61 protein-coding genes and 5 pseudogenes (1 of these 66 running past the window's edge) are annotated in these 57,671 nt (G+C 34.1%); 49 read left to right on the top strand and 17 right to left on the bottom strand.

The annotated features are described in order from the left end of the window. The 5 genes and pseudogenes from AC1Q8N_RS00005 to AC1Q8N_RS00025 form a co-directional block, all read left to right on the top strand. Positions 1-399, top strand: a pseudogene (locus tag AC1Q8N_RS00005) (cytoplasmic protein); the annotation flags it as partial. Between the two features lie 12 nt (positions 400-411). Continuing rightward, entirely contained in the window at positions 412-795 is a 384-nt protein-coding gene (locus AC1Q8N_RS00010; protein ID WP_048544701.1) for a hypothetical protein, read from the top strand. Positions 796-1,023: 228 nt separating this feature from the next. Continuing rightward, a complete protein-coding gene (locus tag AC1Q8N_RS00015) occupies positions 1,024-1,992 on the top strand; it encodes a hypothetical protein (protein ID WP_098079544.1) in 969 nt (322 codons plus the stop codon). A 20-nt stretch (positions 1,993-2,012) separates the two neighbouring features. After that, entirely contained in the window at positions 2,013-2,468 is a 456-nt protein-coding gene (locus AC1Q8N_RS00020) for a DUF6630 family protein (RefSeq protein WP_098079547.1), read from the top strand. 281 nt (positions 2,469-2,749) lie between these two features. Then, positions 2,750-2,893: a hypothetical protein gene (locus AC1Q8N_RS00025; protein ID WP_176519580.1), complete on the top strand. Its 144-nt coding sequence runs from the start codon at positions 2,750-2,752 to the stop codon at positions 2,891-2,893. 234 nt (positions 2,894-3,127) lie between these two features. On the opposite strand, the gene AC1Q8N_RS00030 is transcribed toward AC1Q8N_RS00025, so the two are convergent. Beyond that, positions 3,128-3,745: a DUF4241 domain-containing protein gene (locus AC1Q8N_RS00030; RefSeq protein ID WP_048544710.1), complete on the bottom strand. Its 618-nt coding sequence runs from the start codon at positions 3,743-3,745 to the stop codon at positions 3,128-3,130. 664 nt (positions 3,746-4,409) lie between these two features. On the opposite strand from AC1Q8N_RS00030, the gene AC1Q8N_RS00035 reads away from it, so the two are divergent. The 11 genes and pseudogenes from AC1Q8N_RS00035 to AC1Q8N_RS00085 all read left to right on the top strand — a co-directional run bounded on the left by AC1Q8N_RS00035 (position 4,410) and on the right by AC1Q8N_RS00085 (position 9,756). After that, entirely contained in the window at positions 4,410-4,715 is a 306-nt protein-coding gene (locus tag AC1Q8N_RS00035; protein ID WP_048544712.1) for a hypothetical protein, read from the top strand. Between the two features lie 78 nt (positions 4,716-4,793). Then, positions 4,794-5,033, top strand: a pseudogene (locus tag AC1Q8N_RS00040) (DUF7021 domain-containing protein); the annotation flags it as partial. A gap of 50 nt (positions 5,034-5,083) precedes the next feature. Further along, positions 5,084-5,575, top strand: coding sequence for an SMI1/KNR4 family protein (locus AC1Q8N_RS00045; protein WP_048544716.1), 492 nt, complete (start codon positions 5,084-5,086; stop codon positions 5,573-5,575). Between the two features lie 61 nt (positions 5,576-5,636). Continuing rightward, positions 5,637-6,425: an Imm47 family immunity protein gene (imm47, locus tag AC1Q8N_RS00050; RefSeq protein ID WP_098069136.1), complete on the top strand. Its 789-nt coding sequence runs from the start codon at positions 5,637-5,639 to the stop codon at positions 6,423-6,425. Between the two features lie 172 nt (positions 6,426-6,597). Next, positions 6,598-7,149, top strand: coding sequence for an SUKH-4 family immunity protein (locus tag AC1Q8N_RS00055; RefSeq protein WP_088081039.1), 552 nt, complete (start codon positions 6,598-6,600; stop codon positions 7,147-7,149). Positions 7,150-7,219: 70 nt separating this feature from the next. Beyond that, positions 7,220-7,483, top strand: coding sequence for a hypothetical protein (locus tag AC1Q8N_RS00060; protein WP_098079549.1), 264 nt, complete (start codon positions 7,220-7,222; stop codon positions 7,481-7,483). A 13-nt stretch (positions 7,484-7,496) separates the two neighbouring features. Further along, positions 7,497-8,135 (top strand): hypothetical protein, encoded by a 639-nt coding sequence (locus tag AC1Q8N_RS00065; protein ID WP_493520979.1) that lies wholly within the window; start codon positions 7,497-7,499, stop codon positions 8,133-8,135. 8 nt (positions 8,136-8,143) lie between these two features. Further along, positions 8,144-8,287, top strand: a pseudogene (locus AC1Q8N_RS00070) (SecY-interacting protein Syd); the annotation flags it as partial. 19 nt (positions 8,288-8,306) lie between these two features. Further along, positions 8,307-8,729: an immunity 22 family protein gene (locus AC1Q8N_RS00075; RefSeq protein ID WP_493520980.1), complete on the top strand. Its 423-nt coding sequence runs from the start codon at positions 8,307-8,309 to the stop codon at positions 8,727-8,729. Positions 8,730-8,793: 64 nt separating this feature from the next. Next, complete coding sequence (locus AC1Q8N_RS00080; protein WP_048544727.1) at positions 8,794-9,222, top strand: SMI1/KNR4 family protein; 429 nt, start codon at positions 8,794-8,796, stop codon at positions 9,220-9,222. Positions 9,223-9,288: 66 nt separating this feature from the next. After that, complete coding sequence (locus AC1Q8N_RS00085; RefSeq protein ID WP_048544729.1) at positions 9,289-9,756, top strand: DUF6985 domain-containing protein; 468 nt, start codon at positions 9,289-9,291, stop codon at positions 9,754-9,756. A gap of 76 nt (positions 9,757-9,832) precedes the next feature. On the opposite strand, the gene AC1Q8N_RS00090 is transcribed toward AC1Q8N_RS00085, so the two are convergent. After that, positions 9,833-10,540, bottom strand: coding sequence for a DNA alkylation repair protein (locus AC1Q8N_RS00090; protein WP_493520981.1), 708 nt, complete (start codon positions 10,538-10,540; stop codon positions 9,833-9,835). Between the two features lie 236 nt (positions 10,541-10,776). On the opposite strand from AC1Q8N_RS00090, the gene AC1Q8N_RS00095 reads away from it, so the two are divergent. The 7 genes from AC1Q8N_RS00095 to AC1Q8N_RS00125 all read left to right on the top strand — a co-directional run bounded on the left by AC1Q8N_RS00095 (position 10,777) and on the right by AC1Q8N_RS00125 (position 14,797). Further along, positions 10,777-11,265, top strand: a complete 489-nt coding sequence (locus tag AC1Q8N_RS00095) for an antitoxin YezG family protein (protein ID WP_088081042.1) — start codon at positions 10,777-10,779, stop codon at positions 11,263-11,265. Positions 11,266-11,368: 103 nt separating this feature from the next. Then, positions 11,369-11,884, top strand: a complete 516-nt coding sequence (locus AC1Q8N_RS00100; protein ID WP_088081043.1) for an ankyrin repeat domain-containing protein — start codon at positions 11,369-11,371, stop codon at positions 11,882-11,884. Positions 11,885-11,899: 15 nt separating this feature from the next. Continuing rightward, positions 11,900-12,274, top strand: a complete 375-nt coding sequence (locus tag AC1Q8N_RS00105; protein WP_098079557.1) for an immunity 22 family protein — start codon at positions 11,900-11,902, stop codon at positions 12,272-12,274. 127 nt (positions 12,275-12,401) lie between these two features. Continuing rightward, the gene (locus tag AC1Q8N_RS00110; RefSeq protein WP_048544733.1) at positions 12,402-12,740 is read left to right on the top strand and encodes a DUF4064 domain-containing protein; all 339 of its coding nucleotides are present in this window, start codon (positions 12,402-12,404) and stop codon (positions 12,738-12,740) included. A gap of 101 nt (positions 12,741-12,841) precedes the next feature. After that, positions 12,842-13,171, top strand: a complete 330-nt coding sequence (locus AC1Q8N_RS00115; protein ID WP_048544735.1) for a hypothetical protein — start codon at positions 12,842-12,844, stop codon at positions 13,169-13,171. Positions 13,172-13,226: 55 nt separating this feature from the next. Then, positions 13,227-14,183 (top strand): DUF3994 domain-containing protein, encoded by a 957-nt coding sequence (locus AC1Q8N_RS00120; protein WP_000992215.1) that lies wholly within the window; start codon positions 13,227-13,229, stop codon positions 14,181-14,183. 155 nt (positions 14,184-14,338) lie between these two features. Further along, the gene (locus AC1Q8N_RS00125; RefSeq protein ID WP_048544736.1) at positions 14,339-14,797 is read left to right on the top strand and encodes a hypothetical protein; all 459 of its coding nucleotides are present in this window, start codon (positions 14,339-14,341) and stop codon (positions 14,795-14,797) included. Between the two features lie 144 nt (positions 14,798-14,941). Here the strand turns inward: AC1Q8N_RS00125 and AC1Q8N_RS00130 are convergent, their stop codons facing one another. After that, entirely contained in the window at positions 14,942-16,192 is a 1,251-nt protein-coding gene (locus AC1Q8N_RS00130; RefSeq protein ID WP_098123315.1) for an MFS transporter, read from the bottom strand. 224 nt (positions 16,193-16,416) lie between these two features. On the opposite strand from AC1Q8N_RS00130, the gene AC1Q8N_RS00135 reads away from it, so the two are divergent. Next, positions 16,417-16,998, top strand: coding sequence for a TetR/AcrR family transcriptional regulator (locus AC1Q8N_RS00135; protein WP_048544741.1), 582 nt, complete (start codon positions 16,417-16,419; stop codon positions 16,996-16,998). Positions 16,999-17,079: 81 nt separating this feature from the next. Here AC1Q8N_RS00135 and AC1Q8N_RS00140 read toward each other — a convergent pair whose 3' ends face one another. Then, the gene (locus AC1Q8N_RS00140; RefSeq protein ID WP_048544744.1) at positions 17,080-17,523 is read right to left on the bottom strand and encodes a DUF7832 domain-containing protein; all 444 of its coding nucleotides are present in this window, start codon (positions 17,521-17,523) and stop codon (positions 17,080-17,082) included. A gap of 632 nt (positions 17,524-18,155) precedes the next feature. On the opposite strand from AC1Q8N_RS00140, the pseudogene AC1Q8N_RS00145 reads away from it, so the two are divergent. The 3 genes and pseudogenes from AC1Q8N_RS00145 (at position 18,156) to AC1Q8N_RS00155 (ending at position 22,622) form a co-directional block, all read left to right on the top strand. After that, positions 18,156-19,069 (top strand): annotated as a pseudogene (locus tag AC1Q8N_RS00145) (S-layer homology domain-containing protein). A 327-nt stretch (positions 19,070-19,396) separates the two neighbouring features. Beyond that, positions 19,397-20,149 (top strand): DnaD domain-containing protein, encoded by a 753-nt coding sequence (locus tag AC1Q8N_RS00150; protein ID WP_048544746.1) that lies wholly within the window; start codon positions 19,397-19,399, stop codon positions 20,147-20,149. An 82-nt stretch (positions 20,150-20,231) separates the two neighbouring features. Beyond that, positions 20,232-22,622 (top strand): penicillin acylase family protein, encoded by a 2,391-nt coding sequence (locus AC1Q8N_RS00155; RefSeq protein ID WP_098123316.1) that lies wholly within the window; start codon positions 20,232-20,234, stop codon positions 22,620-22,622. Between the two features lie 259 nt (positions 22,623-22,881). Here the strand turns inward: AC1Q8N_RS00155 and AC1Q8N_RS00160 are convergent, their stop codons facing one another. The 3 genes from AC1Q8N_RS00160 to AC1Q8N_RS00170 form a co-directional block, all read right to left on the bottom strand. Then, positions 22,882-24,669, bottom strand: a complete 1,788-nt coding sequence (locus AC1Q8N_RS00160; protein WP_493520982.1) for a response regulator — start codon at positions 24,667-24,669, stop codon at positions 22,882-22,884. A 114-nt stretch (positions 24,670-24,783) separates the two neighbouring features. Then, on the bottom strand, positions 24,784-25,362 hold the full coding sequence (locus AC1Q8N_RS00165; protein ID WP_048544752.1) for a sensor domain-containing protein: 579 nt from the start codon (positions 25,360-25,362) through the stop codon (positions 24,784-24,786). Between the two features lie 353 nt (positions 25,363-25,715). Next, the gene (locus tag AC1Q8N_RS00170; protein ID WP_048544754.1) at positions 25,716-27,041 is read right to left on the bottom strand and encodes an erythromycin esterase family protein; all 1,326 of its coding nucleotides are present in this window, start codon (positions 27,039-27,041) and stop codon (positions 25,716-25,718) included. A gap of 361 nt (positions 27,042-27,402) precedes the next feature. Here AC1Q8N_RS00170 and AC1Q8N_RS00175 point away from each other — a divergent pair, with 361 nt between their 5' ends. The 8 genes and pseudogenes from AC1Q8N_RS00175 to AC1Q8N_RS00210 form a co-directional block, all read left to right on the top strand. Further along, positions 27,403-28,281 (top strand): CPBP family intramembrane glutamic endopeptidase, encoded by an 879-nt coding sequence (locus AC1Q8N_RS00175; protein WP_048544756.1) that lies wholly within the window; start codon positions 27,403-27,405, stop codon positions 28,279-28,281. Positions 28,282-28,644: 363 nt separating this feature from the next. Further along, positions 28,645-29,712, top strand: a complete 1,068-nt coding sequence (locus AC1Q8N_RS00180) for a glycoside hydrolase family 113 (protein ID WP_098077719.1) — start codon at positions 28,645-28,647, stop codon at positions 29,710-29,712. An 89-nt stretch (positions 29,713-29,801) separates the two neighbouring features. Further along, complete coding sequence (locus AC1Q8N_RS00185; protein WP_000670803.1) at positions 29,802-29,993, top strand: DUF378 domain-containing protein; 192 nt, start codon at positions 29,802-29,804, stop codon at positions 29,991-29,993. 210 nt (positions 29,994-30,203) lie between these two features. Then, positions 30,204-31,286 carry a 3-phosphoserine/phosphohydroxythreonine transaminase gene (serC, locus tag AC1Q8N_RS00190; protein WP_098124355.1) on the top strand — a complete coding sequence of 361 codons (1,083 nt, stop codon included), beginning with the start codon at positions 30,204-30,206 and terminating at the stop codon, positions 31,284-31,286. 12 nt (positions 31,287-31,298) lie between these two features. Further along, positions 31,299-32,471, top strand: coding sequence for a 3-phosphoglycerate dehydrogenase family protein (locus AC1Q8N_RS00195; protein WP_087984206.1), 1,173 nt, complete (start codon positions 31,299-31,301; stop codon positions 32,469-32,471). Positions 32,472-32,486: 15 nt separating this feature from the next. After that, a complete protein-coding gene (locus tag AC1Q8N_RS00200) occupies positions 32,487-33,734 on the top strand; it encodes a DUF1015 domain-containing protein (protein ID WP_098124352.1) in 1,248 nt (415 codons plus the stop codon). Positions 33,735-33,877: 143 nt separating this feature from the next. After that, a complete protein-coding gene (locus tag AC1Q8N_RS00205; protein WP_098069122.1) occupies positions 33,878-34,387 on the top strand; it encodes a DUF4303 domain-containing protein in 510 nt (169 codons plus the stop codon). Positions 34,388-34,459: 72 nt separating this feature from the next. Beyond that, positions 34,460-34,597: pseudogene (locus tag AC1Q8N_RS00210) on the top strand (enoyl-CoA hydratase); the annotation flags it as partial. A 219-nt stretch (positions 34,598-34,816) separates the two neighbouring features. Here the strand turns inward: AC1Q8N_RS00210 and AC1Q8N_RS00215 are convergent. From AC1Q8N_RS00215 to AC1Q8N_RS00235, 5 genes are all read right to left on the bottom strand, one after another. Continuing rightward, the gene (locus tag AC1Q8N_RS00215; protein WP_098069121.1) at positions 34,817-35,227 is read right to left on the bottom strand and encodes a DUF3224 domain-containing protein; all 411 of its coding nucleotides are present in this window, start codon (positions 35,225-35,227) and stop codon (positions 34,817-34,819) included. A gap of 75 nt (positions 35,228-35,302) precedes the next feature. After that, positions 35,303-36,334, bottom strand: coding sequence for a S66 family peptidase (locus AC1Q8N_RS00220; RefSeq protein ID WP_098820496.1), 1,032 nt, complete (start codon positions 36,332-36,334; stop codon positions 35,303-35,305). 644 nt (positions 36,335-36,978) lie between these two features. After that, entirely contained in the window at positions 36,979-37,266 is a 288-nt protein-coding gene (locus tag AC1Q8N_RS00225; protein WP_048544770.1) for a hypothetical protein, read from the bottom strand. Continuing rightward, entirely contained in the window at positions 37,263-38,366 is a 1,104-nt protein-coding gene (locus AC1Q8N_RS00230; protein ID WP_098124351.1) for a tetratricopeptide repeat protein, read from the bottom strand. Before AC1Q8N_RS00230 ends, AC1Q8N_RS00225 begins: the two co-directional genes overlap by 4 nt. Before the next feature lie 285 nt (positions 38,367-38,651). Next, on the bottom strand, positions 38,652-39,062 hold the full coding sequence (locus AC1Q8N_RS00235; RefSeq protein WP_098124350.1) for a hypothetical protein: 411 nt from the start codon (positions 39,060-39,062) through the stop codon (positions 38,652-38,654). A gap of 469 nt (positions 39,063-39,531) precedes the next feature. Here AC1Q8N_RS00235 and AC1Q8N_RS00240 point away from each other — a divergent pair, with 469 nt between their 5' ends. After that, the gene (locus AC1Q8N_RS00240; protein WP_098124349.1) at positions 39,532-40,173 is read left to right on the top strand and encodes an ATP F0F1 synthase subunit alpha; all 642 of its coding nucleotides are present in this window, start codon (positions 39,532-39,534) and stop codon (positions 40,171-40,173) included. Between the two features lie 177 nt (positions 40,174-40,350). Here the strand turns inward: AC1Q8N_RS00240 and AC1Q8N_RS00245 are convergent, their stop codons facing one another. Next, positions 40,351-40,605, bottom strand: a complete 255-nt coding sequence (locus tag AC1Q8N_RS00245) for a SunI/YnzG family protein (RefSeq protein WP_048544777.1) — start codon at positions 40,603-40,605, stop codon at positions 40,351-40,353. A 274-nt stretch (positions 40,606-40,879) separates the two neighbouring features. Here AC1Q8N_RS00245 and AC1Q8N_RS00250 point away from each other — a divergent pair, with 274 nt between their 5' ends. The 4 genes from AC1Q8N_RS00250 (at position 40,880) to AC1Q8N_RS00265 (ending at position 44,564) form a co-directional block, all read left to right on the top strand. After that, entirely contained in the window at positions 40,880-41,149 is a 270-nt protein-coding gene (locus AC1Q8N_RS00250; protein WP_048544779.1) for a 2TM domain-containing protein, read from the top strand. Positions 41,150-41,487: 338 nt separating this feature from the next. Beyond that, positions 41,488-42,327 carry a YitT family protein gene (locus tag AC1Q8N_RS00255; protein WP_000747489.1) on the top strand — a complete coding sequence of 280 codons (840 nt, stop codon included), beginning with the start codon at positions 41,488-41,490 and terminating at the stop codon, positions 42,325-42,327. 181 nt (positions 42,328-42,508) lie between these two features. Beyond that, the gene (locus AC1Q8N_RS00260) at positions 42,509-43,186 is read left to right on the top strand and encodes a response regulator transcription factor (RefSeq protein ID WP_088110328.1); all 678 of its coding nucleotides are present in this window, start codon (positions 42,509-42,511) and stop codon (positions 43,184-43,186) included. Between the two features lies 1 nt (position 43,187). After that, the gene (locus AC1Q8N_RS00265) at positions 43,188-44,564 is read left to right on the top strand and encodes a sensor histidine kinase (protein WP_048544781.1); all 1,377 of its coding nucleotides are present in this window, start codon (positions 43,188-43,190) and stop codon (positions 44,562-44,564) included. Between the two features lie 166 nt (positions 44,565-44,730). On the opposite strand, the gene AC1Q8N_RS00270 is transcribed toward AC1Q8N_RS00265, so the two are convergent. Together AC1Q8N_RS00270 and AC1Q8N_RS00275 are read right to left on the bottom strand one after the other, a co-directional pair. Further along, a complete protein-coding gene (locus tag AC1Q8N_RS00270) occupies positions 44,731-45,990 on the bottom strand; it encodes an MFS transporter (RefSeq protein WP_493520983.1) in 1,260 nt (419 codons plus the stop codon). A 69-nt stretch (positions 45,991-46,059) separates the two neighbouring features. Beyond that, a complete protein-coding gene (locus AC1Q8N_RS00275) occupies positions 46,060-46,683 on the bottom strand; it encodes an ArsR/SmtB family transcription factor (RefSeq protein WP_088122595.1) in 624 nt (207 codons plus the stop codon). A 185-nt stretch (positions 46,684-46,868) separates the two neighbouring features. Between AC1Q8N_RS00275 and AC1Q8N_RS00280 the strand changes: the two genes are divergently transcribed. Together AC1Q8N_RS00280 and AC1Q8N_RS00285 are read left to right on the top strand one after the other, a co-directional pair. Beyond that, on the top strand, positions 46,869-47,933 hold the full coding sequence (locus AC1Q8N_RS00280; protein WP_098048344.1) for an ABC transporter permease: 1,065 nt from the start codon (positions 46,869-46,871) through the stop codon (positions 47,931-47,933). After that, the gene (locus AC1Q8N_RS00285; protein WP_000202604.1) at positions 47,933-48,604 is read left to right on the top strand and encodes an ABC transporter ATP-binding protein; all 672 of its coding nucleotides are present in this window, start codon (positions 47,933-47,935) and stop codon (positions 48,602-48,604) included. Before AC1Q8N_RS00280 ends, AC1Q8N_RS00285 begins: the two co-directional genes overlap by 1 nt. Before the next feature lie 64 nt (positions 48,605-48,668). On the opposite strand, the gene AC1Q8N_RS00290 is transcribed toward AC1Q8N_RS00285, so the two are convergent. Further along, complete coding sequence (locus AC1Q8N_RS00290) at positions 48,669-49,787, bottom strand: LPXTG cell wall anchor domain-containing protein (protein ID WP_048566079.1); 1,119 nt, start codon at positions 49,785-49,787, stop codon at positions 48,669-48,671. A 150-nt stretch (positions 49,788-49,937) separates the two neighbouring features. Continuing rightward, the gene (locus tag AC1Q8N_RS00295) at positions 49,938-50,519 is read right to left on the bottom strand and encodes an ATP-binding protein (RefSeq protein WP_142346286.1); all 582 of its coding nucleotides are present in this window, start codon (positions 50,517-50,519) and stop codon (positions 49,938-49,940) included. 216 nt (positions 50,520-50,735) lie between these two features. Here AC1Q8N_RS00295 and AC1Q8N_RS00300 point away from each other — a divergent pair, with 216 nt between their 5' ends. The 7 genes from AC1Q8N_RS00300 to AC1Q8N_RS00330 form a co-directional block, all read left to right on the top strand. Then, on the top strand, positions 50,736-51,656 hold the full coding sequence (locus AC1Q8N_RS00300) for a class I SAM-dependent methyltransferase (RefSeq protein WP_493520984.1): 921 nt from the start codon (positions 50,736-50,738) through the stop codon (positions 51,654-51,656). A gap of 147 nt (positions 51,657-51,803) precedes the next feature. Further along, complete coding sequence (locus AC1Q8N_RS00305; protein ID WP_098577291.1) at positions 51,804-52,598, top strand: MerR family transcriptional regulator; 795 nt, start codon at positions 51,804-51,806, stop codon at positions 52,596-52,598. A 109-nt stretch (positions 52,599-52,707) separates the two neighbouring features. After that, on the top strand, positions 52,708-53,541 hold the full coding sequence (locus AC1Q8N_RS00310) for a CPBP family intramembrane glutamic endopeptidase (protein ID WP_048544795.1): 834 nt from the start codon (positions 52,708-52,710) through the stop codon (positions 53,539-53,541). A gap of 501 nt (positions 53,542-54,042) precedes the next feature. Beyond that, positions 54,043-55,032: a beta-ketoacyl-ACP synthase III gene (locus tag AC1Q8N_RS00315; protein ID WP_098577292.1), complete on the top strand. Its 990-nt coding sequence runs from the start codon at positions 54,043-54,045 to the stop codon at positions 55,030-55,032. Next, on the top strand, positions 55,022-56,185 hold the full coding sequence (locus tag AC1Q8N_RS00320; protein WP_141520042.1) for an ATP-grasp domain-containing protein: 1,164 nt from the start codon (positions 55,022-55,024) through the stop codon (positions 56,183-56,185). Before AC1Q8N_RS00315 ends, AC1Q8N_RS00320 begins: the two co-directional genes overlap by 11 nt. Continuing rightward, entirely contained in the window at positions 56,182-57,168 is a 987-nt protein-coding gene (locus AC1Q8N_RS00325; protein ID WP_098048349.1) for an NAD-dependent epimerase/dehydratase family protein, read from the top strand. The genes AC1Q8N_RS00320 and AC1Q8N_RS00325 overlap by 4 nt, the downstream gene beginning before the upstream one ends. After that, positions 57,165-57,671, top strand: the 5' portion of a protein-coding gene (locus AC1Q8N_RS00330) for an MBL fold metallo-hydrolase (protein ID WP_098079600.1). It continues 345 nt past the right edge of the window; 507 of the gene's 852 nt are visible here — the first part of the coding sequence; it begins with the start codon at positions 57,165-57,167; the stop codon falls past the right edge of the window. Before AC1Q8N_RS00325 ends, AC1Q8N_RS00330 begins: the two co-directional genes overlap by 4 nt.

Consider the following 57,671-nt stretch of genomic DNA (forward strand, 5'->3'; position numbering starts at 1 on the left):
ATATTAAAATTAGAACCTGAAGATATTATAAGACAAGCACAAAAAATTCAAATGCTCAGTAATCGATTATCAGATATAGCAAAAAATATAGAAGAGTTTCAAAGAAGAGAGGCTGAAGCGGTTCAAAAGTTGAAAAGTCAATTAAAATATGAAACAGGGCCAGGTGGGAAATATCATCTATTAGAAGCCTATGAAATAGATGAAGCCATCTCACGAATTGCCAAAACGAAAGAAGGTGGAAATGACTATTTTCACGATGTATACATGGCAGAAGAATTAATTCATCTTTTAAGAAAAGAACAAAAAAGTTTAAGTAGATTTGGGGACGAAATTAGTGATGCAGCAAATTCACTTAGGGATAAAGATAATCAATTAGCGGGGAATTTTCAGTTTAGATAAGGAGAGAATTATATGATGGGTTTTATGGAGGAAATTAAAAAGATAGAAAAGCAAATCGAAAGTGTTACAGGAGATTTAGCGGATCAGGTTGTTGAGGAGTTACAAGCTGCTAAAAAACAGATTGAAAGAGAAATGCAGCGTATGATGTTAAAAACAGAAGTAGGGTTTAAATCAATAGACATTATAAAAGAAGATACATATGCTCTTCAAAAAAACATAGGGGCATTTCATGAATTACAAACAAGTCTAAGAGATATAGCAGCAGAATTAGAGAAAAGTTTTGAAAGTAAAACCGGCAGTAAAATCAATGAAGAATTAAAAAAATATGAAAAACAAATTAACAACAACATTTTTAATGAACATGTTCACTTAGCAAACAGTTGTGGGAAAAAATAAGAGAAGAGGAAAAACTAAAGATAGTTTCTATTGCTTTAATTTACTGAAAGAGATGCAATATGTAAATGCGAGATTTGGATTGAACAGAAAAGTGTGTCTGGTGATAAGTTATATGAATGAATAGATAATACAAATTGTATAGAAATATATGAGTTCGTTGAAGGTGAGAGTGAATTAAGGGGAAAGGTTAAAGAAGGAAATAGATGTATTCATAGGAAGGATGCAGTTATGAATCAAAAAAAGTTAGAAATGGCTTTTAAAAGATATAGCAAAAATTTTGTGGATGGAATCAAATTTGAAGATGTTAAAGATAAGTATAATGTCAGTAAAAATAAGATTGAGAAAATTGTTGAGCAAAATGAAACAGAGAAAGATCACATCTTATTAATAAATTTAAGCAAAATTTTCTCATATCACTTGTCACTATGGAAAAACGATGTATTGATAAACGATGGAAACAATGTAGAAGGATTAAAGAACATGCAGAAAGTCTTATTTTACCAGTGCATGGGACAGGATCTCTATACAATCAGGTATCCAAAGATGATTTTGGGATATACGTTTAGAGAAGTCGCCCTCACAATAGTTCATTTTGCAATGTATGGATGGGAGAAAGAAGAGAATATATTATATGATTTTATGGTTCATCACTTCTGTGGACATTTAATAGATGCTAATGAAGAGAATAGACATATTTGGTTTTTGCTAGAGCTGTACTTGCAGTATAAAAATAAAACCATCATGGGAACAAATCAAAAATTGCACTTAATCGTGAAAAATAAGTTTAAGGAAGCTAAGCTGCGATGCGATTTAATTCCTGAAGACCTTAACATGTATGATGAAGTGTTGGGACGTTGGGCGACTGATGATTTAGAAGAAATAGAACATCTAATTTCAATAATGGCTCAGTATCATTCTGCATTAGTTTCTGAAATCGGACAACTAGGTGAATTTGGCGATTTCAGATACGGGTTTTATCCTGTTGAAATCTTATTTTTAATTCATGTAAGGAAACAACTAAGGTTGCCAGTACCTACTCAAATTGATAATTTTCTGATGAATACTCCAGAAGCGAGAATGGTATTTGGGGAACGTGAGCCATATCCTGAATGGGATCCTGTGCTTCAGATGATTGATCAATTTTATCGTAAAAACTATCCGGAATATATTCCTAACAAGCATGGAGAATTATTTTAATAAAAAAGGAGGAAGCTAATATGCATAATCAAGGTATAGCGCAGAGTATATTTCCTGATAGCGAGGGTTTGGAAACGTTTTTGAAGGAGCAAGGAGGTTATGGCTTACATGAAAATCTATTAAAATATGGTTTGATGACGAAACTGTTTTTATACGTTGACTATAAAGGTGAGCAATATCAAAAAATTGTCAACTTTATGCTTGATTACGAATTTACAAACCAAATTGAATTAGCGACACAAGAAGAACTCGAGAAATTAGAAGCATTTAACTATGATTATTTACCTGAAAAGATTGAATTGGCCAACAAAATACTGTCACCAAAGGGGTATGGACTATTTTCATATCCTAATTCGGGCGATTTTTTCGCATTATTCATTGCGAAAATAGAGGATATAATAAAGTTTCTGCAAGAAGAAGTGCTGTTTGATGATAGAATCCCTTTCCAAGAAAGGTGCATTAAGTACTATAAATAAACTTAAGATAATGCAGTTTTGAAAGAGACACCACATTATCCCTATGATATAGTACGTTATCAAGAAGAGTAAATGTAAGAATCTACAGTGATATACTTTTAGACTGTAGTTTTTTTATTTGTGCGTAATTAATACATACTGTGCAAAATGAAAAATAACTAAGGGGATCTGTTAGTTCATTAGGCGATTGAGTAGTGAATTTAAAAATCAGAAAAAATATGTGAAAATAACAGAAAATATGTAGTTAAATGTTAAAATTATATATTGAAGGGAGAATTTACATGAAACCTGATTTTTTCTTTATTACAATGTATCCAACAGTATCTTTTAATGAAGAAGAGATACTGGGGCGTCTTTTGGATGTATTTGAGTCAAATGAGAAATTTACTCTTACTCATTGGGGGAACTGTAAAACAGTGCACTAGTAACCCTAAAATCAACCATTATGTATAGAGTTAATAAATTATTTAAATAAAAAACTGTTAATAAACAACTAGAATTAATGAAGGGTTATATTCACTTAAGAATATAACCCTATTTATCAGAACCAGTAGTACATAAGGAGATTATCCCACGGGTTATTTACAAATATTGGACGAGGAATATTTGACGCTGTAAAAGAAAAAATATTGACTCTTATATCATTATTGATGTTGTCCTCAATTTTCCTCATGTAGCACTTGAAAATCAGTAACAAGTGAAACGATTTTTCCTGCTTCATCAATTCCCCAATAGGAAGGATAAAATCCATCTCCATAACCTGAACGGAATATAATAATATTACTTCCTGTTTCCTCACACACCACGTAATTTCCCCAATCTTCATCATGTTCTGTTAGTATGTCATCTATAAGATCATCATACAAACTAGTAAATTCTTCTCCTAGTTCTTGTTGTAACCTATCTTCTATTTCTTCTAACTTATCAATTGCTTCAACATCTGCGAAGCACCCTAAGCCTGTATCAACTGGGTAACCAAAAATATATCCGTCTTCCAGTTCACTGACATTTTGTCCTGGTTTTGTTGCCATCTTCCATCCTACCGCTTTTGACTCCGACAATTTCAATTCAGCACCAGCAATGACTCCATCTTCCTTATGCCACCAAGCAACAATTGGATATGTACCGGGCTGAATTGTTTGTTCGAAGTGATTTTTATTAAAAATAAGAGGATCACAAGCAACAATTTTACCTGAAGTAACTTTCAACTGTTCTAGTGCTTCGTAACGTAGGGCCTCACTATCCGATTTAGATAATTCACGTAATAACTTTGACATAATGTTTCTCTCCCTTTCCTTTTAAAATATTTGTTGGTGCTGCCTCCCATATATTTTTACATGAGTTACATTTGTGTTCTGTGGTATTTCTAGCGCCTTTGTATGTTCCTATAACTTCGATATTATCGCCATGAACTTCTAAAACCTCTGCGGCATATCGTATCCACGTTTTTCTAATAGTTCCGCAACATATTCTTCATGCGTTTTACGTTTTCGGATATATTGCTCCCCCGTACAAGTGTAGATAGAACAAACCTTTATTCATTGAAAAATATAACAAATGAATTTGACTTTAAAATTAGACCCAGTTTTGAGGGTGTAAATAATAATCCACCCGTTGATTATATTATTTTAAGGGTAAAAATGCATTAATTAAAAATTCAATAAAAGAAGATCGAACTAGATAGTCTTTCTAGATGGATCTTCTTATTTTATATTCGCAAGGGATATTCCCCTTCACTGCAACTCATTGCAATATGTCTACTTCTGTGACACATTACACAATTGTACAGAGATAATGAAGTAATAAGAAAAAAAATATAAAGATTTAAATTTAATCCTATATATTTTTTATAAATTCTAAAAGTAAATCCCTTATTTTTGGTATGATTGACAGAGACTATTTGATTTCTTATGAATATTCTTGAAAATGGAGTGATGCTGTATGAAATCAATAAATGTAAATGGGAATATATATCATATTGAATCTATTCCTTTTGAAGATAAGAGTGAGCAGGATGAAGAGGGATACTACGAATATTTTTACAAAGGAGTCAATTTATCGTTTCACTCGGACAAAGAAATAATTAAAGCCCGAATTTATGACGAGGAAGAAATAATATATTTCTTAAAAAATCCATCTCTTGCATTTGGTAAAGATTTTGAAGCTATAAAAGTATATATAATTAAAGAATATGATGTAAATAAATTTAAAATTCCAGGTGAAAAAAAAGCCTATATAGAATTATAGCTATAATTCTATATAGGCTTTACCATGACCAATTATAATAAAACAGGAAAACTCACAAAGTACTTATGCCTGTGGGTGATGAAAGGAATGTATTCGAAATTGAGTAAATCAAGTGAAATAAGTAGATTTGAAAATAGATTCTCAGAAAATGTAATTGAAATAGCAGCTGTCACAGGGGCATTAGGAATCGGTGCATCAAAAGGCGGTGACAACATTTTATGGACTGCGTCAATTGATTTGATTGCGTGGAAAGACTTACATAACAATGAAACGATTACAAAAGAAGACATACGACTTGCATGGTTGGTTGATGATGCAATTAGTTATTTTGGATAAACGTGATGTGATTTGTTAGGAGGTGAAGTTAAATGAGAAATGACTTAACATGGCCAGTACCGGATGAGCCAGTTTCAGCAGAATATATAAACAATGTGGGAAAAGAGATAGGGTATATATTTCCAAGTGACTATGTAGAATGTGCTACAAATAATAATGGTTCAGCTGTATTACCTTATAAATTTGAAATAGATACGATAACAAAGGTATTTGGAACTTTACTTTCTTATGATGTAGATAGTAGTGAATATATCGTTAAAGTATATAACCAGTATATTTCTACTCTGCCAAATGAATTGGTGCCATTCGCATTTGATCCAGCAGGAAATTTAATTTGTTTTGATTATAAAAATCATGAAGAAGATCCAATTGTCGTCTTTTGGGAACATGAGGGGGCATGGGAAAAGGAAACATTGATGGAAAGTGAAGGGATTACGGCTGAGGAAGCAGAGGAAGTAGCGAGAGAAAATGTATTCTATATTGCTAATAATTTTACGGAGTTTTTAAATAAGTTACATGATTAATAATATTATTAATATGAAATGGTTCGTATAAATGTAAGCAGTAATAAAAGGCGGGAGAACGATGGATTTAGAGCATCTAAAAAAAGATATTTGGTATGGAGAAGTTTCTAATCATACAATTGAAACTCTTAAGTCTAACTTAAGGGATAGTACAACAGAGACAGAATGCTTTATTTTAATTAACGAATTGTTAAAGTTAGGTGATTTCTCCGTAAAGGGGTTACTAATTGAACTTATGAATAGTACTGGAAATGAGCTTGTTTTGCATTTATGCACTAGACTATTTTGTTCAGTAGCTACTCACGATGATTTATTAGAAACGAATAATTTGAAATTCCTTTCAAGTGCTTCAGAGGATGGAGTTCATAATTTTGTAGTAAGTGCTGGTGAAACTCTTTCGTATCATGTAGTACCATATCTTTTAGCGTTACTAGAAGAGTGGGAAGATACCTTTGTTGAAAAAGCTATAAGAAATGAACTTTCATGGATGCTTGGAATGGAGGACGAGTATTATGAAGTATCGTTAGAAGAATTTAATGAAGCTTATTTTGGTTTTATCGAAAATAACGATACGCAAGAATACTATTATCGTAATAGACTATCTTTTCCTGGAGATTTGGCAAAGGAGTTAGTTTCGGAAGTTATGAGTTCTTTAAGAGATCGAACTACTTATAATGTTGTTACTATACCTTCCGTTTTATCAATTTGGAGTGGAATCAAATGTCCTATTCAATACGATACGATAATAACAAATGAAAAAAATAGAGAGTTGATGTCATATATTGATGTTCTAACAAAGAAAGAATGGAAGATTGGTAAAAAGTATTTTTATGGACATGTAGTCGTATAAGAAAACGATATATGTGATGAATATAAAACATTCTATGGCATACTGTTAAGGAGTGATTTTTACTTTAACGGAAAGCTTTAATAGAAGGTATTTTTTTATGTGGAAAAGTAAAAAAACAATTAGTAGCCCAATTAAATCTTAAAAGATATAAACACATTAAGAAGGTGAAAAAATGATACTACCAGAGGATTTTCGGGAGAAATGGGATGTTAATAAAGATGGCCCACTCATTACATTTCCTGAAAAAGAATTAATAAACAAAAACTTTTCAGCTGAAGTGAAACGATTTTTGTCTATAGGAGGCTTACCGGAAACACCGCCACCATATTTAGAATTTACTTCATCTCAGTCTTTCGTAAGGTCTATTATAAATGTATTTCATATGCCAGAAGAGTTTCGAAAATATTGGTATTTAGGAACAACAAGTTCTGGAGATCCAATTTGTATAATTGAAAAACAAGAAAAAATAGTATTTCTAAATAATAGTGATGCGTATAAAGAAGTGTTTATGAATTCTTCTATACAACAATTTGCAGCATGCTTATTAGTATACTCAAAAATGATTGATAAGGCAGTAGAGATAAATGGTGAGGATGCCTTTATCGATAATAATATACCAGGGTGTACAATAAGTTGGTTGAAGGAAGAATTGAAAAAAATTGATGATAAGTGTATGGAAAAGGGTTCTTTTTGGTGTATTGAAATTGAGAGCTTATATGAATAAGTGGAAGTGAAAAGGGGATATTCCGGTATTTTTATAGTTGTAAAAAGTTATTCTAAAAGGGGTATGTTGGGTGAATCATAGACGCAAGAAAAAGAAGCCGAAACAAATAAGAAAAGAAGCTGTTCAGATAAAACCGATAGTAGAAGAAGAAAAACCACTAAAGAAGAGTAGTAACAAGTTGGTTGACATTCTCCTTGGTAGTCTTCTTTTCCCAATTCTTATATGGGCTGTCTTGGAGGGTTGTACAACACAAGTAAGCAAAGGGAAGACTTTCCTTATTATCGTTTTCTTTCTCTTAATTGCAGTAGGGTTATCTATGATAGGAGACAAATAAAGGGGGAGTTCAGATGTTTAAGAAGAAGGAGAAAAAAAACATTTACGTTAAACTTGTAAACACACAAGGGGAAATTATTCGAGAGTTTGATTGTACAGAGAAAGACTTGCGGAAAGTAAAAGAAAATGGTGCTGAAATTCGTGTGGTTGGAGATAACTCATATGAGATGGTAGCAACCGATGAACAACTAGAAAAACTAGCAAGAGCCGAAGCGGAAATCGAAGCAGAAATTAAGGCGTGGGAAGATGCTTTAAATGAAAGTTTGGATGAACGCGAAGAAAGAGAAGCGAGACAGAAGGAATTGAAAGAAAAGAATAAATGGAGTAAAAAGAAGAAAGTAATCGTATTTGGACTGATATTCTTTGTATTTATTGGATTACCTATTATCGAAGGGTATCAGAATAGTAAACTAGTTGAAGAAGGTACATCATTACATGCAGAAATAGTAGGTAGGCATGTAGAGGAGGAATTCATATTTACACACCCCACATTAGTAGTTGAGGTAGACGGTAAAAAGCATAATGTATGGGTAAGTGAAGAGACATATAACGGAGCAGAGTGGTTAGGTAGACTAAAAGTCATCAAAACAAAAGATGGTAAAGTTGAGAAAGACCCTAGATATGAGGGCGAAGACTTAATCACGAGTTATTAAGGGACTAGATAAGGGTAGAAGGAAATGGTTCACTAGTTGTTTTAAATAATGTAAGTGGAAAGACTCAATTTGAGGAATTTGAACGCGGGTCGTTTACAGAGGTTTCGAATAGTTTAAATGAGTTAATTTCTAGTTTGAGGTTACAAAAATAGTAAAGTGAAGAATGTTTATATGAATTATAGACCGGCTAGATGGGGTGGGAAAGTGGAATATAGTGGAATGGTTTCAGTTTGGTTTGGAATTTCTAAATCACTCCAAAATCTTGAAGAGTATGTCGATATAGATTACACGATAGATGGTGATTCAATTCATTCAAAGTTTGGGACGAGCTTTGAATTCGGTTATTATGATGAAGATAATATTGAAATTTGTTTTTATGAGAATAATAAAAGGGACGTTGAACATATTTTAAGTGATTTTTCTTATAGTGAACGAATTATTCCTAAAATAAAAAAGCTAATAAATGGAGATAGTTTAGCGAGCGATATTAACTTTGCTATTGTTTTTTATGATTTTAAATATAATGAAGCGAAAAGCGAAGATATGTTTGATGGTTTAGAGGTTACATTTATTGGTTCTATGCCATACAGGTAGTTTGTACGGAGCTGCTAATTTATTTCATAAATACATGGATAAACCTTATAAAGGAGGGATACGAATGCAAGCTTTGCCAAATTGTTTAGAAGAAGTTTTGGAAGAAGATATATATAAACGAGAAGATAAAGATCAGGTGAATGAAGTAATAAATAGGTTAGGTGTAGAAGTGTCTAATACATTTAGAGAGTTTTATCATCGATTTGCAGGACCATTTTGGGACGAGCACGTTCCTTATGAATTACTTGATATTATAGATGAAGAGAATAATATTGAATACTACACAATTATTGCTCGACAGGAACTAGGATTTCCTAATAAGTATTTAGTTTTAACGGAAATGACAGCGAATGCTGCATTGGTACTTGATAGTGTAACTGATAAAGTTTACTCAGTAAATTTTGAAGGTGGAGATGAATTACTTTTAAATGGAGAATTAAAGGAGAGTTGGCCAACGTTTTATGTGTTTTTGAAAGAGTATTTCAAGTGTTAAGTGTTGATGGAAGTTAACAATAGGTAGGGATACCTTAGTAATAAGTGTGAGAGGAATGACGGGTAAATGAGAGTAAACGATTCAGTTTTTGGAGAGATTGAATATAATTATGCTTGGGCTAAATGTATGCCTATAACTTTTATAGGCAATGTAACTGAGATTGATTTGATGATAGATGGTGAAGAAGATGGGATGTTTGATGAAGAGCAGTATGCAGCGTATCAATCATTAATAAAAAATTGGGAAGAGGTACAAATAAGTTTATTACAGTCTATATTAGACTATTACAAACAAAGGCGATGTGAATTAGGATATGATATTAGAGTGCAAGAAAATTATCCATTAGTTGAAACAACTGATCAAATACTAGAGATGATCAGTTTAGATGGTATTGTTGTTCCGTATGCAGATATTACGGAAGGACGAGAGGTTGGAATTACATTTAATTGTACGTGGGATATAGAAAATGGTGTAGGAGTTCGTTTATTAAATGAAAAGGTAATGGAAGTAGGTTATCAGGATATTATTTTTTAATATAAGTTAGGGGATATATAACCTGAATGAAAAAGGTGTCAACCTTTCTCGAATTGACACCTAGATACGAATCTGTTTAACATCTTACATACTTACGTTTGAAACCTAGTCTTCCTCTATCAAGTTCTTTCTGAATACTCTCTGTAGCATGTAACAAACTGCTTTTTTTATTAGCACGTTTGACTTCAACTATACCAACTTCTTTTGCAGTCTCGACTGCTTTTTCGTGTAGTGGTACATATGAAATTGCCACGGTGTTTAGGAAATTATTCATAGCAGATTTTGTTCGTTCTGGCGAATCATGGATCGTATTTTTCACCATTTCAAGCATATCGGAAATTTTAGTTTCGGAAAATTCATTGTCTTTGCGATTTCCTAAAAGCCAGCAGTAGCAACTCCAGCCCGCAGACATTCTAAGCTCGTCCCCACTTGCAATCCATTGATCAGCAACATCTTGTGCAATATTTGACTCCGATAAAGTTACTGCTACTACATAATCAGATAGCATATAAAAATACGCCCCATCCATCCAACGATTAAAATCAGATTCACTCATAGCTTTTGGATCTGCGATAATACCTGCAAAGTACATAGCATCGTAGTTGCCTGTGGCATAAAGTTCTTCAGCTAATTCTTGATTTAATTTTATTTTTTTAGCGATTGGTTTCATGGCACCTGTAGCTACGCCAAAAACTGGCTCGTGGGCGCCGTTAGATATGTATATTTTTTTCGTTCGTTCCTTACCTAGAGCTTCAAGTTCTTGCATAACTGTTTTAAAATCCATAGCTGTGCACTTCCTTCCTTAATATAAAAATCTTTTTAAGTGTAATTATCTAGTTTATATTTTTCAGTCTTTCATACTTCTCAATGTTAATACTAATTGTATTTTGGAGGTATGTCTACTTTCTAAAGTTTATCAAAATTTGATCTTATTGTTGAATAAAATGAAGCCGGAGATAATCTGGAAAATGGTATAATATAGCAAAAGCGGGCGGTAAAAATCATATAGGAGGAATTTAATTGGAAAAAAAGCTGAATCGATTATATAGAGAGATAGCGGAGACGGTTAATGAAATGATTCCAGCAGAGTGGGAGAAATTTTATTTTTACGCTCAAATATCAGAAACTGGAGGGGGAACTTACTTTTACTATAATACACCTGAAGATAGAGAAGATTTTAATTATAGTGTGAAAATCCCGTTTTACTTTGCTGTTGATAAAATAGAATTTAGAAGGAATAAAAGAAAGTTATTTGAATTGAGTGATGAATTAAGAAATGTTTTCAAAGATAACCACCAAGAACTTTGGTATTCCTTTACAATGTCTCTTGAACATAGTGGGGGATTTAACATGCATTTCGATTATACAAATTGGTTCGATACAGAATATAGTTTTAGTGATCAGATGATTATTTGGAAACATAAATACTTAGGTGAAGTACCAATTGATGAAAATGATAAAGAGCTAATTAATAAGTATGACAATGAATTTCCGAATAATCCTATTTGACTGAAAGGAAAGAAGAAATGGTTTTTATAAAAATCATGAGTTGTAAAGTAGTTGATAAGTTATAAAGTTAGTTCTGTAAGATAATAATTAAAGGAGAAATACAATGGATAAGATTCAATTTGCGAAAAGAATTAGAGATTCCATAAAGAGTGGTCAATTAAACACCTTAAAAGATTTACTTGAGAGAGAGCCTAAGATGTTGGAATATGTCACACCATTTGGTACGTGGTTACATGTAGCGGCGGCCTATGGGAATTTAGAAATAATAGAGTATTTAATCCATTCAGGGATAGATATTCATGCAAAGTGTGGGACTTTTTCTACAAATGCGCTTGAAAGAGCAGCTACGAAAGGGCATTTACATATTGCAGAGTACTTTATTAAACATCAAGTTGAAATGGATACTAGTGAGCCGGATCGAAGTCCTCTGTTTGCTGCTATATATAGTGGGCATTTTGAGATTGTTAAATTGCTAGTTATGAATGGGATAGATATAACGATAAAATATTCTGGTAATAATATGAAAGAAATGGACGCTTATACCTTTGCTGTTGAAAGAGGGGAGATGGAAATTGCAGAGTATGTAAAGTGTAAGTTGAATGAGAATATATATTCATAATGGAGGACGCTATTAATGGAAGTACATGGAATGGTTTCAATATGGTTAGGTAATATGAAAACGCAAGGTCAATTGGATACATATATGGATGTTACGTATGATGAAGAAGGAGATGCTATACCAGCAAGATTTTTTGTTGATTTTAATATAGATATGATTGATGTAGATGAGGATTTTATTGAAAAGGAAGTGTTAGAAGAAGCAAGTGATGACATTTCTATGTTATTAACGGGATGTTCATATGATGATAAAATACTATCTCGAATTAAGGAAGTAGTTAAATTAAATAAATCCTATAATTCTATCGTTTTAATTTATAATTTTCAATATAACAATTCAGTAAGTAATTGTGAAGGTTTTAATTTTGTAACTGCAATAAGCTATCTATAATGGTAAGAAGGTCACTGTAAGGTAAGGAAAAATGAAAAGTATGTATAGTTTTTCCAATAAATATTTGGTATGATGGTGAATGGGAAAAATATACAAGTTGTTAGTGGTTCATAAAAGGGGGATTGAATTGAAAAGAACGCTTGAATTCGTACTAGGTTTAATTGGAGGCATTATAGGAATTATTATTTCCATACTATTAATAGTTGTAGCGTTTAATATTATGGAAGGTTTTGATTATGAACTTTTAGCTTATTACTCTATTATTTTAACGGTTCAAATAGGGTTGCTTATTTTATCATGTTTAGTAAACAAGGTTAATAATAAAGTTTATGGAGTTTGTATGATTGTGATTCCTATAGTTATGTTATTTATGTCATTATTCTTTTTACTTATTCCGACAATTTTACAAATTATATCTGGTTCATTTGCATTTAGAACATTAAAGTTAGAATCGAATGTAAGCTAAATGTAATTATTAACGTATGAATATTCAGTTTTTTAAACGTTTTCGTTTGCAGTTCAAATTAACATAAGGTACAAAGTTGTACGCTTTAGGAGGAGAAATAGATGATTATTTGGTCTGGTTGGGGTTTTTTAGTCGCAATTATTGTAATTATTAATACTCTTTTGGGTAAGGTTATCTTTGGATCTATAACGAGGGACGCTACATATTTTCAAGACCATAGTTGGCCAATGGCGGTAATGTTAATTATATCAGGGGTTATGTCTTGGTATTTAGGAAAATATATTAATAAGCCAAATGGGAAAGTTTATATAGATGCCGAAACTGGTGAAAAAGTTATGTTTAACAAAAAGCATTCACTATTTTTTATAAAAATGGAATATTGGGGACCGATTTTAGGAGTTATTGCGATTGTAACTTTATTTACAAGATAAAAAAGAGGATGGGTATAGTAAGAGTAATCTATTTAAGTAGAAGGAGAAATCAGTCATGAATGCAAAGAAACTACTAGGGGTAGCAGTTCCGGTCATGTTGTTATTTGGTTGTGGAGTGTCTGAGAAAACGAACACTTCTAAACAGGAGAAAACGGAAGAGTCTAAAGTAAAAGAATCGAAGTCTAATAGTAAGAAAGAAAAAGTTTCAAAGGAAGACTATCCTAATAAAGTGTATAAATTAGGAGTAGAGTTTGATAAGTTGTTTGCGGAGCATAACAATATTACGAGAGAGGTTTTTGACGGTAAGAAAAAGAAATCAGATGTAGTAGATAGTGTGAAAGAATTAAATAAAATGTTAGATAAATTCGAGTCGATAGATCCCCCTGCAGAGTATGTAAATCAACAAAAGGATTTTGAAAAAGCAATTGGTTATTTTAGAGAGTCTTTTTCTTTAATAAATGAAGTATTCACCCGAAAAGAAAAAAGAGAAAAAGGCGATAAAACTGATAAAGAGTTAATCGAGAAATCCGAAAAGTTAGTGAAAGAAGGAGATATTTACTGGCTTAAGGCATTCAAAGATCTTGAAGGGGATATTAAAATCGGTGATGGTACAGTATCTGTGAAAGATTTGAAAGAGTTAGATAAGAAAGCTGGAATTAATACGGATAATGTTATGAAGAATGTGAAAGATGGTACGGAATTAATCGGTAATTGGGGATTCAAAGGAACAGACGGTTTCATTATGTCACTCATTCTAAAAGGTGATAAGACATTTGAAACGTATGGTAAAGGTGAGTATCCAAATAAAAAGAATTATATTGAAGGAACTTGGGAATATGATAAGGAAGCTTTTACAATCTATTTACATCTCAATAAACGTTTAGTAGACGGTGTAGAAGATACAATTCAAAAAAAGAAAATAGCATATAAAGTTCAAGATTATGATGGGGAAAACTTACGATTATTTAATGAGACTTCATTCAATACAATTAAGTATGTGAAGCAAAGGTAAAGTTATGTAGGACTAGGTTTAAATGGCCTGGTCCTTAATTAAATTGTGGGAATGCAACGAATATTTTATCGTTGGCTTTGCCTATTTTATATCATGTTATTTTTTAATAAATTGATAAACGGAATTTAAATGTAAGTATGGGGAGTTGCTTATAAATGATAAAGAAATTTACTAGAGTAGTACTAACTACGGTGATGCCAATTAGTCTTATCATGGGCTGTGGGAATGCTGAAAAAACTAAAGTACAAGAGACGAAAGCGGTACAATCTGAGAAAAAGGATTATATGGATTACTCATATGGTAGCAAAGGTATATTAGTAAGTAGCAAAGCGAAAGAGCGTCAACAATACGAGGTTGGATTTATAGATGGCAACAAGTTAATAGGGATTGATGAAAATATTGAGGACTGTATGATTTTAGATAATAAAGATGAAGCAAGTCTCGTTTGGAAACAAATAGAGCGTGGATCTATTATTGAAGTGCAATATGGTAAGGATCGCAATGATATTGTAGGTGTACAATTAGTAGGAGACCGTGAGTCATACGAAATTAGTGATAAGTTTGATCGGAATACGATAAATGAGATTGTTGAAAACGTTAAAGGGAATTTGTAATAGATGTATTTCGATAGTATAGGGTCCCTTATCATGAAATTATGAATCAACGGCATTTTTTATATGAAAATGCCGTTGATTTGTATTGAAAAATAAGTGCTATTCTATAGTCTTGTAGAAAAACACGTATGAAACATAAATGAATTATTCTTCGTTCAGCTGTGATGATCGCCGTAATGTTATTATCCAAAATAAAAGAGCGCAAGCACTAACAGATACACCTAATATACATACTCCATCCCAACCATATTTTGCATACGTATTTGTTGAAAGAATTGCACCTGTTGCACTACCGATGGAATAAAAAATCATGTAACTGGCAGTGAGTCGACTTCTTGCTTCGGGACGCACTGTGAACAGTATACTTTGATTGGTGACATGTACAGCTTGCACAGCTAAATCTAAAAGGATAATGCCGAAAATTAGTAAGAATAGAGAGTGGTTTATAAATTTAATTAGGAGCCATGAAAGTACTAATAATGATAAGGCTATGCCAGTTGTTCTTTGTCCGAATCCTTTATCAGCTAATTGTCCAGCTTTAGTAGCAGCTAATGCACCCGCCACTCCAGCAAGACCGAACGCACCAATAGCTGTATGGGAAAGATTATGTGGTGTAACACTTAGTGGCAATACTAAAGAAGTCCATAAAATACTGAATGAAGTGAAAATAAGCAATGCTAATATTCCGTGAATGCGTAAAAGTCGTTCCTCCATAAATAATAAGAGAACAGAGTATATTAATTTTCGGTAAGACATAGTTGTCACTTTTTTATGTTCAAGAGTAGGTAAATTTCGGTGTAACAAAAAAGTTACGCAGAGTAAAAGGATAGCAGAGGTGAGATAAACGGACCGCCATCCAGCTAAATCCGTTAATATGCCTGCAAATGTACGAGCAAGGAGTATACCTATTACAACGCCACTTGTAACGAAACCTACTATGCGTCCACGTTCTGCTGGATTAGCTAAAATTGATGCATATGCGACAAGTGTTTGCGTAACAGTTGCAAGAATTCCTACTAAGGCCATACCTATAAAAAGTACGATGGTTGAGGGGGCGACTCCAATTATAATTAAAGCGAAAACGGATAAAAGCATTTGGACAATTATTATTTTCTTTTGGTTTAATAAGTCACCAAGTGGAACGAATAAAAGTAATCCAAATGCATAACAAACTTGAGTAATAGTAATTACAATACCGATAGTTGAATGACTAATCTTAAATTCATTTGATAAAGAATCAAGTAGTGGATGAGCGAAATATATGTTTGCCACAGCCATTCCGCAAGCTATTGCGAATAATAGAGTCATATAACGAGACATTGTTGCATGAACAGGTGAATGTACCTGAGTGTGAGTATGTTTTCGAATAGTTATCATTTTTTCTTTACCATTCATAAAATCAGCTCCTTTTTGGATTATCGAAAATAATGTACCGAACGGTATGTTATTTTGTAAGTAAAATATAATCTTGAAGAAACATATATGTCAAGTTTATTTTGAGTTTAATGTGATTTTTTGACACATCGTTTATAATTTAATACGATATATACTATACTGATTGGTACACAAATGGTGATGTGTAATCTTAATAACTAGATGTAGAAAGGAGATTGTTTTAAATGGCACGACTACGCGAATTTGATGAAGAAAAAGCTTTGGATGCTGCTATGCAACTCTTTTGGGAGAAGGGATACGCAGCTACCTCATTAAGCGATTTAACTGCTAAAATGGAAATACAAAAGCCAAGTTTATATTCAGCCTTTGGTGATAAAGAAGGGTTATTTGAAGCAGCATTAAGGAGATACACAAATTTACATGCGGCTAATATACGAACAAAACTTCAAAACGAACAATCTGTAAAAGGAACAATTCGGACGTTTTTTGAAAATATAGTGGAAGAGGAATATAAAAAAGAGTTCAGTAAAGGTTGTTTTTGTATTAACACAATGGTCGAACTTGCTCCTCATAATGAAAAATTTGAAGTACTGACTAGAGAACATCAAATGTATCTTGCAGTTGTTTTTCAAGAATTAATTACGAAAGGAATTCGATCAGGAGAACTTCAAAGTGATTTGAACGCTAAAGCAGTAGCGCAAACATTAGTCACGTCCTTAATTGGATTAACAGTGTTAATGAAATCACGTCCAGAACGTTCCGTTATAGATAATTCGGTATCGATAATAGTATCGTTAGTAAAATGATTTTTGGGTGAGGTGTTAATCAGCAAATTAGATAATAAGAAAGTCGATTCCTTATTAACATAAGAAATCGACTTTCTATAATTATTTATTTTGTAAGTTATCTTTCCAAAAATTATAGCTATTATCAATAACGTCTTTTAATTTGAAATAGTTTTCCCAAGTATCTTGCACATGGTAGAGAGTTTCTTCGTTTATAAAAACATTACTATAATCATTTATATATTTCCAGTCCTCATCATGGTTAAAGTAGTACTGTGCGAATCGGTTGCCCTCATCATTTAACATGTCGTCTGCTAAAACGCCATCCCAGTTCATATAAATTTCTGTGCCAGTCATTTGTCTAAGTTTAAACTGTTTAATTTCGTCTTGAGACTCTTCCTCAAATTCTTGACTACATAAATGATGTTCAATTATCCATCCTAAAAACATACCAGTATGTACAAAAGCTTGATCAATTGGTAAGTCCTCAGGAAAATCACCTTGATAATGGTACTTCGCTTTATCGTAAACAATCGTATCTAACAATTCGTTCATCCCCTTTAACGTATGATCTAATAAACTTGTACTGTTTGTTTTAATAGTTTAACTATGTTTTCAAGCCATTCTAGTGGTGTTATTTCTAGCTCTTCAAAATATATCCCATCTGATGAATATCGAATGTACTCTCGTTTTTCTTCATCATTTTTTGGTCTTCTTTATTTCAGCTATCAATATGAGCAATCTTTTCCAAATAAAACTCCCTTCAATATAAAAAGTTACATCTATATTATCGCAAGAATGTAAAAATGTTAATATTTTCAAAGAGAACAAGTACAAAGAAACAGGATTTATTTAATAGATACATAGTAGTTATGAAAAATCATAATGTTCCTTCTTATTGAAGAAAATCAGTAAAAAAGTATCCTAATCTATTTTTGAGAAGGAGTAGTGTGTATGAGGGTAAGTGCTTTTGACGACATTTGCAATTGGTTATAAAATAATGTCTGTTAAGGAATTTTCTAGAAACTATAATTCGCCTGCTGGGGATAAAATGAAGTGTTTATAAAAAGGCGGAATAAACATATTTTTATACATAGTAGATTCATAGTCTTTCACGAATGAGAAAATAAGGGGAAGTTAGGATGCTTACATGAACTGTGTAGGTATTTCATACAGCAATGAATATTAAAAAACGAGTAATCACACTATCAACAAGTTTAGTAATGTTCGGGAGTGCACCTTTAGCGATATCAGCAGAAGAGATAAACAAATCTCATACTGACCAGCTTAGTATTGCACAAGGGGAACGTGGAACAAGCGGTTTGAGTTATTCGAATTTCAATCTAGAAACTCCAGATTACATGTAAATTAATGAGGCAGAAGTATCAGAAAATGAGAAAGTTCTTCTGGAAGAATATAAGCATAAACATTCTGAATCAGAAGAATTACATAAAATGAAAGAAACGAGCTATTTGATTCAAATGAATTTAATCCAGCTGAACCTAGCATGGAGCTAGTCGTTAATGGTGACGGTATAAACATACGCAGCGGTGCAGGACTTGAACATCAAACTGTTCGTAAGGCTTCAAAAGGTGACCGTTACAAAGTGTTAGCAGTTAAAAACGGTTGGTACAAAGTAGGAAATGGTGTATTTGCGCCTTATCGTAATGTAACGAGAGCTGAGTTTGCTGCATTAATTTCAAATGCTCTTCAATTACCAGAAGGAAATAAGTCATTTGTAGACATTAACAAAGCGCATCCGTCACTTCATAATGGTATTAAGCGAAGTGCAAGTGCAGGAATTATTAGCGGTCGTGGTGGAGGTATTTTTGACCCGAATGCACCAATCACTCGTGAAGAAGCATCGGTTATGATTGACAAGGCATTACAGTATAAAGGTGTTACAGGTAATTTAGTCACATTACCATTTACAGATCAACATTTGATCGCATACAAACAGCCTGTTCAGCGATTATACAGCTTACAGGTAGTTACTGGTGTTGGAGATAACAAGTTTAACCCTAAAGGGACAACAACTCGCGGTGAAGCAGCTGCCTTTTTAGTGAAGATGTTAAACTCTATGCAGAAATAAATGAATTGTATGTAGTAGTTTGTACTGGTACAAGAAAAAGTAATAAGGATTTTAAAGGAGCTATTCAAATGGAACAGCTCCTTTTTATATTAGCCACTATTAAGCCCCTTCCAAGCCCCTCATAAGCACCTACCAAGTAATAAATCACTAAGAAAAAACAATACAAAACAAAAACAACTACAAGAACAAAAAGCGCGAAAAAATAAAACCGTCGTTGAAGTAGTTAAAAAAAATTAGAATTCAAATGCAAAAACTAAGCCCGCATCCCTATATGTATATTGAAGGGTTGAAATCTGACTTTATATGAATACAAGGGGAGGTAAATATATGGCGGTGTACCGTAATGTGCAGGTGAACTTTTGGCAAGATGAATTCATATTAGATTTAACGCCAGAGGAGCGTTATTTTTACATATATTTGTTAACTGGTACGAAAACGAAGCAATGTGGAATTTACGTATTACCGATGCGAGTGGCAGAGCTTGAAACAGGCTACAGTATGGAGACTGTTGAGAAATTGTTGAACAGGTTTATTGAATACGGAAAGATTTTATACGATGCGGAAACGAAAGAGTTATACATAATAAATTGGCTACACTACAACCCTATTGTAAACACGAATGTAGAAAAGTGTGTGTTGCGTGAATTAAAGACTGTAAAAAATAAAGAGTTCATACGTATGTTTTTACGTAAATGTCTTGAAGAAGAATGGAAGATTCCATTGTTATTGCAGCATTTTGGTATGCCGAAAGAAGAGGATAATAGTAGTTTACAAGAAGTTGTTGAGGAGAAGGAAGAAGAGATAGAAGAGGATACGTCGCATAGTGAAGTTTATAAGTTTTACGAACGACATATAAGTAATCTATCTCCATATATCGTGAAGGAATTGAAGGAATGGATACAAATAGTTTCAGGAGAGACAGTACTAGAGGCACTTAAAATTGCGTTTGAACAGAATAAGCGAACGCTTGCTTATGTGAAGGGGATTTTAAGGAATTGGTATAAGAAAGGACGAGTAGATTTCATTGAAGGAAAAGAAGGTTTACATAAGAGAGCAGTATGTAGTTTGTATGATCCATAGTATGAGAAAGTATGGGTTTTTCAACTTTTCTAAAAGGTGCTTCCTTAAATAGAAGCGAATAGTTTGAGAAAGGAGGGGTTATATGGAAGTCGTCATAAAGAAGAAGCGAACTAGAGGTAAGAGAATTTTTATTTGGTCTAGTAGTGTCGTTCTTTTGTTAGTTATTTGTACAGTAATTTTTTTGAACATATATACGCTTAGTTCTGTGCCAAAGATAGATGGGACGATAAAGCTAGAGGATTTACAACATGCTGTTCAGGTAAAGCGGGATAGTAAAGGGGTACCGCATATTAAAGCGGAAAATGCACATGATTTATATTTTTCGCAAGGGTATGTACAAGCGCAAGATCGTTTGTTTCAAATGGATTTAAGTAGAAGGCAAGCTTCTGGGATGTTGAGTGAAGTTGTAGGGGAAGCAGCTGTTGATCGAGATAAATTGTTTCGAACACTCGGTTTACGACGAGCAGCCGAAGCGTCTGTTAGTCAATATGACGGGGAAGCGAAATATGCCTTGCAGTCATTTGCTGATGGAGTGAACGCTTTTATACGTGAGGCGAAAGCGGAAAAGAAATTGCCAGTTGAGTTTACTATATTAGGCTATGAGCCTGCTGAATGGTCTATTGTTGATACGTTAACGATTGGAAAGTATATGGCGTTTGATTTAGGTGGACATTGGCACGGACAGGCGTTTCGATATTGGGCGCTGAAAAATTTGCCGAAAGAGCAAGCAAATGAGCTATTTCCTACATATCCGAAAGATGCACCTAGATTGCTAGCTGAACTGAAGAATACAAATGTGGACGTAGCACAAAGTTTTGCAAAAACAATCATTCCCCCAGAGTTTAATGGTAGCAATAACTGGGTCATAAGCGGTGAGAAGAGTGCGTCTGGTAAGCCAATCTTAGCGGATGATCCTCATTTATCTCTTGCGACGCCTTCTATTTGGTATCAATCAAAACTTGAAACGAAAGATTTAAATGTAAGTGGCGTTATTTTCGCTGGTGTGCCAGGTGTTATATTAGGACACAATGACAAAATAGCATGGGGCGTTACGAATACTGGCCCTGATGTGCAAGATTTATATATTGAGAAGCGAAATCCTAATAATGAAAATGAATTTTTATATAACGATAAATGGGAAAAAGCTACAGTTGTTGATGAATCTATTAAAGTAAAAGGCGGGAAAACAATTCCGTATAATGTGACGGTTACGAGGCATGGTCCAGTCATTTCAGAGTTTGCGGATAAAGGAAAAGAGAAAACGAAAACAGTATTCGCTTTGAAGTGGACTGCTTTGGAACCTTCTGCTGAATTAAAGGCTGTATTAAATATGAATAAAGCGAAAGATTGGAATGAGTTTGAAACGGCACTTCAAGATTTTCATACTCCAACTCAAAACTTTGTATTTGCATCAAATGACGGCACAATTGCTTATAAAGCGAATGGAAATATACCAGTGCGTAAAAAAGGTGACGGGAGTTTGCCAGTGCCAGGGTGGACAGATGAATATGAATGGGAAGGGTATATCCCATATGATCAACTGCCAAAAGTAATAAATCCAAAACAAGGGTTTATTTCAACTGCGAATAATAAAATTGTAGATGATAATTATCCGTACCATATTAGTAATACGTGGGCGCAGCCATATAGACAAATGCGTATTCAAGAATTTTTACAAGAGAAAGAAAAGTATACGGTGAAAGATTTAGAAGAGTTACAGATGGATCAAAAAAATTTATACGGGAAAGAATTTGCTCCTATATTGTTAAAAGAGTTAAATAAAGCATCTTTAAATGAAGTAGAGAAAGAAGGCGTAAAACAATTAACAAAGTGGAATTTTAACGATAGTAAAGATGAAGCAGCACCATTAATATTCCATTTGTTAATGAAAGAGATTTCGAATACGTTATTTTCAAAAGAAATACCGAAAGATGTGATGGAGTTATTTGAAGGAAAGTCACAAGTTGTTGATGAATTGATTCGAAAAGAAGTAGCAGGAGAAAATAGCGCTTGGTTTACGAAGTACGGAGGCTTCACGGAAGTTGTGCATACATCGTACGAAAATGTAATGAAGAAATTGCAGAAGGAATATGGACCGAATGTTGCGGAGTGGAAGTGGGGCGATTACCATCAACTTGCTTTTACACATCCAATCTCAAAATCATCTAGTATGTTAGCACTACTTGCATTTAATCGTGAAAAACCAATTCCAATTGGCGGAAGCCAAGTTACCGTTCAAGCAGCGAGTTACGGAGATAACGGTATTGTAAATCACGGAGCTTCTTGGAGATTTGTTATTGATACGAAAGATATGTCAAACGGTTATCATATTGTAGGGCCAGGACAATCAGGACATTTTAGAAGCGATTGGTATCATGATCAAATAGATGATTGGGTAAATGGAACGTATCATACGACTACATTGAATACGGAGGGGATAGAAGGTAAGGTGTTAAGTTTACAGCCGAAGTGATACTATTTCCACTGATGAAAACTTATAGACTAGAACATAACCCAGTTCTTGAATAATTTTAAAAGCCTACTATCAGTTAAATTGATAGTAGGCTATTGTATTTTAGAGGATAAGATTCAATAATTTTATTATGACAAAACAGTAAGTGTTTTAACATTTACTTATACGATAACGGGCCTTATTTACTCTGTTACAAAAGAAACCACACAAAGTGTTCTTTTTCTTTGTTACTCATTTTTATACATCGCAAAACATTTTGTTATTCAATAATTCCAATTTCTAGAGCCTTTTGAACAGCTTCTTCTTTGTTACGGACTCCTAGTTTTGTGTAAGCTGTGGAAGCATAATTTCTGACCGTACCACCCGATAAATATAACCTTGATGCTATAGTAGTGTATCGAAGTCCTTTTGCTACTAGCTGCAATATTTCTATCTCCCTAGCTGTTAGCTCATAAGCGGTTGCTTTTGATTGTGGTGTCTCTTTTTGCTCATCAAACTTCTCAAATATTTTGTGAGACATTCCCTGATCAATTAGTGTCCCACCTTTGTGAATAAGTCGGATTGTATTAGCTAGCTCCAACGTTTCAATAGATTTGAGCAAAAAACCATCCGCACCGTTGCGAAGTGATTCCAACGCCTGTTCGGTATCCTGAAAAGTTGTGAAAATCAATACGCGGATATGTGGCCATTGTTGCTTAATCTTTTTGGTTGCTTCAACTCCATCCATGTGCTGCATATCTAAATCCATAAGTATAACATGGGGTTGAAGGCGCCCACACAAATCGATGGCTTGATTGCCATCCTCAGCCAAGCCGACTACATTTAAATCTTCATATCTATCGAGTAGTGTCCTCAAACTTTCCCGAACAAATGGTTGATCGTCTACAATTAACAAACGAATAAGTCCATCTTTTATTTCAGTTTGTCGCGGTATGGTACATGTAACAAGCATTCCTTCCTCTGGCTTTGTATATACAGACAAATGACCTTGTAAATTCATTGCCCGTTCTTTCATCGCATTCATACCGAAGCCTTCCTGCCATTCTACATTTCCTTTTCCATTATCTTGAACTTCTAACCTCGTATATTGTTGTTCAAACTGCAATGAAACTATAATTTCAGTTCCCTGACCATGACGTACTGCATTCGTAAGGGACTCTTGTAAACAACGAATGAAGGCTATCTTCGCTTGCCGAGATAGTTGATATTCCTCTCCGAATATCCTAAAACTTACATTTACCTGAGCGTGCTCCTGAAACTCGGCTCCAAGATTTTGTAGAGATTGAATCAAGGAAGGCGATTGACACGGAGAATCCATTTGATGTAGGTAACCTCTCACGTCCTCAATACTTTTACGTCCCATTTCAAGCAAAGAATCTAGCCTCTGTATACCGATTTCAGTAGCAAGTTCGGTACGCAACGTTTCCATCCCCATAATAATAGAAGTATAAGCGTGACCAACTGTATCATGAAGCTCGCTCGACAGTCTGTTCCGTTCTTCTGCCAGTGTAATACGTTCAATCTGAGACATATATTGCTCAAGTACCGCGTTTTGTTTACGAATCGCTTCATTTTGCTTATGATTGACGATTAATAAATGGAAAGCGAAGCCCATTACATAAGCAAGTCCATAGTAGGTAACCATAATCCAATAGCTATTACTTGGCGCAACCGCATAGAGAATTCCAGTTGTTATAAAAACTGTTGTTGGAGCTGTCCAATAATAGGAAAAGTGCTGACTATTCGCAGCAATCAGAAAAACAGATATAAGAAATGTAACGTTAGCTCCCGGAAATAAAGAAGTTAAATATATACACAGTCCACCATATAGCAGTATTTCTGTGAACAAGTAATATTTGTAATTGAACAATAAGGCTACCCATGGAATCGAGAAGGCAACAACCTCCCAAAAAATAATAATCCAAAGTGGCAATGTTAAACTAGCCTGAAAATCAAATGTGGTTATGGCGATAGAGACACTAACAAGTATACGGACTCCTAACATAATCCAATCGTACCAAAACCAATACTTAACCATATCTAACAAGTCATTTACCCCCTAAATAGCCTACCTTTTTACTTCCTATATTATAAATTAATCCTTCATACATTGTTGTACTTTTTAATTTTACACTACAATTCTCTCATAGAAGGTAAACTTCTATTGATTTAGTTGCCGGATCATACTACGTGTATAGCCCCCAATTTTCTTTGTCAAACGGTCTACTATTCTAATACTTATGGCGGTAAATACTATACCCATAAACATTACAAAAAGTGACTTGGCAAAAGTATCTATCTGTATGAATATAATATTCATTTCGATGTAGTGATACAGTAGTGGTGCCAACAGCAACATAAGTGGCATTACATAAAAAATGATTGCACTAATGAGACTGAAAATACCAATTACTAATTTCTGCATTAGCCAAAAGACAGCAGACCAAGTGCGACGATCAGTAAGCACTAATTTCACCTGAGCCCAGTTCGATGTATCTATTGTTATATTTCTATCATAAGAGTCTGTTGAAATATTTGTATAAATTTTCGTCTGTATGCGCTCGAATTGGATAAAAGGTGTAGTAGTCTGTAGTACGCGTATAACTAGTGGAATCCCAATTACCGTAAATGAAAGGGTGAAACTGAATAGCAGAGCTATTAGATAAAAACAAAAATAAAACAATCCTGTAACGAAAGTTAGCAATAAAAAATAACCATTCTGGATGAATCTTGATTTCATAAAGTTCTCGCTCCTATCTATGTAATAATCGAATTGTACTGCTTTTTTTGTCATTCTCACTAGTGTAAAAGTGTCATATGACATTTCTAAATGATGCTAAAAAGGGGAGAGTAACCTACTTCTGGTTAAAAAAGATGCTTATATGAATCACCATAAAACAATCCCGTTCTTGCAGATGCAAGAAGGGATTGTTTTGTACTTTTATCCCACTTTAATGGGCAGTAAGACCCCCACCTCAAAATGCAGCGAAAGCAAAGAATTTAGGTGGGGGATCAACTGCCCATAAAAGTCCGATTGGTTCAACTAATAATCAGTGGGGGATGAAGAAAATCCCCACTGATTAAAGTTTCACTTTATTTAATATGAGATGGACTTGTTTTTCGAATATGAAAAATAATATCAAATTGCTCAAGCAATGACGTATCAAAGTATGCCGATTCGTTCGGTAAGAGTCGTGCCCCTATACTTAGTAATGGTCTTTTTGCTTTAACCCATTTCTTTGCTGGTCCTTTAAGGTGACGGTTATCCAATAAAAACATTTTATATGGTACTTTTCCGAGGGTATAATTGAAACTATTTACATCTTGTGGAATCGGATCCGTTATAATCTTATCTCCGGTGTCATTGTATAAGGTGAAATTCCCTTCCGTAGTTGTACTGCCAATTGTGACATAATTATTGTCTAAACGTTCCTTCAAATACTGCCCCGCAACATAAGGGTATAATTTCTCATCGATAATTCCTTTAGCTATATGAATATTGTGTCCCCATACCATCGTTTTACCACCCAATGTCTCTTGTGCCCACATTGCATGATCGGCCAAGTATTGCTCATGTAGCTTTAACATACTTGGATAGTCGTTAGGAATTAGCATTGTGGTATATTTCTCTATTACACTTGCCGTTGCTTTCGCCCAGATGTACTCAGGTGAAACTAATTCTGTTTTGGCTTGCCCATTCTCATCTTTTAGTAATTGGACTACTCTCTCAGCGTTTGCTTTGAACTTTTCTTTTATTTCAGGAGCAAGATTCATATATTCCTGTAAACCTCCATTAAAAGCCGACAATTCTTTATAATTTTCTTCTACTTCTGCCAGCAAATCTGGTCGATGCAGCCTTACATAATCAATTACTTTATTAAAGCAACCTTGGTCCAACTCCTTAAAGTCAAGCCCAATAAATTGAATCTTTTTTTTATTGGATGGATTAGCATTATAATCTTTCATCCACTCAATCATGGCTATAATTTCATCAGTAGGATATAACAAGTTTAAAAATTCCCTAGGATTTCCTTTTCCTGTTTGGATATATTCATTTAACTTTAAGCCGTTTCCCCAATCTTCTTCCATTGTGAAATTTGTAAAACCCATCTCAGTAACTAAATATTTCACAAGTCGAAACTTCATAGTGAAAATTTCAGAGCTTCCATGAGTATTCTCTCCTAATCCTACATATTGTGCGCTCCCAATCATTTTCTTAAGTGGTTTTAAATCCTCAAATGATTTTGACGGCTCTATCGTTTTTAATGGGTAAGCCTGTGATTGTATTGATTTAACTATATTTTTTTGTATGGATTGACCTGAATTTTCGACTGCTACTGTTTGAGCCTTTCCTACTTCTACACATCCTGTGACTAATAAAGCTGTACTAACCATTGCAATGATTCTTTTCTTATTCATTTTTTTCCACCTCAATTGAATTATTTGTAAAAGCAAGATTGATTCATTGTACTTGCACGAATCAATTGCCTTAATTCAATTGTTATTTATTCCATATCATATTTTCTAGTTACATATTGTCATAAGGTTAATTGACACAGGTCATTTGCTAATCATTACATTTTTGTACTATCGGCTATGACAACTTATAAATAATAATTACATTGATGAGTCGTAAGTAAGACTAGATTATAAATTTGGGAGGGATTTTAAAGATGGATTAATCTGTATGCCAAAATGTTTTTATTCTAAGTCGTGTCTGTGGAAATGATAAGAAGTAAATTCGATAAACAAGTGAATAAAAGGGGAAGGGCGGATTACAATGATATTAAACGTAAAATCGTTCCACAATAAAGATAAAATCCAACGTGCTAAAATAGGACTTCAACTCTTTCTGAGTATTTTAATCATTACTTCTATTATCCTAAATGTAGTAGTAATAATTACGAAAAGTATGCCGCTTATTGTGGTATATATGTTTACCCCAGCAATTTCCTCTATTTTGACTCGCATAATACTGAAAGAAGGGTTTAAAGATGTATCTTTTAGTCTCGGTAACTTAAAGATATGGAAGGGGATCGGTTTTGCTCTGCTAATACCTATGATTATTTGTGGAATTACGTATTCTATCGCCTGGTTGAGCGGAATTGCGAGGTTTCAGCATCCCGAAGGTGGTATGTTAGAACCGATCTACAATATGTTTGGACTGCAGTATGTAACGGCACCATTCAGTTTCATTTATCTAGTAGTATTGAGCGGCATTTTCGGAAGTTTGCTTAGCTTAATCCCAGCTTTGGGAGAAGAAATGGGTTGGCGAGGTTATATGCTCACAAGACTAGTCGATGCAGAGTTTTCACGGCCCATCCTTATTAGTGGATTGATTTGGGCAACGTGGCATGTTCCAATAGTTATTGCTGGTCTATATGTAGCGGGACCATCTGTCGTTCTTTCAGTACTTGGTATCTATCTTTGTATTGTGCCATTCGGTTATATTATAGCTTATTTACGACTTATCACAGGTAGCATTTGGCCTTCGGTTATCATCCATGCTACTTGGAATGCCATTATTCAAGGACCTTTCGCACGTGCAAGTACAGGATATCAAACTGAGATTTGGATTGGAGAATCTGGCTTGATAACCGCTAGTATTATCTTAATTACTGCAATAATTACGTCTCGAATAGTAAATTTCACTAAATAGCATACGGATGTGTTTTAAATTCAATTAGTGAAATATGAGGAGGCACAATTATGAATGTTCAAAGACATGAAAGTAATACAAACAAAAAACGAATATAGATAAAAATTTAATTATACGAAAAAGTAGATTCAGTTAGGGTATCAGAAAAAATTAAATAACTTCAATTGTAAAAAGATAAGAAAGGAGCGGAAATACGCTCTTTTTTTATTTACCTTACTATTTTTAGGAGGTTAGTATGAATAAGATATGGATAAAGGGTGAATAGCATTTTTATTGATGAAATTTCATTAAATATTCTTGTGGAATATATGTGAAACATTGTATAGAATAAGCAAGAATGCCAAAAATTATAGGGGGAAAGTTGTGAAGAAAAATAAGAGTTTAATAAGTTTTTTAGGAGTGTTTATTATGTTGTTTTCTTTTTGTTTTCAAGGAAATATACAGGCAGATGTGAATACTGTTCAATCAGGAAAGATAAAGTCAGGGAATGTAACGGTATGGGAAGTTGGAAATGTGGCGAAAGTGTTAGCTGATGTAGAGCGCTTAAATTTAAATACAGTAAATGTACCGATTCAGGTAGATATTCCGAATGTAACTTCTACGAACATGGTAATTAATCAAGCGCAAAAGCAACAGGCTATTCTTTTAATTCAAGAATTATTAAAGCGTAATATTCAAGTTATTGTGGAACCGTTCCCATATATTCAGCAAGGAAATGTTGGGGAAACGGAATGGAATCCGAGTAATATTAATGATTTCTTCTGGAATTGGAAAACGGTTATTCTACAAGACATCTTTAATTCAATTACAAGTAAATACAATGTGTACGGGCTCAAGATTGCTTCTAATTTTGTGAATATGGAATATGCAGAAGGATATTGGAGCGATACGATTGATTTCGTCCGTCAGCAGTATAAAGGAAATGTTTTGTATCAAATGAATTGGTGGTTAACAGCAAGCTTTGATCCTTCTTATGAAGCGAAGTTTAAAGAGAAAATCAGTCGTCCGTATTTAAAAAAGGTGGATATTGTAAGTATTGATAGTTGGTTTGAAGTTTCAGGAAAAAGAAATCCAACATATGAAGAAGTAAAGAAAAGTTTATTTGCGACGACAGTGTATAATCGTGGGCAAAATGTTGTGCAGCAGTTGGAACAATTACATAAAGCAACAGGAAAACCGGTTTACTTTGGTGGATTTAACGTTCCGGCACGTGAACTTGGACTACAAAATCCGTGGAATCCAGATGTATCTAATGTGTTTTCAAAGGACGTACAATTAAACGGATGGCGTGCTTACCGAGATGTATTAGAACCAAAACCGTATTTTAAAGGTTTTTCAATTTGGTTTATTGGCTCTCATAATAGTACGCATGCGTATCAAATACATAGTAAAGAAGCAGAGGCAGTTATTAACGGCTGGTACCGAAAATAATTTTTATAAAGTAGGTAAGTTTTGAATTTTACCACATATATTTCTAGTGAAAGGCCTTTCACCATCTTATCACCTAGGGGGCAATCATAATGAAATTTTTGTCTTACCTTACAGTAATTTTGGTGATTCTTGGCGGTTTGAATTGGTTGTTTGTAGCGTTAGATTACAATGTAGTTGAGAAATGGTTTGGTTCTATGCCGGCGCTTGTGGACACTATTTATTGGCTCATTGGTCTTTCTGCTATTTATCAAATTTTTGATCGGTTCTTCACGGACAATTAGCAATTATACTTTATTACTAGAGTGTTAAGTACGATTATGTACTTAACACTTTTTTGTATGTTTATAAAAAGTAGTTTGCACATGCAAGCGATTCCATTGCGTCTTACGCCGTAATAATAGAAAACAAATTGACCACGTATTATATTTCAGGTTATAATTCAGAAAGTTTAAAAATTAATAAAAATAAGAAATAGGGAGGTTATCAGGGTGATGGAGAGAGTATATAATTTTTCAGCTGGACCATCAATACTCCCTTTGCCAGTTTTAGAGAAAGTGCAAAAGGAGCTTGTAAATTATAACGGGACAGGCATGTCTATTATGGAAATGAGTCATCGATCTTCTTATTTTCAAAGTATTATAGATGAAGCGAGTAGCCTAATTCGTGAATTAATGAACATTCCTGATGAGTATGAAGTACTGTTTTTACAAGGCGGTGCGTCATTACAATTCTCTATGATACCGCTGAATGTAATGAATACGTACAAAAAAGCAGGGTACGTATTAACTGGCTCATGGTCTAAAAAGGCGATGCAAGAAGCTGAAAAAATAGGGGAAGTACAAGTGCTTGCTTCTTCTGAAAAAGAGAAGTTTACTACAATTCCTAAACTGGATGGTTTACCAAATGATGAAAAACTAGATTATGTACATATTACAACGAACAATACAATTGAGGGTACGAAATATGTAGACATTCCACGTTTAGATAGAGTACCGCTCGTTGCGGATATGTCCTCAAATATTTTATCAGAACAATATGATGTTACGAAGTTTGGTCTTATATATGCGGGAGCGCAAAAGAATTTAGGGCCAGCGGGCTTAACGATTGCTATTATAAAAAGAGATTTAATTGGGGGAGCAGATCGCTCTTGTCCTACGATGTTAAACTATGAAACTTACAGCAAAAATAACTCCTTATATAATACACCGCCATCCTTTAGTATTTACGTAACGAAACTTGTACTAGAGTGGTTGAAAGAGCAAGGCGGGGTATCTGCGATTGAAGAACAGAATAGAATGAAATCTTCACTTCTTTATAATTTCTTAGATGAATCAAAATTGTTTACTTCACCAGTTGATCCTACGTATCGATCACTTATGAACATTCCGTTTACAACACCGTCAGAAGAGCTGAACAATGAGTTTTTACAAAAAGCGAAAGAACGCAGCCTTGTTACGCTAAAAGGCCATCGCTCAGTCGGTGGTATGCGTGCAAGTATTTACAATGCGATGCCAGTACACGGTGTACAGCAATTAGTAAATTATATGAAGGAATTTGAGCTTGAGAATAGATAGGGAGATGGGGATATGTTTCGTGTTCAAACGTTAAATCAAATTGCGGAAAAGGGTTTGCAAGTACTTAGCGGAGAGCGTTATGAAGTAGGGGATAGAATGGACCACCCAGATGGTATTTTACTTCGCAGCTATTCTTTACACCAAGAAGAATTTTCAAAAGACTTAAAGGCGATTGCAAGAGCTGGTGCTGGTGTAAATAATATTCCTGTCGAGCGATGTACAGAAAAAGGGATTGTAGTATTTAATACACCAGGAGCGAATGCCAATGCAGTAAAGGAACTTATTATCGCCAGCCTTATTATGTCTTCACGTAACATTATTAACGGTGTAAGCTGGACGAAAAATTTAGAGGGTGAAGAAGTACCGCAGCTTGTTGAATCAGGAAAAAAACAATTCGTTGGATCAGAAATTGCAGGGAAACGTCTAGGTGTAATTGGCCTCGGCGCAATCGGTGCTTTAGTTGCGAACGATGCGTTAGCTTTAGGGATGGACGTTGTCGGATATGATCCTTACATTTCAGTTGAAACAGCATGGCGCCTTTCTACACATGTACAAAGAGCATTTAGTTTAGATGAAATTTTCGCAACATGTGATTATATTACACTTCATATTCCTCTTACGAATCAAACGAAGGGAATTATTGGTGAACACGCTGTAGAGAAGATGAAAAAAGGTATGCGTTTATTCAATTTCTCTAGAGGAGAACTTGTAGATGAAAATGTTCTTCAAAAAGCGTTAGAAGAAGATGTTATTACGCATTACGTAACAGACTTCCCGAATGAAAATGTGATAAAGATGAAAAATGTAACAGCGACGCCTCACCTTGGTGCATCTACATCTGAATCAGAAGAAAATTGTGCAATCATGGCAGCGCGCCAATTACGTGAATATTTAGAGACAGGAAATATTCGTAATTCAGTAAACTATCCAAACGTCGAACTCCCTTATATCGGAAAGAAACGTATTACAATCATGCATCAAAACGTTCCGAACATGGTAGGACAAATTACAGGATGTTTAGCAGAACATCATATTAATATTGCGGATATGATTAATCGTAGTAAACATTCTTGGGCGTATACAATGATTGATATTGATAACGGAATTGATGATATAATAAAAGAGAACATTGTGGAAAATATAAGCAAAATTACAGGTGTTGTAGCCGTTCGAATGATTGTGTAAAGGAGAGAGGAAAACTTGGCAAAAATCCGACCGTTTCGGGCCATTCGTCCAGTAGAAGAAAAAGCAGCGGAAGTTGCAGCTTTACCGTATGACGTATTAAATAGTAAAGAGGCAAGAGAGGTTGTAAAAGGGAATCCGTATTCTTTCTTACACGTTGATAAAGCAGAAATTGATTTAGACCCGGCACTTTCACCGTACGATGATCGTGTATATGAAAAAGCGGGTGAAAATTTAAATCGATTTATACGAGAAGAAGTATTCATACAAGATGAAGAGCCATCACTGTACATTTATGAACTGACGATGGAAGGAAGAACGCAGTCAGGTCTTGTCGTTTGTACATCTATTGATGAGTATGAAGATGATACAATTAAAAAACATGAAAGAACGCGTCACGAAAAAGAATTAGATCGTATTCGTCACGTAGATGTGTGTGACGCAAATACGGGTCCTATCTTTTTAACGTATCGTACAAAAGAAGAGATAAAGCGTTTCATTGCCAGCTGGAAAGAAGAACATGCGCCAATCTATACATTTACAGCAGAAGATGGCGTGGAGCATGTTGCCTGGAAAATAGTTGATGAGGATGTAATTGCTACTTTAGTAAACTTATTTGAAGATATTTCTAATCTTTATATTGCAGATGGGCATCATCGCTCAGCATCAGCAGCAAAAGTAGGGCTCATGCGAAGAGAACAATATCCAAATTACACAGGAGAAGAAGAGTTTAATTTCTTCCTATCTGTATTATTCCCTCACGATGAATTATCCATTTGGGACTATAACCGAGTTGTAAAAGACTTAAACGGCTTATCAGAAGAACAGTTTTTAAAGCAAATCACGCAATACTTTTATGTAGAAGAAGCAGCTGTTTCTCCGTATAAACCAAATGAGCCAAAAACATTTGGTATGTATGTAAACGAGAAATGGTATAAACTAACAGTGAAAGAGGAAACGTTTGATGCGAATGATCTCGTTAAAGGTTTAGATGTATCTATTCTGCAAGATCATTTATTAAGCCAAGTACTTGAAATACACGACCCGCGATCTGATTCACGCATTGACTTTGTCGGAGGAATCCGCGGATTAGAAGAACTAGAACGCCTTGTAAATAGCGGTGAATATAAAGCAGCGTTTTCATTATATCCGACATCAATGGAAGCTTTATTATCAATCGCAGACGCTGGAGAAATTATGCCGCCGAAGTCAACGTGGTTTGAACCGAAACTTCGTAGTGGGTTGTTTGTACATTCTTTAAAGTAAATATAGACTTCTTTAGATTGAAAAACCGAAATGATTATAGTTTCGGTTTTTCTTATTTTGACTCAGTTAACGTTACATGTTGATTTTCATGTTAAGATTGAAATATGTAACGACAGGTCGCTACAAAAAACGGAGGAAATACGATGAAAATGCAACTGCAAGAAAGTTTTTATGTTGAGTTGAAAAATGCAATTCGTTGTCATTATAACGAAATTATAACTAGTTGCGGTGTTGACACAATATATGGGTACTCCATATTAACAGACGATTGTGTCAATAGCATTGGACCAGTGGCTAATAAAGAAAGACTAATCAAAGTTAATAAGTCGGACCCTTTATACAATTATTATAGATACGGAGCTGTTGAGTGGAGCGAATGGGAAGATTTTGAAATGTTTGATGAAGTGCACAAAATTATCAAGAAATATCATGATATCGTCGAAGATGACTTTAACATACGAGTAAATACACTGTTGAAAGAAACGTTAAATGTGTTAATGGAACTTGAATTAGAAGGCTTGTTTGGAGACAGAGATGATAATCGATTTATTGTCATTTGTGTAACTGATTCATCGAACGAAATCATGATTGAATCAGCTCGATTGCTTAATACATTAAAGACATACGAAGAATATGCTTCAGAATTTGCATAAGAATGAATATAAGTAAAACTGCGCTCTATAAGAGGCGATTTTCATTTAATCAAAAGTCACAAATTAATAGTAACAATTCGTTGTGACGTAACTATTGAACAATTTGAGCCCGATGAAAAAAATCGTACAAAAATTATTGCGATGTTTATATGTAGGAATCAACTTGAAAAAGAAGTTATGCAGGGGAGTTTTTCTGGGATTATTCTTTAGTTAGTAGGAAAAGTAATGAATAGGTGGGGGGCACATGCCTCTCGGGCTTAGATTTTTAATTCCCCCCATAACGAAAATTTTATGCATTGCTGGATACTGATAATAAGACGTTATGTAATATACTCTGTTCTTTTCTTAACTAATAGAAGAATAGTTGAATAAGCTTGTCAACAAAAAAAGGACATTCCTAGTATTATAAGAAATGTCCTTTCCACTAAATTATAGGATATTTTGCTGGAATTCAAACTCTAAAATTAGTTTACTAGTTTGACCTGTAAACTGATAATTATAGGACCCTCTCAGATTTTCTAAGTTACCAGTAGCTTTAATAATTGTTCCTGGGGAATTTAGATTTCCTTTATCGAATATTCCTTGCTCTATAGCTGTAAATGTTCCTTGTTGCCCCTTATAAATTCCTTCAAAGTGTAAAAATCCAGAAATTTTAGCAGTAGCCAAGTGACCATCATTTATATTTGAATCTAAATAATATAATAAATATTCAACAAAAGCTTTTCCTTTTAATTCACCATCAATTTCATATTCAACATGGGCAATATTAATAGGGAAATCTTTTCTAGTATCATCGATTAGTTTTTCATCCCATTTACTTACTGTAAATGTTACTTCCATACACGTAATCTCCCTCCAATTATATACTTTTAAAAAGTATCAATTCACAGTCATATCTCATAGGAGTGTTTTTATTTATTCCACGCCACTCTCTAAAATAGAGAAAGACCCATTTTCACAATCAATTTCTGCCATCGCACCGTAAGGTAAAATAAACTTCGGCTCGGTATGACCAAAATTTAAATTATAAAGAATCGGCAAATCTTCTAAGTTATGTTCTTTCATAACTTGCAGTATTTCGTGTTTATATTCTTCATAATACATTTCGTCTTTTGGTTTACCAAAAATGATACCTTTTGCTTTTTGGAGAATGCCTTGCGCTGCATAATTTCGTAACCAATACTTTATATAACTTGGTTCTGGATGATCTTCAGAAGTTTCAAAGAAGATAATACTATCCTCCCAATGTTTTTTCTCAGGCCAAAGTTCTGTTCCTTTTGCAAATTCCAATACTTCTATACAACCACCAATTAAGCGTCCTTGTAAGGTAGTAGAGCCTTGAAGTAGTTCATAGCCATTGTTTTGTTGCATCGTACGCCTTGTATCTTTATTTACCTCTATCCATTCTAAACGCTCACTCGTCCATTCATGAGCTGGTTGAATTTCGCCAATTGTCTCATTTGAAAAGAGAGTCCGATTTACCATTTCAACCGTATATGGATCCATCTCTATATTTTCGGCAAAATCAGTTAAAATTGCTGGACCGTAAAAAGAGGAAATTCCTGCTTTATGACAAAACAAGTGTGAAATGGTAACGTCAGAGTACCCCATAAAAATTTTCGGGTTTTCACGTATTACATTAAAATCTATATAAGGAAGTAAGCGAATGCTATCTTCACCGCCAATATTCGCAATAATTGCTTTCACGCGCGTATTTTTAAATGCTGTCATTAAATCTTCCGCACGAGCTTGTGGATTGTTATAAATGAATTCGCTACCTTTTAAACTATTTGGCATGGGAACAACCGTAAGACCGAAAACTTCTTCTAATCTCTTTACTCCTTGGTCATATCGCCATCTTATTTCAGAATCACCTGCGCCTCCCCATGAAGGGCTTACTGTTGCTACGATATCACCTGGTTGTAATCTGTTTGGTTTTATTAACATGTTAACTCCACTCCTACATAATGTAATGGACTACGACTGTACAAACTGTAGCTTTGAAAAAATATGATGCATGACATTATTTTCTTCATCATCAATCTGTTTACCTGCTGATATTCAAGAATTCAGTCTTAGTGTTGAATTGCACTTGAGAATTACAGTATGCAACATTGTGTGAGAAAGAGGGTTGCTATTTTCTGCAATCTGTAACTGTAATGATTATAAGTTGGTCGTATTCAATCCAAAAAATAAAATCTTCATGAATGGAGAGGGGGATAGCTTTTCCTGAACAAGAAAGCTATTGCCTTTAGGCACTTGGGATGAAAGTGGGATTGGATCTGGAGTGGCACTAAAAATTGCAACGTTCGTGGTACTTTAAGTGTCTGAAGTATAGGGAGTTTCTTCGTTTTTTTGTTGGGGTTTTTAGGGGAGTATTTTTTAATTATTAGATAGAGAGATAAAATGAAAAATACACCTAATTACTAGGTGTATTTTTTAGACTTGAAAACCACATATGTATTGAAAATTTCTCTTGGGTAGAGTGTATCACAATAGAAATCATGTATATACATAATATTCGTTACATCGAATGGTTTCCTTGTAAATATATGAAAATGGTAAACTAAATAGATTTCAATTTGGGTAACTTAAATATCTGTACCATGTTCAGTGTTAGAGGGAGCCCCGCCAGTATGTCCATGAGCTTCAACTTTTGGAGCAGGGAAATGTGCATGCCCTTCTTGTTTAGGAGCTCCACCAGTGTCACCGATGTTTAATGCAGGAGCCCCGCCAGTATGGCCCTCAGAAAAAGAAGGAGCTGGAGGAGACGGGAAGTGAGTATGTCCAGCTTGATTTGTGAAACCTGCATTTAATCCAAATGCAGCAATACCCGTAAATGCAATACCTACAGCGATTTTACCAATTGTTCTTTTCATTTCTTTAACCCTCTTTCATTTGATTTTTTTGCTACTGTACTATTAAAAAAGTATAAACTTGCTTTCTCATGTTGTTGTTTGTTATAAAATGCAAGAGCTAGTTTTTCAAGATACTCAGAAACATAGATATATAAAGATTCTTTATTAAAGTATTCAATTCCTTCTAAAACAATCGGTTCAATTTTATCTAATTCAGTTTGATTCGTGAAAGCTTCTAATATAGCAAAGTGATGTTTATGCTCTTCATTACCAAGTTCAGAAATAAGTTGTTTCCCTATTTTAATGTAGTGGTTTGCTTTGTCGATAAGTCCTAATTTTTCATGTTCTTGTGCAAGTAAGAATATAGCTTTGTAGTGAGATGGGATTTTTTCAACAACTTGTGTCAAGTGACGGATCGCTTCTTCAGAAAGATTCTGGCTAGCATATAGATGACCTAGATTACCGCGCACATACAATTGTAATGATTCTTCATTTAATTTTTGGAGAATATCTAACGCTTTGTTATAGCTTTCCTCAGCTTGTTCAAAATGTCCTACGTCTACATAAGAAGCACCAAGTACACTTAAACAGGATGAAATATTTCTTTCACATCCGTGTTGCGTTTCAAAAAATTCTAATGCTTTAGAAGCATTTACAATCGCAAAACTTGGTTGTTGTTGGTGACAATGATAAGCAGCATATCGGTAATAGAAATCAGCTTGTTCAATTTGACTATGTCCGGATAAAAGTGCCTGTGCTTTTAAGAAACATTCTTCTGCTTCTTGATAATGATTAATTGCTGCAAAATGAATCGCCTTATAATAATGATATAGATAAGATAAGTGTGTATCTTCTGGTTTTTCTTGGTCTTCTATGATTTGAAAACTATCTTTCGTGATTGATAGTCCATCTGTCAGAGCTGTATGTCGGAATTGGAGTAATGCGTAATATAAGTGATAAAGTGGAATTGTTTCTGTTTCTTTCAAAAGCATTTCTTCATGTTCTTTTTTAGCTTCTTGAAACTGAATTTGTGCTTCCTTAACGTTTTGCGTTAAGATTGCATGGTACCAAGCTTCTAAATGTTTTGTTGTATATGTATGTCCCTTCAATGAAATGTTCATATTAGCCCCCTTGTATATTTTTTTATATAATTGTAACTATAATGGTAACACGATTAAAAGTAATTATATGGAATTTATTGTTGATAAAAAATATTCAGAATTATATAGGTCGGTAAAACCTGTCAGTCCATGTGTTTTTATGAAGAAAAGGACACAATTGACTATAGAATCTTAATGAAATGATGCCACATGCACAATGCTGAAATAAAAGTTGAGAAAGTATGCATGAGGTGTGAATAGGGTAAGAAGGTAAAAATCCTAGCTACAATAGCTAGGATTTTTGTGTTAAATAGTCTCACCGTGAGCTTCTTGTTTCGGAGCAGGGAAATGTTCGTGCCCTTCAAGCTTCGGAGCAGGAGTATCGCCTACATTTAAAGCAGGAGCGCCAGTATTACCATGCGCTTCTAACGTAGGAGCAAAGAAGTCAGCGTGACTCTCTTTTTTAGGAGTCATTCCTTCTCCATGAGTATTTGTATAAGAAGGAGCCCAAATGTCGCCATGTGAATCTAATTTCGAGCTTAAATCAGCATGTGTCTCTAGTTTAGGAGCAGCGAAATCAGCATGGCTTTCTAATTTCGGAGAAAAAGTTTCACCGTGCTCAGCTTTTACAACGCCGCCGTCCCCAATATTTACACCAAAAAGACCAAAGCTAAACACTGATAACCCTACAACAGCTGTACTAATTTTTCTTTTCAATCTATCTCTCTCCTTTTGCTATGGTTTTCCATTTTGTCTAAACGTGGTAGATAAAATGAAATATATCGTAAAAAATTACCAATTATATTACGATATACGAATAATTCTGTGTAATATTTTGTAAAACCTCCTTGAAATTTGAATTTTAAAAAATAAAATTCGACATCGTTCATTTTTCAATTAGTTGAACAGATTTTAATCGAGTTTCTATAAAGGTATTTGCTAACCTTAGGACCGAAAGCAGTTCGTAATTTCTTTATACCGTGCTCATAAGGTTATTTTAGCTTTGAATTAAATTAACTATTATAATTCGAGAATTTAGCCCTCTTGCTGTATATTTAAAAGTTACAGTATGCAACATTGCATAAGAAAGAGGGTTGCTATTTTACATAACCTGTAACTATAATAGTTACAGGTTGGTCGTATCCAATCAAAAAAATAAAATCATCATGAATGGAGATGTTTCATAATGGGTATGAAAAAAATAATTTTAGCAGGTGCTTTAGGTATCGCAGCATTATCAGGAACAAATTTACCAGGATTAGAAGTAACAAAAGCGAGTGCAGCTTCTATTGAATCGAACTTCTCGACGTTAGAAGGACGAGTAGTAGAAGTAGATAACGGTGTAATTGTTGTGAAATCTAAGCAATACGAAGAACCTGTTAGTGTATACATGGATACTTTCTCAAATGTGAAAGTAGGAGATGAGGTTAAAGCTACTGGATCTATGATGCGTAATTTTACGGAATATATGGTTGCAACTGCAATTGAAAATACAACAAACAAGTTAGGCATGCACATGAAAGAAGATGGTTCTCCTGATTATGTGATTGGGGAAGTATCAAAAGTAGGAACGATGGAAGATGGGGGAGAAGGTTCTACTAAATATGTCGTAGTGGAGTATCCATCGCTAAACGGGAAAAAAGTTATTATTGATGTTTTCTTAACGAAGGGACAAGTGTTTCATACGGGTGAGAAAGTAAAAATTGATATGAAGTATGTGGGCTGGGGTGGAAGTTCTATTAACTGGAACACAACGGACAATATTGAAAAAGTTCATGAGGTAAAGAGCAACGTTGAAAATAATGATGATGTTTGGATTTGGTCTTAATTAGAATTCTGTAATTAACAAATATATCCCTTAGTACCCAGCAAATTGTCATACACATGATCATTTGCTGGGTACTTTTTGTTTATTTTTACATCATTGTATCTATAATAATTTTTAAAATGCGGGTATACAGTTGAATCGAATAAACCCATATAGACAAGTATTTTATCCTATTGCTTATGCATTGATTTTATTCAAAATTGAGACTCTATTGGTCGTAAATAATAGATAATTTTGTTTTACTGTTCTGATTAAAATCCGGTCTGTTGTAGCGTATGCTGTTCCAACTCGGATTACGTTTTCTTCTTCTACACCAGCATAGGTTTCATCTTCTGTAACTTCAATAATTTCACTTAATGGAATTTGAATCTTAGCTAGTTGCCATGAAATAATTAATTCTCCATCTGTTTTTTTGATATCGATACCTAGCATGTTACCAAAACCTTCCTGTATTAAAATATGGCTATTAATTTTATTATACAGATTTAAAGGGTTTATTTCTATTGTGAAGTTTGATTTTTCAATTTTTTCACAAGGTATCGTACTACGAACAAAAAAGGGTATCCACTAGCACCTGCAATCTTCCTGAAATGAAGACGATCTTTTTTATTTTGTGAATTTTTGAGAATAAGAGATTTTTGATTAGAATATGATGTTTAAATCGGAGCGAATTTAAAAAATACAATAATGAAAGAGGTGTTTATATATGGAGCAAGATGAGAATTATTTACGAGCTAAAAAAAGGGTGGAGAATTTAAAAGCGTTTTACATTCATTTAACGGTGTATATACTAGTGAACGTAATGCTTTTTATTATAAATATAATCTCTGATTCCAGTAAATTGTGGTTTTTATATCCACTTGCAGGTTGGGGAATCGGTATTGTTATACATGGTTTGACAACTTTTCCAGTTGGGATATTCGGAAAAGAGTGGGAAGAACGAAAGATTAAAGAATATATGGAGAAAGATAAGTAAATTTATTTCTGGAATGTATGAATATAAATCTCTGTGATAACATGTTTGATGCGAAGTCTATTCTATAGCTTCGCCTATTTGTTTTGTATTCGAAGTTTGTACGAGTGAGTGTTCATATTCATTTTTTAGCATCAACTGCATGTGAAATCAAAACTTTACTTGTAGTACATAATAAATACAGTTGTTTTACTTTTTAAATTACATGTGGATATAGGATAAAGTTGTTTTATCATCCTATATTAAAATAAAAATAAACCACTGTTCGATTTGAATATTCCACGATATAATGGTGAGAGTTTATGACAGAATAAATATTTACATAAGAAGTGAGGTACTGTATGAAAAAAAGAACGACAGACATTATTTTTATTATTATTGGTGCATTTCTTTTTGCGTTAGGTGTCAATTTGTTTGTTATCCCGAACGAGTTTGGTGAGGGTGGAGTAACTGGTATCACGATTATTACGTATTATTTATTTGAATGGTCACCAGGCTTAGTTAACTTAATTTTAAATGCGATTTTGTTAATAGCTGGTTATAAATTTTTAAATAAGATTACAACAATTTATACGATTATCGCTGTAGTTACGAACTCGCTATTTCTTCATTTGACAGAAGGTTGGACGATTACTTCGGATGAAATGCTTGTAAATGCCATTTTCGGAGGAATATTTATTGGGTGCGGGATTGGTCTTATTATTCGAGTTGGCGGAACAACAGCAGGTACTACCATTTTAGCAAGGATGACGCATAAATATTTAGGATGGAGCATTAGCTATGGTTTATTGTTCTTCGATTTAATCGTTGCATTTTCATCTTATTTCATCATTGGTGCAGAAAAACTGATGATAACAATTATTATGCTATATGTAGCAACAAAAGTGATGGAGTTTGTAATTGAAGGTTTAAATCCGAAGAAAGCCATTACGATTATTTCTGATAACCCGAATGAAATTGCCGGGAAGGTAACTACCTTAATGGGCAGAGGGGTTACTGTGTACTCAGGTCATGGCTATTACACGAAAACGCCGAAGGAAATTCTTTATGTTGTTATTAATAAGCAAGAAGTAGTCAAGCTAAAACGGATTGTTCAAACTACAGATCCGGCTGCGTTCATTGCTATACACGATGTTCGTGACGTATTTGGAGAAGGATTCGTTGATATTTCTAAAGCATAGAAATTACTTTTCATTAAAATAATCTTAATACTAAAACGTAAGAATCTATTTTGAATAATCTTTTTTCAAAATAGATTCTTTTTATTTATCTTAAAATGTTGGTTTGTTTTTCTTTTTCTTGCAAAAAAACCAATTGTTTCTTAATGTAAGAAATGTAGAAGGATGAACAAGAGAGGGTTTAATGAAGATGATACATATTTTATTAGCTGATGATGATAAGCATATTAGAGAGTTGTTACATTACCATTTACAAAAAGAGGGGTTTACAGTTTTTGAAGCAGAAGATGGAAAGGTAGCGCAAGACGTATTAGAGAAAGAGAATATTCACCTTGCGATCGTAGACATTATGATGCCGTTTGTTGATGGCTATACGTTATGTGAAGAAATCCGGAAGTATCATGATATACCGGTTATTTTATTAACTGCGAAAGATCAGTTAGTTGATAAAGAAAAAGGATTCATTTCTGGTACGGACGATTATATTGTAAAACCATTTGAGCCAGCTGAGGTCATTTTCCGTATGAAAGCTTTATTGCGCCGTTATCAAATGCTGAGTGCTGATATGATTACGCTGCACGGAACGACTATTGATCGAAAAGGGTTTGAAGTGAAGTGTAACGGTCAAACGATTCTGCTTCCATTAAAAGAATTTGAGTTGTTATCGCAACTGGCTAGTTATCCTGGAAGGACATTTTCAAGAGAAGAACTAATTGAATTAGTATGGGGAATGGATTTTGAAGGAGACGAACGAACGGTTGACGTCCATGTGAAGCGACTGAGAGATCGTTTTTCAAAACGAACAGATGATTTTCAAATTACGACAGTACGCGGACTCGGTTATAAGTTGGAGTTGAAATAAAATGAAATCACTATACTCTAGATTTGTTTTTATGACGGTTGGAATCATGTTACTTAGCAGTATTATCGGTTTTTTATTAACGAATGTGTACTATCAAGTGAAGTTAAAACCGTACAATAGTGAAAAGATTTTAATGTATGCGGAAGAAGTTAAAGCGTTATATGAAAAGCAAAGTGAAGAAAACAAAGAGGCGTACTTACAGTCTATCGCGAAATTAGGATATGAAATATATATTGTCGATGATCAAAAGAATGGAAAGCGTATTGGCAATGCGTTTCGTAAGACTTCTATTAGCGATGATACTGTTCATAAAGTGTTGCAAGGGGAAACGTTTAACGGCGTTTCTACATATCCAACACGCCTCTTTATTACGGGGTTTTTCGATAATGAATTAATTAATAGTGTCGGTGTGCCGGTAAAACACGGTGATAAACAGTACGCTTTATTCATTCGTCCTGACATTCAGCAACAATTTGGTGAGATGCGAATTTTTCTAGCGGTATTACTAGGGTTTATCGTTTTATTAAGTATTATTTTTATTGCGATTGCAGCAGGTTATATCGTTCGTCCCATTCGTACATTTACGAAAGCGACGCAAAAGATTGCAAGTGGTGAATATGATATCGAATTAGATGGAAATCGAAAAGATGAAATTGGTACATTAGCAACTAATTTTCAAAAAATGACGAAAAGTATTAAAGAATTAGATGAGATGAGACAAGAATTTGTTTCTAACGTTTCTCACGAATTCCAATCGCCGCTTTCTTCTATTCAAGGGTTCTCAAAAACGTTACAGTCAGAAGAGATGAGTGGGGAAGAAAGAAACCATTACTTGCAAATTATTGAGGGCGAAAGTAAGCGAATGTCTAGTTTATGTAAACAGTTACTTACGCTCGCTTCTTTAGATAAAGAAGAAAAAGTATTACAAATAAAAGAATTCAATCTACAAAAGCAAATTAAAGACGTCATTTTTATGCTCGAATGGAAATGGCGTGAAAAAGATATCGCCGTTGAATTTGATGTGCCGGATATTACAATACAAGGCGATGAAAACTTACTTCATCAAGTATGGAGTAATATTTTTACGAATAGCATTAAGTTTTCAAACGACGCTGGAACGATTGAATTTGTTGTAGAAGAATTAGAATCAAGTGTGATGATCTCTATATCAGACAACGGAATTGGTATGGAAAAAGAAGAAATGGACCGTATATTTGATCGTTTTTACAAAGTAGATACTGCAAGAGCGAGAAACGTAGAAGGTAGTGGCTTAGGATTATCAATCGTGCAGAAAATTGTGGAACTGCATAACGGAAAAGTTTCAGTTTATAGTACGAAAGGGGAAGGGACGACTGTTCAGGTGGAGCTTCCGAAATAGATAAAAGAGGCCGTTTGGGAACAGCCTCTTCTTTTGGTCGTTTTTTGTCGATAAGTCGATATAATCGGAAAATCGCTGATATATTATGAAAATCGCCGATATAATCCGAGTTGAGCTGACATATTTGAAAAATCGCTGATATAAATTTCACGTACTGCCACTTCTGCTATAAAACTGTACTTTTCCCACGCTCTACTTTAAACCGAACCCCAAAAGTATCCGCTGTAATCTTATCAGCTTTCGGCAATGCTCGTAATTTTGGATGAAGTAGCCATACGAGAGAAATAAATAAAATACCGATGCTAGCGAGCGCGAAAATGAGTTGGCTACTAAATACATTTGCGGCGTAACCACCAATTAAAGAACCAAGCGGCATAGCAATTGTGCCCATACTTCGCATGACTGAGTTGATGCGTCCAATATACTGATTTGGAATTACAATTTGACTAATTGTCGCAAATAATATGTTGGTTGCACCAATTGGAATCCAGGCTAGACCGAATAAGAGAATAGACAACCACTGAAACGGTACGATCGTAGAGAGAAACCAAAACATAGCACCAGTCGCAAAGCCAATAATAGAGACACGGCCAACATTACGTTTACCAACCCATGAACTGAATAATGCTCCAATTAAACTGCCGGCTGATATAGCGGCTAAAAAGAAGCCATATGATTTCACGCCTCCTAAAGAATCAGCGAAAGAAGGGAGTATCGCCATCGTCATACCGATTGAAAAATTAGCGACTACTGAACCGATTAAGAATACGCCCATTAATGAACGGAAGACGATCGAAAAACCTTCTTTTAAATCAGAGAAATATTGTTTAGTTGAAAGTGATGTATTGGTTTCTGCTTGCTTTGGCATTTTCAATGAAAAGAACAAAAGGGCAGTAATCGCGAATGTAATAGAGTCAATTACATATAAAGTGATTGCGCCAAGTAGTGCTACTAATATGCCAGAAATCGTCGTGCAAATTAAATCAATGCCTTGATACGCAAATGAAAAGAGTGAATTTCCTTTTAATAGTTGTGTTTTATGAAGTAGAAGTGGTAAAGCTTTTGATTGTGCGGGATAGGCGAATTGTTCGATAAAGGCTACGATGGGCATGATGATGAGTAGTAGTTGAACTGTTAATAGATCGAAGTAGTGTGTAATAGGAATGATTAAAATAAGCATGCATTGCAGAACTTGTGTAATGACGAGGGTGTTTTTTATTGACCATCTATCAACGAATGGACCAGTAAGAAATTGTAATGCAGAAGGTAATAATGTAAGAAAACCAGCCAATCCAGAATAAAAAGGATTACCACTCAGCTTATATACGAGCCACATCGCAGCTACATAATACAAGCTATCTCCTATGTTTGTAAAAATTCTCCCTAAAAACAATAAGAGGAAATTCCGGTTTTTTAATATGTCCATTTAATCTACTCCTTTATAAAAAAATTATTTGGTAAAATAAATTTGACCGTTTAAGTAAAAAAAATCGTATTACGATTTTTCTTCTTTTTTCACAAAGCGCTGCATTGCTTTTTCATCGATTTGTAGTGCAGTAGTAGAAATGTAATAAGATTTACTATTTGGATCTTTATCCGCGTCTTTTGCGATATCATTTAATTCAGCCATTAATTCATGAAATTTTTTCACCCACACTTGAAATTGTTCTGGCGTGGCATCAAACTCCCAGCAAGATGAAACATAATTCCACTCAGCTGGATCTTCGCTTACTTTTCGTAATGTAAAAGCTTCTTCTGGTGCAGCGAGAATATGGCTTTTCGTTCTTTCCGTCATTTGTAAAAAGATTTGGCGACCTGATTCGCTTAATATTTCTAAATGAGGTAATAGGTCCGCGGCAGGGGTGAAGCCTCTAGCGACAGATTGATAAAACTTTTGAATGATGCCATTCTTTTCTTCTGTATAAACAATTTCTATAAAACCATTCTTTTCTAATTCTTTTAAATGATAATGAATTTTAGCCCTTGGAATGCCGAATTTATCAGATAGTAGTTGTCCTGTATAAGGACGTTCGCATAGACGCATCATCATTTCGACACGAAGTGGATCGCTTATTGCTTTTAGTTGGCTATAAGTAGTTATTGTTAACATGGGCTTCAACAAGATCAACTCCTCAAATAAAATTACTCGGTCAAGATTATTTGACTGAATTGTATCAAGGATTCTGATTGTTTTCAATACTTTCCGAAAATTAAATCTTCTCCTCTGTAATCTTCTGTTCATATTCCGTTCATATTTCTTTTTTATGATAAGCGTATAGAAAGTAAGAGGAAGGAGCGAGCGAAATGTTTTTAGCTCTGCGTGAATTAAAACAATCAAAATTAAGATATGGATTAATCGGACTTATTATGGTGTTATTATCATTTTTAGTTCTTGTTATTTCAGGATTAGCAAATGGATTATCATATGATAATGCTTCATCGATTCAAAATATGGAGGCAAATAAATTTGTATTAGCGGATGATGCGGAAAATAAATTACTTCGTTCACAAATTAAGAAAGAAGATGTAGATAACGTAGTAAATCAAGTAGGCGAGAAAGAGGCCGTTCCGTTTCGTGTGAAAGTTTCAACTTATGAAAAGAAAGATAGTTCGAAAAAAGTGGATGTCGCTATTTTCGCAAGTGAACGTGATTCATTTTTAGAACCGAAAATTGTAAAAGGTGAGAAATTAGGCACAGCAAACAACGAAATGGTTGCTGATGAATCAATTAAAGAAAAAGGAATCGATATTGGAGATACAATTATTGATCCTGTTTCAAAGAAAGAATTTACAATCGTTGGATTTACGAAAGATCAAATGTTTAGCCATACACCAGTCGTTTATGTAAATGAAGACGTATGGGGAGCTATTTCACAACCAAACCAAAAAGATTATAGTGCGATTGCGCTGAATACAGATAAAGAAATTAAAAATGCACATGTTATCGACAAAAAAGAAGTACTACAAAGTATTCCCGGATTTAAAGAGGAGCAAGGAACATTAACGATGATCATTGCATTCTTACTTGTTATCGCTGCGTTACTAATCGGTGTATTCTTCTACGTCATTACATTGCAAAAAACACAGCAATTAGGTGTATTAAAAGCAATCGGTACAAAAAACTCTTATTTAGCAAATAGCTTAGTCGTGCAGGCGTTATTCTTATCAGTCGTTGCGATGGTAATCAGTATTGTTCTTGTACAAGGATTAGAACAAATTTTACCAGCGGGTATGCCGTTCTTATTAACAACACCGATGATTGCACAATATGCAGCAATCTTCATCGTAATTAGTATTTTAGGAACACTTATTTCGTTATACCAAGTATTAAAAGTTGATGCATTAGAAGCAATTGGAGGCGGAATGTAATGACTTCATTATTAAAATTAGACAAAGTAAGTAAAGTGTACGGAGAAGGGAATACGGAAGTAACAGCCCTTCATCCGATGTCGCTTGATGTGAAAGCTGGAGAATTTATCGGAATCGTCGGTCCTTCTGGATCAGGGAAAAGTACGTTATTATCAATCGCAGGTGCATTATTATCACCTTCAAAAGGGGATATTTACATTCGTGAGCAAAATATTACGAAGTTATCAGAAAAGGAAATGACAGACATTCGTTTGAAAAAAATCGGCTTCATTTTCCAATTCGCAAATCTTGTTCCATATTTAAATGTAAAAGAGCAATTGCTTTATATTGCAAAGCTTAAAAAAGAAAACAAACAAGAATCAGAAAAACGTGCGGATCATTTATTAGCGGCATTTGGATTAGGTGAAAGAAAAAATCATTATCCAAATCAACTATCTGGTGGGGAAAAACAAAGGGTAGCAATCGCTCGTGCGTTCATGAACAACCCAGACTTAATATTAGCGGATGAACCAACTGCAAGCTTAGACTCAAAACGCGCACGTGAAGTTGTAGAAATGATGAAACGTGAAGTGAAAGAAAGTCAAAAAGCAGCAATTATGATTACGCATGATGAAAGAATGCTTGATGTATGTGATCGTATATTGACGCTTAGAGATGGGAAGTTAATATAAAGAAAAAGGACAATCGCACATAAATGTGCGGTTGTCCTTTTTATAAAATATAGTTATAAGGGCCTTATTTTGAGAATAACGCTTTAATTTTATTTCGTGTTACTAATAAAACGCCGCCTAAGACAGATAACATACCTAAAGCCATATTGTTTGATTGCTCACTACCAGCGTTAGGGAGTTCTCTAGCATTATTGTTTGTGTTTGTAGTACCAGTCTTTGTTTCAGTTTGTTTCGCTTGAGATACTTCATTAATTTTGTTATCTACATTTTGCTTCGTAGTATGTACCTCAGCTAATTTGTCATCAATTTTTTTCTCAGTATGTTTAAAGTCGTTGATTTTAATATCTAAGTCTTGTTTTTTCTTTGTTAAATCGTCTGAAACAGTTTGTTTCGCTTGTTTCATTTCGTTAATTTTATTTAGTAAATCTTCTCTAGCTTTTTGTAATTCAGCTAGTTTGTTTTTTACATCTTGTTTAGCTAGTTCTAAGTTAGCGGAAAGACTATCTAAATTGCCTTTAATTTTCTTAAGTTCCTCTAACGTGTTTCCAGTATTCGGCTTGTTTTCTTTTAGCTCAGCAAGTTTGTCCTCAGCAGTTTGTTTCGCTTTCTTTAACTCAGCTAATTTTTCATCTACCTGTTTTTTAACTTCCTTAAGTTCATTAACCTTTTGATCGATATTTTCTTTATGTTGTTTAATTTCATTCACTTTTTCATCGACAGTTTGTTTATGTTCTTTAATCTCATTAACCTTATTATCGATATTTTGCTTATGTTCTTTCACTTCAGCAACTTTATCTTCTACTTGTTTTTTATGCTCTTTAATTTCAGCGATTTTATCTTCGGCGATTTGCTTGTCTTGCTGAAGTTTTGCATCTAACTCTTGTTTACGTTGTTTCATTTCGTTAATTTTTTCATCAGCAACTTGTTTACGCTCATGTAGTTCATTAACCTTCGTATCAACATTTTCCTTAACCTTGTTAAGTTCATTCAATGTTTGATCCACGTTTTCTTTGTGTTGCTGCAATTTCGCATCTAACTCTTGTCTATGTTGCTTAATTTCAGCTAATCGATCTCCCGTACTTTGCTGAGGAGTAGCATCAGTTACTTCCGCATGAGCAGAGTTTGCGCCAGCAATCATTGCTAAAGCTAGTGTAGACGCAGCGATTGTTTGTTTTGTTTTCATATTTTTATACCTCTTTTCTTTCATATGCATGAACTGTTTTGTGTAAAATTGAGCATATAGAAGTAGATTATCTTATCATTATATACCATGTACGATGTCTAGAGGAAGTATTTGCATAATAATCTATCATTATGTAATACTTATAGTCTATTATTTTTGGGTAGGGGAGAGATCTTTAGCTAGATGAACAATTTCTTCTATAGTAGAGTTTACATCCTTACGATTACGAATAACAAACAAATAATCAGCCTCGTTTTCTATAGGATCTACCACATCTTCTTGAAGTGATTCAGACTGTTGTCGATCAAGTACTTCTTTGAAACTAGAATAACCACCTCTAAAAATATTCGTACTTCGCGTGCTTCGAGCTACTCTTTCGTAAAGTACATCATCTGGAATGTCAAAATGAACGAGTATGCGTACATATTCTTCTTTTTGAAACAATTCATTGAGTAAATACATCCGGCCGTTTCGGCTTCTATTTGAGTTACTAATAATAAGGTGTAAACTCGTATGTTCTTTCGCATAATCAACAATGAATTTCGAAAGACCGTGTTTAAAGGTATTGGCGCCTTCAACCGGTTGTAATTTTGCATAATGCGTGTTAATAAATTCTGCTTGGTTATCTTGATCCATAACGAAAGAGTGGGGTAACTCTTTTTCTAGTTCTTTAGCAAATGTAGTTTTTCCGCTGTGTGTTTTTCCTACGGTAATAATGACGAATCGTTTCATATTGGCCTCCATTTGTATTGTTATAATTTGGAACATTCTGTGTGGATCGACAATTTTCCTGCCAGAGTATATACAAAGTGTTGGAGTAGTAACAGGCTGAAAACTTGACAAAAAAACTTATTTATGCTATAATTTACCAATGTGAAAATAAAGTGTAAAATAGGGTTCTCCTGGCCAGGGGAACCCTATTTTTGTTGTGAAAATGAAGGAGAGTGTATGTGCGTGAAACAAGGTGAAGCAAGTGTAACGTCGTTAGTATCAGCATTCGGAAGGGCGTATCATAGTGAATTTGATCGTCCTAAAATCTTTGATGATTATGTAGCTAAAGATTTTATTTCACAAAAAGAACGTAACGATATTGAAACGAATATGGTTCAAGGGATCCGTTTTTTCAATACAGACATTGCTGAGCGGTTTCGAGATAATCCGAAAGAAATATTAAAATGGATTACACAAGTTCAATTATCACCAACACCTTTGGCACGCGCAGCATATTGTGAAAGAGTATTACTACATGAAATTGCATTAGGCGCAAAGCAATACATCATACTCGGTGCGGGCTTAGACACATTTAGTTTTAGACATCGAGAATTAGAAAATAAAATTGAAATATTTGAAGTGGATCACCCTTATACGCAAGCGTTTAAAATACAAAGAGTGAAAGAAATAGAGTATGAAATTCCAAACAACCTTCATTTTATTTCGATGGATTTTACTAAAGATTTCTCGAAGCAAAAATTAGTAAATGAAGGATTTGAAAATAAAAAGACTTTCTTTAGCCTATTAGGTGTTACGTACTATTTAACGAAGGAGGAGCTTTCTAGTTTAATAAAAAATTTATTCGAGATGGTTCCAGAGGGGAGCTCTATCGTATTCGATTATCCGGATGAAAACTTATTTACGGAAAAGGGACTGTCCAATCGAGTGGGAAATATGGTTAAAATGGCTACAGTAGGCGGAGAACCGATGAAATCGTGTTTTTCTTATACCGAAATGGAAGCACTGTTAGAGAAGGCGGGCTTACTCATTTATGAGCATTTATCACCTGAGGATATTCATACATTATACTTTGAAGGACGAAACGATTATTTAAAAGCTTTTGAGACGGTACATTATGTGCATGCGGTGAAGAAGTAGAGGGTTAGTAGGCATGGGGAGGAATCTCTGTGTCTTTTTTTGTGGGAGAACAAGGGGGAAATATTAACTAGGAAGGGAAATTCGATAATGTAAAGAATATGAAGTATGAATGTAATAAATTAAGTAGTAATGCTAAAGGAGAACGTAATGTACACAATTGGACAAGTCGCGAAATTTTTAGGTGTATCTAGGGATACTTTGAAGTTTTATGAGGAAAAGGATTTGGTCAAGCCGAAGCAAAATGTTGAAAATGGATATAGAAAATATAATCATTTTGATATATATGATATAACAACGGTCAATTTCTATAGGGAAATGGATATCGAAATAAAAAAAATTCAGGAATTAAGAAAAAGTAAGAGTATAGAGGGAATAAAATCATTGTTGGAAGAGAAAGAACAAGAAGTTTTAGAGGAGATAGAATATAAAAAGCTTCTTTTAAAAAAGGTTCAAATTGTACAAGAAGATTGTGAAAAAATAAAGAAATTTTTAGGGGAATACGTAATAAAAGAAATGAAACCTTTAGAAGTAAAAGGAGAAATAGAGCATTTTACTGCGTATGATGAATATGAATCTTTGAAAAAGAATACGGATAGTTTAAAAAAAGCAGTTACTTTAACATCTTTACGAAGAGTTATAAGTTTTAATAAAGAAGGTATTATAGAAGATAAATTTATAATCGTAAGAAAAGTAGAAGACTTTGATAAAGAGTTAGAAGGGGAAATTCTATCGCATCCAAAATGTATTTATACAGTTATTGAAGATGGAAGATGGTCAACTGGTGGAAAAAGTATTGATGATAATGTGGAATCCAGTTTAAGAAAAGCAGCGATAGAACAAGGGTATGAACTTTTTGGTCTAGTGTATATAAATATATTACTTACCACATATGAAGAGGAACTTGAACGTATATTTTTAGAAATTTATGCACCTGTAAAATAATGCAGACATGTATTGACCTGTGAGTAACCCCCAGGTTTAAGCTGAAAGTATCTGTAAATATAAATACTATTATGTTTACGAAATACTTAGTTTGAAATGGGGATTGTGCATGAATAGAGAAAAGAAACTAACAAAACCAGTAGCGAGTTTTATTGTATTAACCAATATCATTTTTTTGCCGCTTTTCTTGCTTGTAGGTGCTATAAGTATGTTGGAATTTCCTACATGGATTTTTGATGTAATGTTTTGTATATCGTCTTGGTCCTCAACTTTTGCTTTTGCCGTACTATTTAAAAAAATCTATCCAGGGCAGAGCTTTATACAATTTGTAAAAGACAAGTTCAAAAATAAACTTAAAGTTTCTGTAATACTTGTTGTGAGTGTGATTCAAACTTTCATATTTTTAATGATTTTATTTGTCGTGTCTAAAAATAGTGAAGTAGACTCTATTTTTACTGTCACTTCACGGGGAATGCTAATCTATTTCTTTGTTAAAAACTTTCTTGCGGGGCCATTGGGAGAAGAGATAGGATGGAGAGGTTTTGCGCAAATTGAACTCCAAAAGAGGTATTCACCGTTAATAGCTTCGCTAATTATAGGGTTTTGGTGGGGAATGTGGCACCTACCTATTTGGTTTACTACAGGATTTGTAGGCATGGACCTAATTAAATATATTCTATTTTTTATGATCTCTATCATATCTATAAAAATCGTTATGACTGCATTTTATAATTTAAATCAGAATTTAATTATCCCAATCATCATTCATCAATTTTTTAATTTCTTTATTGGGATTATAAAAGGAAACTTAAACGATTTAATTATGTATAACGCGATTTTTTATTTAGTAGTTGCAGTTTTTCTGATTATTATAAATCCAAAGAGGGCTCTGTATGGAGCGGAAGATATAAATAGCAGGAATGGAAAGTATTATAGGACATAGTGATGCATTTATGAAAGACAAGGAAAGCAAATTTAGTGATGGTAGATATGTTTGTTTTATGCAGTATCACTTAAAGCTCCGCCAATTTAATTATATAAATTATTTTTTTATGGAAACAAAAAGGGAAAAGAAGATGTTGAAATGAGTTGTATGTACACTCCATATGTGTATATTTGCTGCTCAATAAACGATCCTCTCACGTAAGTTTATACCACATTTTCACTTTTATTTACAAAAAATACTATTAAATATTTTCGGATAATTGTTATAATATAATTAAATTGTTATAAAAGTTTTTTTCTAGAGTATGTATTTGAAGAATTCTCATGCAAAAAGAGCAAGTTCTCAAGTAGAGAGCTTGCTCTTTTTTGAAGAGAAATATGATTAGAAGTACATAAGGGGATAGCAGGATTTTATAAAAATACTTTCTGTATGTATCCACAACAATGTTTAGATGTATATGATTTTTAAATTTATAAAAAGATTAAGAGGCGATAGAGAATGAAAAGGTATATTAGTATAAAAGGAATTGGCACATATCTTCCAAAACGAAAGGTAGATTCTTTTGAAATAGATCGTATGCTACATGTGCCAGAAGGCTGGACATTAAAAAAAGCTGGGGTAAAAACAAGATATTTTGTTGATGGGGAAACGTCTTCTTATATGGGGGCAGAAGCTGCAAAAAAAGCTGTAGAAGATGCGAAGTTAACTTGGGATGATATCGATTGTATTATTTGCGGAAGCGGAACGATTCAACAAGCGATTCCTTCTACAGCATCACTTATTCAAGAACAGCTCGGGCTACAGCATTCTGGTATTCCATGTTTTGATATCAATTCAACATGTCTAAGTTTCATAACAGCACTTGATACAATTTCTTACGCAATGGAATGCGGGAGATACAAAAATGTTGTTATTATTTCTTCTGAAATTTCTTCTGTTGGATTAAATTGGGGACAAAATGAAAGCAGTATTTTATTCGGTGACGGTGCGGCAGCTGTTGTTATAACAAAAGGCGATCATACATCTTCTATTATTGCTTCCCATATGGAAACATATAGCTCTGGTGCGCATTTATCAGAAATTCGTGGCGGTGGAACGATGATTCATCCTCGCGAGTATAGTGAGGAACGAAAAGAAGACTTCTTGTTCGATATGAATGGAAGAGCCATTTTTAAACTATCTTCTAAGTATTTGTTGAAGTTTATTGACAAGCTACTTATGGATACTGGTTATACGCTAGCCGATATTGATTTAATTGTTCCTCACCAAGCAAGTGGACCAGCTATGAGACTCATTCGTAAAAAATTAGGGGTTGATGAAGAACGCTTTATGACCATTTTTGAAGACTACGGTAATATGATTTCCGCATCTATTCCAGTCGCTCTTTTCGAGGCGATTAAGCAAAAGAAAGTGCAACGTGGAAATAAAATACTACTATTAGGTACTTCTGCAGGACTTTCTATCGGGGGCATCCTTCTTGAATACTAAGAAAACAGTATTAATTACAGGGGCACGTGCACCAGCAGCTCTGCATGTATGCAGACTGTTTCATAACGCTGGACATACCGTTATTATTGCAGATAGTATTCCGTATCCATTAAGTAAAGTTTCAAAGAGTACGGATTACTTTTATGAAATTCCTTCTCCAAAGTGGAAAACAAAAGAAAGTATCCGTGCGCTACTATCCATTATTAAACGTCACAATGTGGATTTGCTTATTCCTACTTGTGAAGAAGTGTTTTATATATCTAAATATAGAGAAGAATTAAGCGCATTTTGCCATGTATTAGTAGATGATTTTCAAAAGCTATCATTACTGCATAATAAGTGGGAATTTATTCAGTTCGTAGCGAATTTAGGGTGGCAAGTACCTGCAACATATAGAATAGATGATGAAGAAGCGATACGTTCAATGATGCACAAAACGCCAGCTCATACTCCTTTTGTACGAAAGCCGATTTTCTCCCGTTTTTCTGATAAAGTGGAATTTATTACAAAAGAGGATGCTCTAAAAGAAAGCATGATAGATAAGTCGAATTATATTATGCAAGAGTTTATACGAGGAACGCAGCATTGTTCTTACAGTATCGCACAATCTGGGGAAGTATTAGCTCACGCTACGTATAAAACGGAATTTACGGCAGGTTTAGGTGCTACCATTGCGTTTCAGCATATGAATCAACCTAAAATTGATCAGTTTGTGAGACATATTGTAAAAGAGCTAAATTTCTCAGGACAAATTGCTTTTGATTTTATCGTTACAGAGGATGGAGATGTGATTCCGATTGAATGTAATCCACGTACTACAAGTGGATTACATTTATTCGATGAGGAAATATTGCCGGCCTTCTTTCATGAAAAGGTAAACAATACACTCATTCCAAGACCAAACTCTGAGTGTGCAATTCGGTTAGCGATGCTTCTATATGGATTTCCTTATTTAAAAAGTAAACAAAAACGTAAGCGATGGTTAAAAGTTCTATGCTCTTATCCAGATATCGTTTATCGCCACAATGATTGGAAACCATTTTTTTATCAGTTTTTTAGCATGTATAAATTGTGGCGTGAAAGTTATAAACAGGAACGGACTATTTTAGAACAAACAACATATGACATATCGTGGGATGGTGAAGATTTATGAAAATGCTAGTAACTGGTGGAACGGGCTTTCTAGGACAAAAACTCGCCTTTCGACTGAAAAATATGGGCCATGAAGTAACGGCAACGGGAAGAAATAAAACAATCGGTAAGGTATTAGAACAAAATGGAATTGAGTTTGTTCATTGTCCTCTTGAAGACAGGGATCGTGTGCTACAAGTTTGTAAAGGTAAAGATTACATCTTTCATAGCGGCGCACTTTCTTCCCCTTGGGGCAAATATGAAGATTTTTATAATGCGAATGTGTTAGGAACGAAACATATTATCGAGGGGTGTCAAAAGTACGGTATAAAACGCCTGATCCACGTATCAACACCAAGTATTTATTTCTATTATGATGAGCGACAAAATGTAGTTGAAAACGCGAAACTTCCTGATACATTTGTAAATCATTATGCAACAACGAAGCACATGGCTGAACAAGCTATTGATCAAGCTTTCGCGCATGGTTTACCAGTTATCACAATACGCCCGCGCGCTTTATTCGGACCAGGAGATAATGCGATTCTTCCGCGTCTTATTAAAGTATGTGAAAAGGGTGCTTTACCGAGAATTGGTACTGAAGATGTTCTTGTTGATATTACGTATGTTGAGAATGTTGTAGATGCTTTACTTCTTTGTATGCATTCCCCAAAACATACATTAGGGCAAAAGTACAATATAACAAATGACGAGCGTGTAAATTTATATGAGGTTATAGAAAATGTAATGAAGCGTCTTGATAAGGAAGTAAAATATAAAAAAATTTCCTACAAAACCGCTTTTTCACTAGCTGCTATACTAGAAGGAATCTCAAAAACTATTTTATTCGGAAAAGAACCTATTCTCACAAAATATACTGTTAGTGTCCTTTCAAAAAGCCAGACATTAAATATTGATAAAGCTAAAGAAGAACTAGAATATGCTCCAAAGATCAGTATAGAAGAAGGAATTACAAAATTTGTAGACTGGTGGAAAATACAATGAAAATCAAATCTTTAAAGCTATATGATACAGGATATTGCACACATCCAGAAAAAATTGCATACTCCAAGGGAAGTTGGAAACAAATATGCTTTCCTGCTACAGTAGGGTTACTCGAGCATCCAGTATTAGGATATATTTTATTTGATACTGGATATGCGGGACATTTTAAAGAGGCGACAAAAAAATTCCCTTACTCTGTATATGCAAAACTTACGCCTGTTCATTTTACGGAAGAGCAATCTATTAAAGAGCAACTTCTTCTTGATGGTATTCAGCCAGAAGAAATTAAATATATTATTCTATCTCATTTTCATGGCGATCATACAGCTGGTTTACCTGACTTTCCAAAAGCGAAAATATTAACCTTCGCAAAAGCTTATGAGGATATTAAAAAGAGAAGTAAATTTGGTGCTCTATTAAAAGGGTGTCTAAAAGATACACTGCCGGTGGATTTAGAGAAGAGGATGTCATTCATTGATCAAACTCCACCGCAAAACTTACCT

The organism is Bacillus sp. GW823-FHT06B01 (genome assembly GCF_058952315.1).

Excerpts from the sequence above, each read along its gene's own strand:
- AC1Q8N_RS00290 (WP_048566079.1), bottom strand. The coding sequence starts at position 49,787 with ATGAAAACAAAACAAACAATCGCTGCGTCTACACTAGCTTTAGCAATG.
- AC1Q8N_RS00130 (WP_098123315.1), bottom strand. The coding sequence starts at position 16,192 with ATGAATGGTAAAGAAAAAATGATAACTATTCGAAAACATACTCACACT.
- AC1Q8N_RS00270 (WP_493520983.1), bottom strand. The coding sequence starts at position 45,990 with ATGGACATATTAAAAAACCGGAATTTCCTCTTATTGTTTTTAGGGAGA.
- AC1Q8N_RS00300 (WP_493520984.1), top strand. The coding sequence starts at position 50,736 with ATGTGCGTGAAACAAGGTGAAGCAAGTGTAACGTCGTTAGTATCAGCA.
- AC1Q8N_RS00175 (WP_048544756.1), top strand. The coding sequence starts at position 27,403 with ATGATATTAAACGTAAAATCGTTCCACAATAAAGATAAAATCCAACGT.
- AC1Q8N_RS00115 (WP_048544735.1), top strand. The coding sequence starts at position 12,842 with ATGATTATTTGGTCTGGTTGGGGTTTTTTAGTCGCAATTATTGTAATT.
- AC1Q8N_RS00025 (WP_176519580.1), top strand. The coding sequence starts at position 2,750 with ATGAAACCTGATTTTTTCTTTATTACAATGTATCCAACAGTATCTTTT.
- AC1Q8N_RS00245 (WP_048544777.1), bottom strand. The coding sequence starts at position 40,605 with ATGCTAGGTATCGATATCAAAAAAACAGATGGAGAATTAATTATTTCA.
- AC1Q8N_RS00090 (WP_493520981.1), bottom strand. The coding sequence starts at position 10,540 with ATGGATTTTAAAACAGTTATGCAAGAACTTGAAGCTCTAGGTAAGGAA.
- AC1Q8N_RS00125 (WP_048544736.1), top strand. The coding sequence starts at position 14,339 with ATGATAAAGAAATTTACTAGAGTAGTACTAACTACGGTGATGCCAATT.
- AC1Q8N_RS00240 (WP_098124349.1), top strand. The coding sequence starts at position 39,532 with ATGGGTATGAAAAAAATAATTTTAGCAGGTGCTTTAGGTATCGCAGCA.
- AC1Q8N_RS00045 (WP_048544716.1), top strand. The coding sequence starts at position 5,084 with ATGAGAAATGACTTAACATGGCCAGTACCGGATGAGCCAGTTTCAGCA.
- AC1Q8N_RS00220 (WP_098820496.1), bottom strand. The coding sequence starts at position 36,334 with ATGTTAATAAAACCAAACAGATTACAACCAGGTGATATCGTAGCAACA.
- AC1Q8N_RS00120 (WP_000992215.1), top strand. The coding sequence starts at position 13,227 with ATGAATGCAAAGAAACTACTAGGGGTAGCAGTTCCGGTCATGTTGTTA.
- AC1Q8N_RS00215 (WP_098069121.1), bottom strand. The coding sequence starts at position 35,227 with ATGGAAGTAACATTTACAGTAAGTAAATGGGATGAAAAACTAATCGAT.
- AC1Q8N_RS00305 (WP_098577291.1), top strand. The coding sequence starts at position 51,804 with ATGTACACAATTGGACAAGTCGCGAAATTTTTAGGTGTATCTAGGGAT.
- AC1Q8N_RS00315 (WP_098577292.1), top strand. The coding sequence starts at position 54,043 with ATGAAAAGGTATATTAGTATAAAAGGAATTGGCACATATCTTCCAAAA.
- AC1Q8N_RS00020 (WP_098079547.1), top strand. The coding sequence starts at position 2,013 with ATGCATAATCAAGGTATAGCGCAGAGTATATTTCCTGATAGCGAGGGT.
- AC1Q8N_RS00295 (WP_142346286.1), bottom strand. The coding sequence starts at position 50,519 with ATGAAACGATTCGTCATTATTACCGTAGGAAAAACACACAGCGGAAAA.
- AC1Q8N_RS00205 (WP_098069122.1), top strand. The coding sequence starts at position 33,878 with ATGAAAATGCAACTGCAAGAAAGTTTTTATGTTGAGTTGAAAAATGCA.
- AC1Q8N_RS00325 (WP_098048349.1), top strand. The coding sequence starts at position 56,182 with ATGAAAATGCTAGTAACTGGTGGAACGGGCTTTCTAGGACAAAAACTC.
- AC1Q8N_RS00075 (WP_493520980.1), top strand. The coding sequence starts at position 8,307 with ATGAATTATAGACCGGCTAGATGGGGTGGGAAAGTGGAATATAGTGGA.
- AC1Q8N_RS00080 (WP_048544727.1), top strand. The coding sequence starts at position 8,794 with ATGCAAGCTTTGCCAAATTGTTTAGAAGAAGTTTTGGAAGAAGATATA.
- AC1Q8N_RS00135 (WP_048544741.1), top strand. The coding sequence starts at position 16,417 with ATGGCACGACTACGCGAATTTGATGAAGAAAAAGCTTTGGATGCTGCT.
- AC1Q8N_RS00165 (WP_048544752.1), bottom strand. The coding sequence starts at position 25,362 with ATGAAATCAAGATTCATCCAGAATGGTTATTTTTTATTGCTAACTTTC.
- serC (WP_098124355.1), top strand. The coding sequence starts at position 30,204 with ATGGAGAGAGTATATAATTTTTCAGCTGGACCATCAATACTCCCTTTG.
- AC1Q8N_RS00150 (WP_048544746.1), top strand. The coding sequence starts at position 19,397 with ATGGCGGTGTACCGTAATGTGCAGGTGAACTTTTGGCAAGATGAATTC.
- AC1Q8N_RS00310 (WP_048544795.1), top strand. The coding sequence starts at position 52,708 with ATGAATAGAGAAAAGAAACTAACAAAACCAGTAGCGAGTTTTATTGTA.
- AC1Q8N_RS00230 (WP_098124351.1), bottom strand. The coding sequence starts at position 38,366 with ATGAACATTTCATTGAAGGGACATACATATACAACAAAACATTTAGAA.
- AC1Q8N_RS00260 (WP_088110328.1), top strand. The coding sequence starts at position 42,509 with ATGAAGATGATACATATTTTATTAGCTGATGATGATAAGCATATTAGA.
- AC1Q8N_RS00225 (WP_048544770.1), bottom strand. The coding sequence starts at position 37,266 with ATGAAAAGAACAATTGGTAAAATCGCTGTAGGTATTGCATTTACGGGT.
- AC1Q8N_RS00250 (WP_048544779.1), top strand. The coding sequence starts at position 40,880 with ATGGAGCAAGATGAGAATTATTTACGAGCTAAAAAAAGGGTGGAGAAT.
- AC1Q8N_RS00255 (WP_000747489.1), top strand. The coding sequence starts at position 41,488 with ATGAAAAAAAGAACGACAGACATTATTTTTATTATTATTGGTGCATTT.
- AC1Q8N_RS00265 (WP_048544781.1), top strand. The coding sequence starts at position 43,188 with ATGAAATCACTATACTCTAGATTTGTTTTTATGACGGTTGGAATCATG.
- AC1Q8N_RS00100 (WP_088081043.1), top strand. The coding sequence starts at position 11,369 with ATGGATAAGATTCAATTTGCGAAAAGAATTAGAGATTCCATAAAGAGT.
- AC1Q8N_RS00010 (WP_048544701.1), top strand. The coding sequence starts at position 412 with ATGATGGGTTTTATGGAGGAAATTAAAAAGATAGAAAAGCAAATCGAA.
- AC1Q8N_RS00030 (WP_048544710.1), bottom strand. The coding sequence starts at position 3,745 with ATGTCAAAGTTATTACGTGAATTATCTAAATCGGATAGTGAGGCCCTA.
- AC1Q8N_RS00185 (WP_000670803.1), top strand. The coding sequence starts at position 29,802 with ATGAAATTTTTGTCTTACCTTACAGTAATTTTGGTGATTCTTGGCGGT.
- AC1Q8N_RS00085 (WP_048544729.1), top strand. The coding sequence starts at position 9,289 with ATGAGAGTAAACGATTCAGTTTTTGGAGAGATTGAATATAATTATGCT.
- AC1Q8N_RS00280 (WP_098048344.1), top strand. The coding sequence starts at position 46,869 with ATGTTTTTAGCTCTGCGTGAATTAAAACAATCAAAATTAAGATATGGA.
- AC1Q8N_RS00035 (WP_048544712.1), top strand. The coding sequence starts at position 4,410 with ATGAAATCAATAAATGTAAATGGGAATATATATCATATTGAATCTATT.
- AC1Q8N_RS00170 (WP_048544754.1), bottom strand. The coding sequence starts at position 27,041 with ATGAATAAGAAAAGAATCATTGCAATGGTTAGTACAGCTTTATTAGTC.
- AC1Q8N_RS00285 (WP_000202604.1), top strand. The coding sequence starts at position 47,933 with ATGACTTCATTATTAAAATTAGACAAAGTAAGTAAAGTGTACGGAGAA.
- AC1Q8N_RS00155 (WP_098123316.1), top strand. The coding sequence starts at position 20,232 with ATGGAAGTCGTCATAAAGAAGAAGCGAACTAGAGGTAAGAGAATTTTT.
- AC1Q8N_RS00195 (WP_087984206.1), top strand. The coding sequence starts at position 31,299 with ATGTTTCGTGTTCAAACGTTAAATCAAATTGCGGAAAAGGGTTTGCAA.
- AC1Q8N_RS00015 (WP_098079544.1), top strand. The coding sequence starts at position 1,024 with ATGAATCAAAAAAAGTTAGAAATGGCTTTTAAAAGATATAGCAAAAAT.
- AC1Q8N_RS00065 (WP_493520979.1), top strand. The coding sequence starts at position 7,497 with ATGTTTAAGAAGAAGGAGAAAAAAAACATTTACGTTAAACTTGTAAAC.
- imm47 (WP_098069136.1), top strand. The coding sequence starts at position 5,637 with ATGGATTTAGAGCATCTAAAAAAAGATATTTGGTATGGAGAAGTTTCT.
- AC1Q8N_RS00105 (WP_098079557.1), top strand. The coding sequence starts at position 11,900 with ATGGAAGTACATGGAATGGTTTCAATATGGTTAGGTAATATGAAAACG.
- AC1Q8N_RS00055 (WP_088081039.1), top strand. The coding sequence starts at position 6,598 with ATGATACTACCAGAGGATTTTCGGGAGAAATGGGATGTTAATAAAGAT.